Here is a 57,671-nt window from a genome sequence, read left to right on the forward strand (position 1 = left end):
CCCTTAAAGGTCTGCCTGCTACATTGATGAAAGAAGCAAGTAATGTTCGCTATTTATCACACATCAAAGCCCTATTCAGCTTGGCTTATTAATTTATTGTAGTATGTGACATGCATTCATTGACATGTCCGCGGTAGAAGCCCTTTATTCCCGTTTTCACTCGGATAAAGGGCTTCTTTTTTATTGATTAATGAAGCACAAAAAAGGCGGGCACTCAATGAAGAGAACCCGCCTATATTTCACTCTACATTACTATGCTTGGAATAAGTCAGCTCGTGGCTTATGGACTGGGTTAATGAATAATCCAAGCATACTGCATCACACAAAACATGTACGCACTGATCAAACAATGAGCTTAACGGCTGGATGCTTTTCGTTTCATGTTCCAAGCGATTTTTCGTTGCAGCTGGAATCAACAAGATCTCATGAGAAACATGCGCTAAATCGGATTGATCATTCGTAGTGATGGAAATCACCCTGCATCCATTTTCCCTGCCTTTTTCCGCAACCGAAATCACACTCTTCGTCGAGCCGCTCCCGCTGATGGCTATGATTAGATCGCCTTTTGCTATAGAAGGCGTAATCGTTTCCCCGACTACATAAACATTCAAACCAAGATGCATCAATCGCATCGCAAAGGCTTTAGCCATGAAGCCCGACCTTCCTTCACCTACAATGAAAATCCTCGTCTCCGACTGCAAATGCTTTAGGAGCAAGTCCGTTGCCCCTTCATCCATTTTATGAAATACACCGTTCACTTCCTCTAAAATAACCGCGATTTCTTTTTTCAAACTTCATTCACACCTTTCTCTCTATTCATCGTTTCCTTAAAAAGACGGGCAGCTTCTGCTGGATCTTTTGCTTTTGTGATTGCCGAACCAATTATCATGACATCCGGGCCCTTCCTGATCATTTCAGGCAACGATGAAAGAGTGATCCCCCCTGCTGCCGCTCGCATGAATCCAGTATGATTTCTCATATTGATCATGACTTGATCCGTGTTCTCCTGGCTATCCTTGCTTACATGCTCACAGAATATAGCCTGATTGTAAACCCGTAATTGTTCAAGCCGGGAATCGGAAACATTCAATAAATCAATCATGATTCTCCCTTTGTATTCACGTGCTTTTTCCAGGCATTTTTGGATGGTTACATCAGTTGCAGCCCCCATCACTGTGGCTACATTTGCCCCGCCTTGAAAGCAAAGATCCATTTCGTAAGCCGCATTGTCCATCGTCTTCATGTCTGCAACGATTTTTTTATTAGGAAAATGATTTCTCATTTCTTTAATGCTATTCATGCCGAACTCTTTTATTAGGGAAGTGCCCACTTCAATCCAGTCAACCGAGGATTCAACTGTTCGGGCCATTTCAATGGCTTCTTCCATCTTCATTCGGTCCAATGCCAGCTGGATTATCATGACGAAACCACCTCCACTTGCATGACTGATGTAACCGCTGGCTTTTTAACCATCAATGTGAGTACCGCTGAAATCAATAAAGATCCCGCCATGAAAACATAGGATGCACCAGGCCCTCCAGTCAATCCATTTAAATATCCGACGAAATAGGCACCTACAAATGAACCAAGCGCCCCCATGCTATTAATCAGGGCCATTGCTCCGCCAGCCACATTCCGTGGAAGGATTTCTGGAATGATGGCAAAGAAAGGTCCATAAGGGGCATACATCGCACCGCCAGCAATAACCAACAGCGCATATGATAGCCAGAAATTCGATGTACCGATCATGAAGGAGCCGAAGAATGCGATTGCCCCAACAAGCAACGATGTCCAAACGAACGTTTTCCGATTTAATGTTTTATCCGAAAAATAGGATAACGCCAGCATCGAAATGACCGCTAACAAGTAAGGTCCGGATGAAAGCCAGCCCGTTGCCACGATATCCATATTTGACGCCTGCTTAATGATCGACGGCAGCCACATGACAAATCCATATACTCCAATGCTCCACATGAAGTATTGGATGCTGAGCAAGATGACTTGCTTTGACTTAAAAGCTTCTCTGTAATTTTTCACAGGTTTTAATGCTCTCTGTTCCTCTTGAAGGACAGATTCCATATCTTTCTTTTCTTGATCGGTGAGCCACTTGGCATCTTTGGGACGATCATTCACGACCTTATACCAAATGAACGCCCATAGGACAGCTGGGAGTCCTTCAATGATGAACAGCCATCTCCAGTCGAATGCCTTCAATAAGTAACCGGAAAGGATCGACATCCATAATACAGTAACAGGATTCCCCAGAATCAAAAAAGTGTTGGCCCGGGAACGTTCTTCTTTTAGGAACCAATGGCTAAGGAAAACGAGCATCGCGGGCATAACAGCGCTTTCAACAACACCTAACAAGAATCGAATTGGATAGAGCCATGCCACACTTGTTGCCATACCTGTCAAAGTAGCAAGCCCTCCCCAGAGAATCAAGCTCCAGAAGATAAGAATCTTTGCACTTTTCTTTTCTGCATAATGTGCGCCAGGAACTTGGAAAAAGAAATAACCAAGGAAAAACAGGGCAGCCAGAAAGGAAGAAACACCTGCTGTGATATTAAGGTCTTCCCCCATCCCTCCCGCTACACCAAACCCATAGTTGGCACGGTCGAGATAGGCAAGACTGTATGTGATGAACACTAAGGGGATTAATCTCATCCACCTTTTTCTTGAAGCAACCTGTAATTGAGAGGTTTTCATGATTGAAGCACTCCTTTTTTCATAAAGTGTTCTAGCTCTTCCCTATTAGGAAGTCCCTCATGATCTCCAGAAGACATCACGGCTTTTGCTCCTATCGCATTTCCCCGTACAACAGCATCTTCATATGAAGAGCCTTCCAATAATGCACTGATTACCCCGACAGCAAACCCATCTCCTGCTCCTACCGTATCGACCACTTTCGTGACAGCAAAACCCGGAACTTCTTTCCTTTCATTTTCTGTCGCAAAATATGCACCTTCTTCCCCGAGTTTAATCACCACAAGCTTAACCCCCCGTTCGAGATAGTAACTGGCAATATCCTCTTTGTTCCTGTATCCCGTAAGAATTTCACCCTCCTGCATTCCTGGAAGCAGCCAATCAGCCTCCTCTGCAAACCGATTGACGACGCTGATCATCTCCCTTTCATTCGACCAAAGTGAGGGACGGAGATTTGGATCGAATGATACCGTTACACCCATTTGTTTCATATGATTCAAGACTTGCCACGACAACTCTCTGAAACTGCTGGAAATGGCTGGAGGTATCCCCGTTAAATGAAGGTGCTTAGTTATAGGAAGCCGCTCCAGCGGAAAATCCTCCAGGGAAATCTTACTGGCGCTTGAATTCTTCCTGAAGTATTCAACGACCGGATCTCCTTTCTCGACCTTCGATTTCAGCTGGAATCCTGTTGGATTGAGCGCATCCACTAAAACATGAGCTACATCCACGCCTTCGTTTGTGAGCGTTTTCAAAATCATGCGTCCGAATGAATCATCTCCCACCTTGCTCATCCATGCCGTTCTGATTCCTAACCTTGACAGGCCAATGGCTACATTGGTTTCTGCCCCTGCCACATAACGTTCATAACGTAAGCAGTCTTCAAGGCTCCCTGGCTCATCCGCTATGAACATCGCCATTGCCTCTCCCATCGTCAATACTTTAAGCTCGTTCATGGCTAACCTCCTGTTCCATTTTCAAAAGTGAAATATAGGTTTCTATATTTTCCAAGGTTACTGGGAATTCAATTGCTACTGGACAAGTATCACTAAACCTTTCCAATAACTCCATTACCTCAGGCAGAAGCGGCATAGATACCGGCTTTGTCACCCATTCCCCTTTCACCCTCTTCACTTGCTTCAAATGAATGTAGGCTACATATCTCGCTAACTCTTGTGCTGCCTTCAATGGTACCTCTTCTGTATACAGCCAGTTGCCCGTATCAAACGTCAATTCTATCGGAATATCCAACTTTTCGGTACGGCTCAGGAAATGAGCGATTGTATTTACGTTTCCACCGCCAAGCGTTTGATCATTCTCGATCGTGATCTTTAATTCACCATTTTGCAGATTTCTCGCCAAGACCTCCTTCACTTGAGTCATATCCGTTTCCGTGAAGTCGTAGTGTCCTAGAGGCAGCTTTAACAATTTTGCCCCGAGTTCATCAGCTTCACTAACCAATTGCTTAAAGCCTTGTTCATTCATTTGAAGGTTAGATCCGATCAGGAATTCAGGTGCGGAATAATAAATGTCCAAGTTAAGCTCCCTGCAGAGGGTACCCAATTCTTTCAACGAATCATCCGGGCTCAATAGCTCTTTTCTGATTTCGATTCCATCTGCTCCAGCGTTTGCAATTGTTTTTATGATTTCAAGATGCCCGAGCGTTTGAACCCTTTCCATCGGTATTGAATTCATGCATACAAAGACTTTCATATTATTCCTCCTAATGAATGTGTTCTCACAAAATGGTACCGGTACCATTTTTGTGATTAATAAAGTCTTCCATGCTAAGAAGACTTATTTCTGTATATAAGGCGTCGTTTGTCTTACATTCAATTTCGCTTGATACGCCATTGTCTGGGCGGGGGAAACTTGTCCATTAATACGGCGCAAAATCATTTCCATGGCGGCGACCCCGATTTGGTATGTAGGCTGTTCAATCGTTGTAATGCCCGAATAAACAATGGCACTCCAATCTGGATTATCAAAGCCCATCATCGCTAAATCTCTAGGTACCGCCAATTTCTTTTCTTGTAAAAGTAAAATTAACTTTAATAGCACCACGCTATTTGCAGTCAATATCACACGTGATACACCTTCAGAATCATCTAAAAAATGCTGGAGCTTTGACTCGACATCATGTAAATCGTCGACATTTACCTCATACACATCTTTTGAACTTGGATGACTGTGGCTCATCAATGTTTGCTGAAAGGAAAGCCGCCGTTCATACCTCGTGCTAACCTTGCTTGCTGGTTCGCTGAAAAACGCAATTTTCTCATAATTTTGGCCAACCAGATAATTGACCGCTTGTGTAGTCGCCTGGATATTATCCAATCCTACAGTATCAATTTCAAGATCGGGCACTTTCCGATCCAGCAGGATGATCGGTGTCTTTTGGTCTTGCATCTGTTTTAACATGTCGTGATTTCCACCAGTCGTATGAATAATAAGCCCGTCGATTCGATGGGATAGAAGCATATCGAAATATCCTCTTTCCTTCTCCGGGTTATTATCCGAGTTGCAAATCATCAGATTATAACCATTTTGGCTGCATATATCTTCAGCCCCCCTAAGGATGGCCGTCGTATATGGATTGTTGATGTCCGCCACGATGATTCCAATCAAATAACTCTTATTGCTTTTGAGCCCTCTGGCCATGGTGTTTGGACGGTACTCCATTTGGTTGATTGCCAACTCGATTTTCTTACGTGTTTTGTCAGAGAGTTCATTATATCTCCCCCCTAAATAGCGGGAAACAGAAGTCTTGGAAACCCCCGCTTCTCTAGCGACATCGTAAATTGTAACTTTTGAATTTTCTCGTTTAATCATTTCATTCATCCATTCGCGAATTTTGGAACCGGTTCCATTTTTTATAAATATTAACACATTACCAATGAATGTCAATCGTTTTATTCATATTCCTGCCTTTTGATTTAAAATCAGGAAAAAGAGCTTTCCTTCCGGTCCGCTCATCCATTCTATAAATCTCTTGTCATCAGGCCCCCCTCCGAATCCCGTCTCCACTATTTTTATTAGCCCGTTTGTCATTAACTGACGCTCAAGTATGTGCGATACTGCATATCATAAAATTAACCTTAATAAAGGAGGGGTTTGTATGCCGAAAGGGAAAAAAGGAAAAGGCGGCTCATCTGGCAGCAGCAGTGGAAGCCATAGTAGCAGCCATAGTAGCAGCCATAGCCACAGTGGAAGTAAATCCACTGGACATAAATCTACTGGTAGCACTTCAACTTCAACTTCTACTTCTACTTCAAGTACATCCACTGGTAGTGGAAAAAAAAGAAGAAGATAGTTAAATCTTATCATGGTTCAACTTGATCATTCTCCGATTGATCAAGTTGAATTTTTTATTCATACCGATGTAATTTCAAACGAAAAATACCCTGCTCAAAATCATTTTGGATTGCCATAAAACAGCTTATAGAAGAGAGGAAGGTGAGTGTATGTCTTATCATATTCCATCTTATTTCTTAACGATAGAAGAAAAAGATTTAGAAAATTTACGTGCGGACGTATGGAGTAATGATTCCATTCCCGCTTATTTGAAAGTGGAAAACGACATTTTTGATATCGATATTGCCTATCGGGGCTCTTATACCCGTAAATTCCGGAAAAGATCCTATTGGATTGATTTCATCGAGCCAGAAAGATTCTTTGACGCCCATAAAATCCATCTCAATGCAGAATACAGAGATCCTTCCCTCATCCGCAATAAACTCTCACTCGATTTCTTCCAGGACCTTGGAGTTCTTTCCCCTAATAGCCAGCATATCAATTTATACCGAAATGGCTCTTGTAAAGGCGTTTATTTACAATTGGATTCTGTCGATGAGTTTTTTTTAGAAAAAAGAGGGCTTCCTGCAGGCCCCATTTATTATGCAGTCAACAATCATGCAAACTTTTCATTGGAAAGGGATGGGAAAGCTAAAGAATCCCTTGTGTCAGGCTATAAACAGGCGTTTGGTAAACCTGACGACGATGAATTCCTTATTGAATTGATCAAAAAAATCAATACCACCCCTCTTGCAAAATTTCCAGAAGTAATCTCGCAGCATCTTGATATCCATAAATACTTACACTGGCTGGTGGGAGCCGTCTGCACCATGAATAACGATGGTTTTACTCATAATTATGCACTATACCGTAATAGTGAAACGAAGTTATTTGAAATCATTCCTTGGGATTACGATGCCACTTGGGGACGCAAAGTCAGTGGCGGGATCATGGAGCACACATATGTCCCTATTGGAGGAAAACAGACAAATCACCTTAATAATCTGCTCTTGAGGGTTCCTGAATACCGTAAGTTCTACAAAGACCTCTTGGTTGAAACAATGGAAACCACATTCACCGTGGATCATATGGAAAATAAAGTATTATCACTGCACCAGGGTATACGCCCACACATCCTTCTTGATCCATATAAAAAGAATAAGGTTGATCTATTCGACAAAGAGCCGGAATTCATCTTCGAATTCATTCGCAAACGAAGTGATTACTTAAATAAGCACCTTGGTGACCTAGATGATACAAAACTGAAAGCCAAGCAGGAATGGAAAAAAGCAATTGAGGCCGTGTCACCAATCTGCATTAAAAATACAGGGAAATATGGCAGGGGCATATATGCGACAAGGGATATTAAAAAGGATGAACTCATTGAGGCCTCACCTGTCATCTTTTCACCGAAAAGCGATTGGAAATATTTAAAGAAAACATCACTCTTTTATCACTGTTTTCATTGGGGGGACGAAGATACTGCCATTGCCTTAGGAAATGGATCGCTATTCAATCATTCATACACTCCGAATGCGACGTTCGATAATAATTTAGAAGATTTAACGATAGACTTTTATGCACATAAAGATATAAAGGCCGGCGACGAGATCACGATCAATTACAACGGGGAAATTGATGATAAATCCGCTTTATGGTTTGATGTCATCGAATAGTGAATGTATCCCTTTTCACTTCTACTTTAAAAATGCTGCATTGTAATAAAAATTGCTTCAATAGAATTAAAAGAATCCATTTTGAAAAAGGAAGATCAAAATGGATTCTTTTTTGTGATTTTTGTATACAGTTTTATAAACGTTATTGCACCTATTCGGTATGCACGGGCATGTTAACTTTACATTTTCTTTGGCGCTGAAATTCCTAATAACCTTAGCGCATCCTTTAATACAATGGCTACGCAAAAAGCGAACGAAAGCTTCATTTGTTTCCACTCATCATCGACTAAAACTTTCGTATGTGCATAATACTTATTGAATGCACGTGATAACTGCAAGCTGAATTTCGCTATTTGTGATGGATCTGCTTGTTCAAATGATTTTTGAACAATGATCGGGAACTGCTCAAGCAGTTGGACGACAGACCACGCATACTCTCCTAATGCATCAAATTGGATTGCCTGTTCCCTAAATTCACCTTTTTCAAGCAATGATGAAATTCGTGCAAAGGTGTACTGCACATATGGTCCTGTTTCCCCCTCAAAATTCATCATTTGCTCTAATGAAAAGTCAATATCGTTCATGCGATAATTTTTTAAATCATTGAAGATTACCGCTCCGACACCGACCTGCTTCGCAACCACTTCTTTCTGTTCAAGCGCTTGATTTTTTTCTTCAATATTGCGCTTCGCTGTTTCAATTGCCTCTGCCAATACATCAGCAAGCAGCACAACTTTCCCTTTACGTGTCGACATTTTCTTACCGTCTTTTAACATCATGCCAAAAGCTACGTGTTGTAAATCTTTTGACCAATCATACTTCATTTTCTCAATGACGTTAAAAAGCTGTTTAAAGTGAAGTGATTGTTCGTTTCCTACAACATAAAATGTCTTCTTCGCATCATAATGTTTTTTACGATACATGGCTGCTGCTAAATCACGTGTGGCATACAGTGTCGCCCCGTCCGTTTTTGTAATCAAACAAGGAGGCATATCTTCCATTTCCACAACATAGGCTCCTTCGGATAAGGTAAGTAAGCCTTTTTCTTTTAGTTCCTCGACAACAGCTTCCATTTTGTCATTGTAAAACGCTTCGCCTGCATAGGAATCAAAACGAATGCCTAATAAATCATAAATCGTTTCAAATTCTTTTAGAGACGCATCCCTGAACCATTTCCATAACGCGCGTGCTTCTTCATCTCCATCCTCAAGTGATTTGAAGCTAGCCCGTGCTTGTTCGTTCAACGATTCATCCGTTTCTGCTCTTTCATGGAACTTCACATAAATTTTCAATAATTCTTGAATCGGGGAAGCTTCGATTGCCTCTTTGTCTCCCCACAGCTTATAAGCGACAATCAATTTACCAAATTGCGTGCCCCAATCCCCTAAATGATTAATACGCACGGCATTGTAGCCATTTTTTTCAGCGATGTTAGCCAGTGCATTCCCTATGACTGTTGAGCGTAAGTGCCCCATGGAAAACGGCTTAGCAATATTCGGGGATGAATAGTCAATCACGACATTCTCTTGTAGAGGCTGCTTTGAACCATACTGATCCTTTTCACTTAATATGGTTTGCAGCACATTTTCTGTCACCCTCTGTTGATTGACGAAGATATTTACATAACCGCCCACTACGTTCACTTCTTGAATCAAATTACTGTTTAATTGTTGGGCTATTTCAGCCGCAATCACTTGAGGTGATTTCCTTAGTTTTTTTGCAAGGGTGAAGCATGGAAATGCAACATCCCCTAATTCCGTGAATTTTGGCTTTTCCATTAATTTTTCTATTTCACTTGCTGGCAATTCATTGTGTAATGCAGTTGATATTAATGTTGCAATTGGTTTATTCATCGTCATTTCCCTCCTAAACAAAAAAGCTCCCGTCTCTAAATAAGAGACGAGAGCATAGATTCCCGTGGTACCACTCTAGTTGCCACAAATTGTGACCACTTTCCATTGTTAACGAGGTGACTCCCCGATGTTCTCTACTTAACGTTTCAAGAAATTTCTCCAAAGTGCGCTTCATTCATTTGTCCTGCATTAGGCTCACACCATCCCTAACTCGCTTTCCATTTCATAATGAACTACTCTCTTTATCACAGAATTTTCAATATATAATTTAATTTATAGTACACAATTTAAAAAAACGTGTCAACATCATATAGATGAACTTCTATAAAGAATGTTCATCCCTAACCTGCTGGTAACTTCATTTTTTCCTTGATGGTGGAAAAATATTTTCTTACGGTCCCAATTGTGTTACTTGGCCGATCAGATGGTTCAATTGTGGTTTGACCATTGGCTAACAGACCTAACACTCCCATTTCCCGTTGTTTATTGTTTGAAGCATCATCAATAAGCTCGGGCGAGTATATTCGCTTGCCGTCCATTATGCCGCGAATCGAGCAGGCTAACTCGTCACTTGGGCTATCCTTCAATAAAAAGCCGCTTACATTGGCATTTAAAGCACGCTGAAAATAACCAGTTCTTCGAAAAGTCGTTAAAATGATTACTTTATACTCAAATGACTTCAAAGCTTCGGCAGCCTCAAGTCCGCTCCTTACAGGCATCTCCATATCCATAATACAAATATCCGGCTGTAAACGATGTATAAGAGCAATTGCTTCGTCTCCATTACTGGCTTTCCCGACAATTTCTATATCTTCTTCAAGATTGAGTAGAGAACTAATTGCCTCTAACAGCATTTCCTGATTCTCTGCAATGACAACTCGAATCATTTTAAGTTCTCTCCTTTATCGAATCGCTTATATGAAGCAAAGACTCCCCCAAATCCTAGGATTATGAAGAGAGTCTGGAATGGAAAAATTATAGTTCAGATTTCACTTGAACGGAAACACTTTTTTTCGTTAAATACTTTAAGTCTTTAAAGCCCACAAAATTCTTGTTTTTCTCATCCCACAAGCGGAAACGGAGCGACTGTAAGCTTGTAGCAAGAGTAATCGTTGGTACGTTCTTTAAAGGCTCTGTATTATTATGTGCATTTTCCAGTTTATAGTTAGGTACCCTTGGACTTAAATGGTGAACATGATGGTAACCGATATTCCCAGTAAGAAACTGCATGAGTTTTGGGAGCTTATAAAAAGAACTACCTTCCACTGCTGCTAACACATATTCCCACTCCTCATTTTCTTCGAAATAAGAGTCCTCAAATGTGTGCTGGACGTAAAACAGCCAAATGCCCACTGAACCAGAAATCATGAAAATGGAACCTTGTACCAGAAGGAACGACTGCCAGCCTACTGCCAGGCAAAGCAATGCCACTAAAACAACGATTAATGCATTCGTCAAATACGTATTCATTTTTTCCTTCTTTCTAGCACCTTTCCGGTTAAATCTATTTTTAAGAAGGAAAACATAAATTGGTCCCAAACCAAACATAACCAATGGATTGCGATAAAAACGGTAGGCAAAACGAAGTTTAAGCGGTGCAGCCAAATATTCATCCACCGTTAGGGTCCAAATATCCCCTGTACCCCGCTTATCCAAATTACCGCTTGTTGCGTGATGCACAGAATGCTCATGTCCCCACTGATCAAACGGGAATAAAGTCAAAACACCCATGATCGTACCGACTACTCTATTCGCACGGCGGCTTTTGAAAAATGAATGATGCGTACAATCATGGAAAATAATGAATATTCTTGTCAAGAAACCAGCAGCCAACACAGCTGGAACTAACGTTAACCAATAAGAAACGGAAAGACTTATATATGCTAGGTACCATAAAATAATGAACGGCCCCAAGGTATTGATGATCTGCCATATACTTTCCTTTGTCGTTGATTGTTCAAAAGGAGCAATTTGTTTTCTCAAGTTTTTCGTATTTTGCACGGTCATTAGTCAATTGCACTTCCTTTTATTTGTCGTTATTTCATATTATAAGGAAAACACCCTGATATTATTAGTACCAGGTGTCATGACTAGAAGATGACAAATGTCATGTACAAGTATTTTCAACGGAAAACCCTACCAAAAAATAAAAAAAGGCCAAGACTGGCTCTTTTAATCGGTTAAAATCCGATTATTTGCCCATACATTACAATCATAAAACTGTCATGCAAAATGTTACTCCCCTTCGTCATATAAGGTATAAATCTAACAAATTAACCATCCTATGCAGAATAATTCGTCCTACACCCAAGATCATTCGTCTCCCGCACGAATATTCCATCCTACATCCGCGGATTAATTCAACCTACACTGGAGAGAGTTAAAAAATCCCTTTCCACAAAGTACCTCTATTTTATAGCGAGTCCTCATAGTAAACTAGTAAAGTTAAAATTGACAATATTTAAGGAGAATAAAATAATAGTGAAAAAATTCTTTGGATGTCTTATTATGTTCTGCCTTCTTTGTATTTGTCTCTTTCCAACCAGTGGTAAAGCATCAAGTAATACCCTTTACATTGGTTCTGTTAAAGCGGGCACTACAAAGGTTTATAGTTCTCCTAAACTAGGTTCCACTATACTAAAGACCTTAAAAAAGGGCGAGGAGTTTCCCATCACTTCTTCTGTCGTTGGGGATTCTGCGATGCCTATTATACATAAAGTAAAAACTGGAAACACATTATGGAAAGTAGCAAATCAATATGGAGTTTCAGTAAGTGAGTTACAGAAAGAAAACAAATTAACCTCTTTGGAAATTACTGTTGGCCAAAACCTGAAGATTCCCCAAAAATATAAGGTTCATAAGGTTGTATCAGGAGATACATTATGGAAGATTTCTTCTAAATATGAGGTAACTACAAGTGATTTGACGAAATTAAATAACTTACGAACAGTTACCCTTAAAGTTGGTCAAAAATTGAAGATTCCCGATTATTACTACCAGGTTCAATTGCTTGGTGGTAAAAAGGGATGGATAAAGAAATCTCTACTTCAAAAAAAGAAGCAAAGCCTTATCGTCATGGGCTGGAAGCATAATGGATCGAAAGAAAACTACACCCAACAACTTAAACAACCCAATTTAAATGTAGTATCTCCTCGTTCCTATACGCTGAAGGATTCCGGTAATTTCGTTTCCGCTTCTGTAGATACGAATTACGTTCAATCCGCTCATAAACAAGGAAAACAAGTTTGGCAACTTATCGGTAATCAATTCGACCCTGTTTTAACAGGTTCTATACTAGGCAATACTAAAAAACGCCAGAAATTAGTTTCAGCTTTACGTGATTCGCTTGTTAAAACTAAAAGTGATGGAATAAATGTAGATTTTGAAAACATCGATCCAAAAAATAAGAAGGACTTTGTACTTTTCATAGGCGAACTAAAAAAGGCACTAAAACCGCATGGAATTAAAGTATCTGTGGATGTCACCCGAGAAAATGAAGACCCTTTTTGGTCAAAAAGTCTTGATAGGAAAGCTCTTGGTAAAATAGCGGATTATATAATCATAATGGGTTATGACGAACATTGGGGAGGGAGCCCAGTAGCCGGATCCGTTTCCTCGTTACCTTGGATCAAAGAAGGAACGAAGCTTTTAATGAAAGAAGTTCCTGCCCATAAGATCATATTGGCTGTACCATTTTATACGAGAGAATGGGTAACCGATTTATCGACCAAAAAAGTGAAAAGTCATGACCGTACCATGGCTGAGGTCAACAAAATCATTTCATCTCATAAGCTTAAAAAGGTATGGGATAAAAAGACCCAACAAAATTACGTGGAGTATACTTCCAAAGGGAAAAAGCATCAAATATGGATAGAAGATAAAAAATCGATGAAGCTCCGTATTGACCTGGTCAAACAAAATCATCTAGGCGGTGTATCTGCTTGGTACATTGGATCAGAAACCCCTGACATTTGGGATGTCTATCATTTTAATCAATAGATTGATACCTATTATTATATAAAGAAAAAAGGCCTCACATGGTGTGCGGCCTTTTTTGCATGACATCATTTTCAGTCGGTCCTGTCGTCTTAAGTGAATAGAGCACCCCAATAAATATCAATGAAATACCCAAGATTTGAATCCTGTCCGGTTGAAATCCTGAAAGCAGAATATCCAAAAGGATGGCCACTGCCGGATCCACAAAAATCATGAAAGATACTACATTTGTAGGCAAGTGGCGGATACTATAAAAAAACAGAAGATACACGACGCCTGTATGGATGATGCCAGTTAGTACCGTATAATACCATTCGGAAGATTTTAGCGTTGTATATACTGAAAAATCGACAAAAGGAAGCAGTAATAGAAATCCAATGAACATTTGCAGAAAAGTGGTGGCAAATACACTGGTCTTTGTAATGCTCTTTCCTAAAAGCATGGTTGCCGCGTAGAAAAATGCAGCAATGATTCCATAAATGATACCTTCCCATTCAGGAGTTGATGATCGGAATCCATCTGTTCCCATAATGAATAATGTGCCAATGAAGCAAAGTGCAATTGCCAGGAGGGAGAATAAACTCATTTTCTCCCTGAAGATGAAGCTCCCTATGATGAGTACAATGATCGGGGCTATATGATAGATTGAAATAGCAATTGTCACGGATATCAGTTCGAAAGATTTAAAGAGGAATATCCAGTTTAACAAGTTGGACATGGCGCAGAAAATGCTGAGCATTACCTCTCTGAAATTCCAAATTTCGTTCTTGAAATGTCCTGTAATCATCCATGCTGCACATAAGAATATCGCAGCACAAATGCAGCGAACAAAAACCAATTCCAATGCAGGAAGTCCTGAGAGCTCTGAAAAAAAACCGACAGAACCAAAGATTGTCATGGCTAGAGACAGTTGAAGAAGTGCTATTTTATTCATTTAATTTCCCCTCATGAAATTTACCATTTTATTCATAATATCATTTCTCGGGCATGCCGTCACGAGTGATGATATTCGCCCACATTTGGTCTGGAATCACTAATGTACACCTGCTTTCGCGCGGCAAGGTTGTCATGATCTCGCCTTCCCTACCTTCCTTTATTTTGGTGGCCCAGTCCGGTTCCATCAGTAATTCTCTTCCTAATGCGAAAAGCGGTATATTTTTCTCAAGCACAGCATTTGCTTCCTCAGGAGTATGAATTGATCCGAGAGAAATGAAACTTGTTCTGCCGGCGATGATATTGCGGAAGATTTCTGTCCTTGACAATCCTCTGTTAGCCCCACTTCTAGGGATCGACCAGACATTTTTAACGGAAAGATGTAAATAGGAAAGCTCTTGGCTTGCCAATTTATCTACCAATAAAGCTGTGTCATTCATTTTCATTCCATTCTCTTCGGGTTCTTCAGGGGAGAAGCGATACCCGATAATGAAATCTTTGTCTGCGTATAGATCACGGATCCGCTTCACTTCCCCGATGACGGCAAGTGGAAAATGCATTCTATTCTCTAAACTCCCACCCCATTGATCTTTCCTTCTGTTTGAGTGTGGGGAGAAAAACTGCTGAAGGAGATAACCATTCGCACCATGGATTTCCACACCGTCGAACCCTGAACGAATGGCATGGCGGGTGGCTCTTCCAAAGTCTTGAATAGTGGATAGAATCTCAGTGTGACTCATTGTCCTTGGAATGTATTCCCCGCCCATTTCTTTATAAACGCTTGCAATGATGCCACTCGGACTAACCATTTTTTCTCCGCCTATACAGCTTGGAAGGCTCTCGCTTCCGCCATGATGAAGCTGGAGAATGGCTTTTGCACCTTTTGATTTAATCGTTTTTGAAAGCTGTGTGAGTCCAGCGATGCTTTGTTCATCATATACTTTCATTTGCCGTGGAAAGCTTGTAGAAACAGGGGAAATGGCGGCAGCGGCAGTAATGAACATGGCAGGTCCATCCGCCCTTCTTCTGTAGTAAGCTAGCTCCTCGTCAGAAACCAAGCCATCCTCTTGACCTGAATAAGTGGTCATGGGTGCAACTACAATCCTATTTTTAAGAACCGTTCCATTCGTAAGCGTGTACGGTGAAAAAATTTGCTCGTATTTCCGTTTCATCATGTTTCCATCACCCATTCGTATTTTATTTTTGTAATTTTATTGTATTCTCGGCCTTACCATAAGTAAAATGAATGTTTTTCATCACTTGAATTAGAGTTTCTCATGTATAATCAAATCAATAACAGAAGAAAGGTGTGGGCCATATGAATTTTTTTCAGCTGGAAGTCTTTTTACATGTTGTTGAACACGGAAGTTTTACGAAAGCGGGAGACCGGATCGGACTGACTCAATCAGGGGTGAGCCATAACATGACAGCGCTTGAAACGGAGCTTGGTGTGACTTTATTAAAACGCGATCGAAAGGGTATAACACTCACGACTGCGGGAGAACAGGTAATTCCACATATGCGGGCCATCGCTGCCAACCTTGCACATATCGAACAAAAGATTGCAGCTGTGAATGGAATGGATATCGGAAAAATAACGATTGGCAGTTTTCCAAGCTTCACTGCCAGATTCATACCGCAGCTATTCTCTACCTTTAAAGAAAAATTCCCTAATATTGATTTGCAGATTTATGAAGGGGGATATGACGAAATCTTAAAATGGATCGAAGAAGGAACAGTGGACATCGGCTTTGCAGCCAAACCAGTGAAGAACGTTGAATTCATCCATCTGCTAACAGATCCTTTATCAGCTGTCGTATACGAAGGCCATCCACTTTCAGGGAAAACCGTAATTAACCTAGAAGATTTCGTTGATGAACCATTCATCATGTTGCGATCTGGCTGTGAAACACTCATAGAAGATAGATTTCTTGAAGCCAAGATCCAACCAAACATTTCATACGATATGAAAGACAATCAAACGGTGCTATCAATGGTAACAGGAAAATTAGGCATCACAATAATGCCCGATCTTGCTTTACCGGAAAAACCAGAACGTTTCCAAAGCCTGCCCTTGAACCCGGAACTTTCCCGTGAGATTGGATTGGTCATGAAATCATCCAAAAACCTTTCACCCGTCGCAAAGGAATTTTCAAAAGTCGTTCAAGGCCATTTCATCGGGTAATGAGCTGACATTATGAAAATAACAAGAAACCCCTTTTCAGAAAAAGGGGATTCTTTTCGTGCAATTGATCATCCAAAGAATAAATCCAGCAGATTACTGCCTGCAGATGATTGCTTATTATAAAACTCCGAATAACCGCACTGCTTGCAATACACAACCGTAAATTGATTATTCTGGACATCGAACATTTTTGACAATCCTGTTCCTGTCATGGCTACATCCTTCTTAGCAGCATCATTGCTTCCGCATTTCATGCATCCTTTTTCATTCATGATCCTTCATCTCCCAATCTATAAATAATAACGCCTATAAATACCGGAGCTTCCCAGCACCGTTCATAATGAAATATACGGATAAAGTGATAAATGGTTTCGGAACTAGTTCCGAAATATGTAAATTTTATTGAGTACTGTTTTTATTGGCTGCCTTTTTTATTACGATTAGATTTTATGGTTATCGGCACGTAGGTCGGATTATTCCATGTATAGGTCGAATTACCGAAGTATAGGACGAATTATCAGCATATAGGTCGAATTATTAGCGCGTAGGTCGAATTTTTCAACACGTTTGCCGAATTTCTGTGCGTGCAAACCAAAGAAAAACCGAAATCAGCCACTGATTTCGGTCGTTCCCTCTATTTAATTCGTAATATCTTTTTTCTGGAAGAAGAAGAACGTTAACGCTAAAAAGATAAGATAATAGACAACAAGTACGCTCATTGAAAATCCAAGGGTAGCTCCATCGAACATTTCCATGGTTCCGGAAATATAGCCCCTTAAATCAAGGTGCGGGAATAAGACGAATTTTAACCACTCGTATTTACCGATGAATGATTGAATGACCATATTTAATGTCGAAGAAGCAAATAGGATGAAAATGGATATACCTACTGCAAGTGCTTGGTTTTTAAATAATGTGCTTAACATGAAAGCGATGGTCGTGATGACTAAGAATCCTGGTATCCAGTAAACGATCATGTCTACGAAATAATCGCCGACTACCACCGGACTGAATTCACCGAAAGATGCTGGATCCATAATTTTGTCTGAATACGAGCCATTGCCAAAGAATATGATTCCGATTAGATAACTGAAAATAACTAGACTCGCAAGCAATAACGCTGCAAATAACAGGGAAGTAATATATTTGGAAAGTAGAATCTTCCAACGTTTATAAGGCCTGATCAACAGTTGTTTTATGGTACCATCCGAAAATTCCGAGGAAACGAGCGAACTGCAAACAATAACGACGAATAAAGTGACAAATGATGTTAATGATGTCGTCCATTCCGCCATATAGGTCCAATTCGTGTTTAAGTCAGGGTTTATATTATCAGCTAAAAGTTGCTTATTGAGATTAATCTCTTCCATGATCATGGCTTTTTCATCTTCACTGATATCCTTAGCTTCCAATGCCTTTTGCTGTTCTTGTATATCTGCCTTTAACTCTTGCTTCCAATCTTTACTCGATCCCTCGGGACTAAGTTTCAAATCGATGACTGCAGCCCCTAAAGCTGCCAATAAAAGAAATGCGATAAATATATAAGTTGATACTTTTGAAAAGATTTTCATCCATTCATTTTTTACTAAGGACATCATACAGACTCCCTCATTTCCTGCTCAGTAATTTCGAAGAATTTATCTTCCAGTGATTTTCTAGTAATGCCTATTTCATAGACATCCAGCTGATTGCCATTAAAACTCCTGTTTATATCGGCCGTTTGTTCACGTGTTGCTGATACGGAGATTGTCTTCGAATCAGACTTAAGAATCGAAATATCCTTAAACTGTTCTTTAAGGATTTTTTTAGCTAGCTCCCCATCACTGACAGTGAATGAAACCTCATTGATCGCCTCGACTTTTTCATCTACAATATGCTCTTTCGTATGTATCAGTTTTCCCTTTTCGATAACGGCAAAACTATCACACATCAATTGCATTTCCGATAGTAAATGGGATGAAATCAGTATCCCGACGCCTTCACTTGCCAGTACTTTCAAATAATCACGAAACTCACGAATTCCTTGTGGATCCAAGCCATTTGTCGGTTCATCAAAAATCAATAAAGAAGGTTTATGTAAAATGGCCTGTGCTACACCAAGGCGCTGACGCATTCCCAATGAATAGGTTTTAACCTTCTTATCGATGGCATGATCCAATTTGACAAGCTTTATGACCTCTTCTATTCTCTCATTGGTAATCTCATTGGATGACATACGAGCATAATGGAGGATATTCTTCCTGCCTGTCATGTACTTATAAAATTCAGGATTTTCAACGATGGCCCCCAATTGATTCATCGCACCTTCGAAGTCTTTATCAAGGTCACTACCATTGATCATGACAGAGCCGCCCGTGCGATTGATAAGACCTGTGATCATCCGAATGATCGTGGTTTTACCAGCCCCATTCGGACCAAGCAAACCAAATATTTCATTGCTTTTTATTTCAAAGCTAACATTGTCTACAATGGTTGCTTTTCCAATTTTTTTAGTTAAGGATTGAACCTTAAGAACCGTTTCAGACATATAATACCTTCCTTTTTATATATTTTCCAAAATCACACAATTTAAACATTACCATAATTTGCATAAAATTGCTATATTGATATTTTTCCATTTCGAGATATAACATAGGTGTTGTAACGTCCGTTGCGATCAATAGATTTTAGTATCATCCTTTACTGTCATTTGTATTTCACCATTCTTATCCATCGATTCCAAGGTGATGATCGCCTTTCCGACATACCCCTTTTCAAAATAGCCAATGATAGATTCTGTATGCAGCTTCCCTTCCCTATCCTTATAGTGCAATATCATGGAGCTCTCGGTAAAGTCCTCAGTTGGCGTTACATTCAGCTTATATTCTTTGCCTGGCTGGATAGAAGGAATGTTAATATCAGAATTTATATGATCATAAGACAAATGTAATCCTGATATGTCTTCATCCGTGTGATTTTTGACTTTAATGTTGAATCCTTCTTGCTTAATAACTAGAAAATAACTTGCCGCTGCCATCATTCCCATTATCAATATTCCGGACATGACTTTTTTCATCGTTCAGCAACATCTCCTATTTATCGTTACCTTTTCATACGACTTTGAAAGTATAAAGTTTCATTATTTATGGAACTTATAAGGTTCGTTCATATGAAAAGCAACACATAGGTAAAACCAATAGAAATGGCTAGCCCTAAAGCAAAAAGAATAATCCTTCTAATAAAAGGAGGAAAAAGCATATATATCATCATTACAACAAAATCAATGATACTCGTTGGTATTCCTGTGCCGAACTCTTTGATCTCTTTCTTTTTACCAAAAACGGCGAACCACATTACAAAAAGACCGCTTAAAATGAAAATGATGGAAAAAATCTTAAATCCCATTCGATGTCACCCTTTTCCTCACAAATTAAACGATGTTGTTTGACTCTTATCTTTTTAGAGGATCAAGTTTCAAAATGAACTCTCCTACCTCTCGACCTCTTGCATGGGAATACCCCTTGTCCTCATCGAATCTTTCAAATCCACACTTTTCCAACACCCGAATAGATGCAATATGATCCTTGGCAGCCCGTGCATAAAGAGGACGAACTTTTATTTCCGGCAAAAAAAGGAGCAGTGCCTCTGTAGCAACTCCTTTACCCCAATGTTCCTTTCCAATCCAGTAACTCACTTCTGGGTTACCAAACTGTTCAAATTGTAGAATGTTGCCTGCAACGCACCCGTTATATAGTATGGTCATTTTCAAAATATCCCGGTTCGCTAAGATATTCTTCCAGTGGGTCAAAAAAGACACTTTGTCTGTTGGATCTTTTGATGTGAATGCAGCCATATAGTTTGCAGACGTATCCAATTGCTGTTCGAAAAAGGTTGGAAGATCACTCTTCTTGACCACCCGTAGCTGGACTTCTCCTTCGTTCACAAGGAATCCCATAAAAACTGCACACTCCTTCATTATTTTTTATCTTTTATAAAGGGATCCTTCACCCTGGATTCCTTACTTCTCTTTAACTGTTCATTTAAGAACATTAGAAATTTCCTCTGATCCTTTTTCCTATTAACAAGACGCTTTACGCGGAAATTGCTTTGTAAAAACTTTCTTACCCTTTTATTAACAAAAAAAAGGCGGTGATAATTTTCCTCTTCATATAAATCATTAAACCATTTATTCCGCTTTAATGATTTTATATTTCTATCTATTTTTTTTGTATGTAATGAGTCATCACCGAAATAAATAAAGGAAGAAATTATTTCCATGAAGAATTCCATCATCGCTTTTCCGCTCCTATTTTCAACTGAATTCAACTAGGATACCTACACGGGTTATTCACTCTCTTTTCTAAGGGGACACTAATTTCCTTATCTTTCATCTAAATATACCATTCATACAAGCTGTCTGTAATTTGAAAGCCATATTCTTAGTGTCTCATGTTTTCTCAGGAGATTTTATACGTTCAAACCTATTCCCTATAAAAAAAGACAGTCGCTCCTTGCTGACTGTCTGACCTAAATAGCTAGGTTATGGCCGATACCCGTAGTAAGGGTTTGTATAGTTTACCTGTGGAGATTCGGCTGGATAGGAATAATGGTGATCAGAATAAGGATGATAGCTCACATGTTGATCGCTCACTGGATGATTGTACATATGCTGGTTACTCATATATTGATTACCCATATATTGATTTCTCATCGGTTGGCTGTTCATATGTTGGTTGTTGATTGAATGATTATTCATATGCTGACTGCTCATATAGTGGTTATTCATGCTGGAACTTTCGGTATCCACCCCTGCTTGTTGGCTTTTTTCAGCTACGCATTCATCAGTTGGTCCGATGACGATGGTCTGCCCGTGCAAAGGTTTTAGTGTTTCTTTTAATTTTTCGGGATTTAAGCAATAAGTATGCGCAAGCACTTCAATTGGGGTTTTCGTCAGGATATCTGACCCCAAGATGTATTCCGGATATGGAGCATCAAAGATTGCTATTAGGTGGGTCCCATCTTCAGAAGCTTCTTCCCAATGCCACCACCCTTGAGGGATATTTGCGACTTGCCCCGGCTGGACTGGGATATTTATAACCTGATTATTAAAGGGGTTAATTAATGACACTGTCGCTGAACCCGAAATGCAATAAACAAGTTCAGCTGCATTTTGATGGTAATGCGGTTCAACGACACGTCCTTTACTTAAGTGGATATCAAGAAGGGAAACTTCACCAAGTGTATTTAAAACATCCCTTCCCAATCGGTTAATGTAATTTTCATGATTCCGTGTATTTAATCGGTTTTTATTGACGTCTGCAAAATATTGGGTGCTCAGTGCTGTGTAATCCATATAAGAGGTTGGCATATAGAACAACTCCATTCTTTAGTTGGGTATATTCATCAATTTCATCCTATGTTAAGGAAACAGAACCGTGATAAAAAAAGGAAAACCGAAGACTCTAACATCTTCGGCGTTGGTTTAAGCACGATAAAATAGCTACTCCGTTATTTTACTAAAGCCAAATTTGAATGGTTTTCCATTCAAATTGTACTGATCTAAAATCTTATAATAATCATATAAGTGATTTTCTTAAATACCTTATTGCTCCATAAGTTTTATAACATCAGTCAAACTCTTATCCATCATCGATCGAAGGCGTAAATGATGATTTTCAAAAGCTAAAGCTTCCGTCACGGGATTTGGTACGATTACACATTTTAATCCAGCAGTCAGGGCCGCTTGGAGACCATTTAAAGAATCTTCAAATGCTACGGCTTCTGTGGGCTGGATGCCTAGGACTTCAATTGCCAATACATACAAATCTGGCGCTGGTTTTACTTTATCAACTTCATCGCCTGTGATAATCACTTCAAAATAGTGTAACAGTCCGAGTTCCCCCAAATGATGAGTGACCCACTCTTTTTTCGAGCTTGAAGCGAGGGCGATTTTATATCCAGATTTTTTTGCTTCTTCTAAATAGTCCTTTACACCTTCTCGTGCCTGTGATGTTTTCATTTTTACTTCATGGAGGCTTTTTGCTCTGGATTCAATTTCTTCAATATTATAACTTTCCCCCAGCTGTTCCTTGAAGTACTGATTAAGTTCAATATTATCCGTCCCGATACATTTAACAAAATGTTCGAGAGGCAAATCAGATTTATAAAAAGCCATCGTTTCTTTATATGCCTCATACCAAACCGTTTCTGTGTCTAAAATTAAACCATCAAAGTCGAAAATAACTGCTTTAATCAAAATAATTTCCTCCTTTAACCGTGAAATCAATTTCTATTAACTTAAACGTACATGAATGAATGCCCTTTGTAAAAAAAACGATTTCGTTCGTTTAAGTGAAGCCCGATTCTTATTGATAGAATCCATAATTCGCTAATTACTAAGGACAAGGTAACCCGATCTCCGCCTCATTTCTTTTCTTTCTGTTACATGTTTTAACAATTCCTTAGTGCCTTCGCGCTGTTTTTCCTTAACTGCGCCTAAAAGAGTGATCGTTTAACGAATGGTTTAATTGCAGGAAACAACGAGGAGGATAAACATGAAGAAAATTTTATTAACGATCCTAACGGCTTCTGTATTCATTCTAGGAGTTTGCATGCCAACTGAAGGCGAAGCCGCAGCTTTGGATCGCACACTTTCATTTGGAATGAGTAATGGTGATGTAAAAGACTTACAAGAATTATTACTGACAAAAGGGGTTTTCCCCTATCATGAAGCAACAGGCTACTTCGGACCGATTACTAAAGAATCCGTTAAGAAGTTTCAGGAAAAATCAGGACTGAAAGTAGATGGAATAGCAGGAACAAAAACGAATCAGAAAATACAGGTACTGAAAAGCGGGGATATGGGGAGACCTGTAGCTGAACTGCAAAGACTATTGAAAACCTGGAATGTTTACACATCAACAATCGATGGCATTTATGGTCAAAGTACAAAGCAAGCCGTTATGAATTTTCAAAAGCAAAAGGGATTATCGGCTGATGGAATAGCCGGTGCACGGACCCTCAGTAAATTGGAAGATAAGGCTAGTTTAGCTAGCTCATCCGTTAAAGAACTTACGGTCACAAGTACAGCTTATACAGCGAGCTGCGAGGGATGTTCAGGCACTACAAGAATGGGCGTTGACTTAAAAAAATATGATGATGCCAAACTGATAGCAGTCGATCCGAACGTGATCCCACTAGGATCCATCGTAGAAGTCGAAGGCTACGGACAAGCCATCGCTGCAGACACGGGCGGCGCCATCAAAGGAAACAGAATCGATGTATTCATCGCAAAAGAATCAGATGCTTTAACATGGGGAAGAAAGCAAGTGAAAGTAAAAATAATCAAATGATGCATCACAGAACCATAGCTTAGCTTTATGATAAAACAAATACATAACTAAACAGAAAGAGCATGTATGGATAATGATTCAATGCATGCTCTTTCCATTTGCTTCTGATAGATTGGGAGTTTCCTATTACGGCATATATTAAAAACACTCAAACCCATTTGTCCATAATGATGTCGTCAACGTATTTCACTTTCGCTCATCTTAAATTCCTTAATTTTACGGCCTTCTTCAACCTATCCCATACGTTTTGTACAAGGAAATGCTGCCCGATGATTTGTTGAAAAAACTCCTAAGCTCCCCTTTTCAATTAGAGGGTTGGCTTTACATCCCAATCAATAGCTTAATAAATTCCGTGATAATCGAAGTCAACAATTGGACGACCTTCCATTATTCTTTGTTCAATTTTTTGAACGGTTTCGTTTAATTGACTATCCGTATTCTTCAAATCATACTTTTTATGGAAAAAATTATATAATGTTAGATCTCTTAATTTTAAAAATAACGGGATTGTTTCGTAATCTTCGGCTTCAAGCCTATTTTCCGTCTCATAGCCTTTTATAAATGCCTTCATAAATTTAGCAGCATATCCATCAAGGTCTTTTACGCCATCACGTTCCAAGCTCCACATAAGATAATAGAGAGGAATGGCCAAATCACTTGCAAACCAGTGATTTGAACAGTCATCAAAGTCAAAAACGTGAATTTCACCTTCATGATAATGAAAATTGCCGTGATGAATATCAGAATGAATCAATCCAAAGTTATCTTGATGTACTGGAAGAGCATTTAATTTCTTCAAGATTAATTCTTGTTGGTGCATCATTTGCCCTGGAGCATCAGAATTATAGAGTTTGACATTCAATAATTCTTCTTCAAACCAATTCAATCTTTTATATTCTGTTCCAGGTTTGTAGCCTTTTGTTTTTTTATGTAGGTGACCTATTGTTTTTCCCCATACAAAAAATAAATCATCGTTAAAATTTTCATCAGTCATTTTCATCCTTACACCAGGTGCTTTTTCAAACAGGCAACAATAAAAAGCAGTGCCATCGAGACCCTTTACGATTTCAACTAAGTTATTTTCTGTTGAAGGAATAACCTTTGGAATATCACTGCCATTATTCTGTAAATACTCCATCCACTTTAACTCAGCAAGCACTTGATCTTTTGAACGATGTGATTGATGTGTCATTCTTAAGATGTATGGCACTCCATCCCGGTAAACCTCAAATACGTAGTTCTCTGCATCTCCAAGTTTTACTGGACTCTCTGCATTCACTTGAAAAAAATGCCCGGCCATTCCTACCATTTCCTTTGTAAAAATCCGTTCCACCGACGCTTCCATTATCTTCACTCCTGTTTATGATGTTAATAAAAAACGAATTATTATATGTTCAATACGACAGGAAGATACCTTTTCCCTTTATTCGTCTATCTTTCTTCTTTAATATTAATTTATGATAACAACGGCAAATATATGTGATGGTGGTGAAGCGACATCGAATTGCCATTCTATATCACTCTACTTTCCTAATTTCGCTAATTGTTCATTTAAAAAGATGCTCAGCCTATGCAGCACTTAGGTATGGAAAAATGCTACAAAACATTATCCGGTTTTATTAAATAAAAAAGGAGCTGCCTAGATGACAGCTCCTATCTTCAAGTGAAGATGATGTATTTTACTCCTACATATCCGTCAATATTCAATACTCGTCTTTTTACCACAAATCATTTGTCGCTTATTTTAAAGCTAATGAACTTCTGCTCCATCATTTCTTGCATGGCATATTTGACACCTTCCCTGCCCACACCGCTGTCCTTCCAGCCACCATAAGGCATATTATCAATCCGATAGGTCGGGATGTCGTTTATGACAACTCCACCCGTTTCCAAGCGTTCCGCCGCATAAAAAGCCCGCTCTATACTTGGTGTCATCACTCCTGAGTTCAATCCGTAGCGTGAATCATTTGCATCCTTAATGGCATCATCCAGCGTTTCGAATGGGAAAATACAGACAATTGGACCAAATACTTCGAAACGAAATACTTTGGAGTCACGATTTACATTGGTTAAGACGGTAGGTAATAGTACATTGCCTTCCACTGTACCGCCGCACTCAATTTTTGCTCCTTCCTGTGCCGCCTCCTCAATCCAACTTTGTAACCGCTCTAATGATTTTTTCGAAATGACAGCTGTAATATTCGTATTTTCCTCCAGCGGTGAACCGATGACAAGCTGTTTGGTCGTGCTAACGAATCGCTCCAAAAATCGTTGGTACAGGGATTTGTGGACATAAATTCTTTGAATCGAGATACACACCTGCCCATTATTCGTAAATGAACCCATCACACTCCGATCAATTACTTTATCGATATCAACTCCTTCATCAATGATGAACGGCGAATTGGATCCGAGTTCGAGTGTAAGCTTACGGAAGCCTGCCTGCTGCTGGATAAGGTGTCCGACTTCCACACTGCCAGTGAAAGTCACTTTTTTTACATGTGGATGGGTCGTCAATGCTTCACTTAAGACATCCCCTTTGCCTGGAATGATGTTCAATACTCCCTCTGGCAGCCCAGCTTCTTTAAAAATTTCGGCAAGCACCAGCGCACTTAGAGGAGTTTGTTCGGCCGGTTTTAATACGATCGAATTTCCTGCTGCAATGGCAGGTCCTACTTTATGGGCGACAAGATTAAAAGGAAAGTTAAATGGGGTAATCGCTGTCACGACGCCAATCGGGGTACGAACTGTGAAGCCAAAACGGTTAACCCCGCCCTCTGCCGCATCCATGGGAATTTGTTCACCATAATTGTTCTTTGCCGCTTCAGCAGCAAAACGGTAGGTTTGAACCGTACGATTCATTTCCTCACGAGCATTTCGAATCGTTTTCGCTGCCTCCAGAGAAATGATTTTGGCAAGCTCCTCACTGCGTTCTTCCATGATGGCTGCAGCTTTCACCAAAATTTCTGCTCGTGCATGTGCCGGATAGGTGCGGTATTTCTGAAAAGCTGCATGTGCCTCAACAATCGCTTCAACGGCATCCGCTGGTTCAGCCTGTCCGATTTGTGCAATTTCTTCATTTGTATGGGGATTATATAATGGCTCATACGATTTAGCCTCCCGCCATTTGCCGCCAATCCACAATTGCCACTTTTTCTTCATCTGTCATCCCTCCAGAAATACTTGCTTTATAATTTACAAATATAATCACCTAGTGTTTTTGAGAGCTCTACATTTTCCGAATAATCCACATCCACATCAATCAGGACAATTTCCTGACTTGCAATCGCTTCTTCTAATGCATGCAGCAATTCATCGGAGTGGGTTACTTTCACTCCTTTAACCCCAAAACTTTTCGCGAATTCTATAAAGTCTGGGTCCGTAAATTCAATCGCTTTTGTACGATCAAATTTATTCAATTGCTTCCACTCGATCAGACCCAATTTTGAATCATGGAAAATGACGATAACGAAGGCAAGACCTAGACGTTTGGCCGTTGCCAATTCAACCCCATTCATCAGAAATCCACCATCCCCTGTGACTGCAATGACAGGTTTATCAGGCTTTGCCAGTTTTGCCGCAATTGCACCGGGAACGGCAATACCCATCGATGCAAAGCCATTAGAAATGATCGTGTGATTAGGCTTTTCCGGCTGATACATCCGTGCAATCCATAATTTATGGGCACCCACATCCGATATGACAATCGCATTCCCCTTTTCCGCCCTTTTCAAATCGGCGATAATTCGCTGAGGGATGATGGGGCTTCCTGATACATCATCTGAGGAATGAAACTTTTCAATAATTTGAGACCTTAACCTTTTCACTTCTGGCCAAAGCTCTTTTTCTGCTACATCAGTGGTCAAGGCTTCCAGCGCCTCTGTGACGTTCCCGACCAATTCAGCTTGAACCGGGTAATAAGCATCAATCTCAGCCGGTCGAGCATCAATATGGATAATCGGATTCATTGCCTCGTCATTCCAATATTTAGGTAAATACTCAACGAAGTCATAGCCGACAGTGATAATGAGATCGGCCAAATCAAACCCGCATAGAACATAATCCCTTGCCTGCATCCCAACCGTATAAAGGGTCAATGGATGATCCGAGGGTAAAACACCTTTGGCCATGAACGAATTCACAATGGGAATTTGCTTCGTTTCTGCAAATTTCCGTAAGCACTCCGTAGCTTCATCGCGGATTACGCCATTGCCCGCTAGAATAATAGGCTTTTTAGCACGATTTATTAATTCCACGGCTTTTTTTATTTCCTCTTCGGCTGGACGGGATCTAGGCATTGGTGTAACCGGAAGTGGTTCACCTTCTGTATCCATCAACGCTACATCTTCCGGCAGCTCGATATGAACCGGTCCCGGCTTTTCAATGACTGCCGTCTTAAATGCTTTACGGATAATTTCCGGAATCGTATGCGGCACCTTAATTTGTTGATTCCATTTCGTTACTTCCTTAAAAACTCCAATAATGTCCACATATTGATGCGATTCCTTATGAATTCGATCAAGGCCTGCCTGACCTGTAATCGCGATAACGGGTGAATAATCCAGGTAAGCACTGCCTATCCCTGTCAATAAATTCGTTGCACCCGGTCCCAATGTACCCAAACAAACGCCTGGCTTTCCAGTTAGCCTGCCATAGATGTCTGCCATAAAAGCCGCGGCTTGTTCATGGTGAACTAAGATAAATTTAATATCGGTGGCTATTAGAGAATCGATAAGATCCGTATTTTCCTCACCCGGTATCCCAAAAATATACTGAACCCCTTCATTCTCTAAACATCGTATAAACAAATCTGATGCCTTCAAACTATTCCCTCCTCGACCATTTCAATTTCTTTCTCTATATGTTGGCTTTGCCTTCGAGGAATTATGTACTTGAGTACTTTAAAAAGCATTTCGACACTCCGACTCTGTATAAAGTAATTAAGGTTCGAGTAAATTAACCTCAGGTAAGGTCATTACTAGGAGGGATAAAATGGACATCGCAAGTCGTTTAATTATCACTGCGTTTATTTTTGTTGCACTTATTTTAATCGCACTTGTCATTTTTTTAATCTATTTATTACTGTTTGACCGAAATCAGAAACATCACGCCATACTACGGAATTACCCCGTCTTAGGCAGGATGCGCTACTTTTTAGAAAAAATCGGTCCAGAATTGCGGCAATATTTTTTTAACGGGGATAATGAAGGAAGGCCGTTTTCAAGGGATGACTACGAGCATATTGTAAAAAGCTCAAAGTATATGCGAGATGTAGTTGGATTTGGTTCGAAACGTGATTTTGATGAAGAAGGCCTTTTTGTTCGGAATGCCATGTTCCCCAAATTAGCCGAAGAAGAAAAATTCGATAGAGAAACAAAGGTGATAACCAAAAGATATATCTTATTGAAGGATCCGCTTTTTTCGCAGCGAAAGGAAAAATGGGAGGATGAGGAATCTTCTGCTTACTTATTGCATGAAGATGATACCGTGGTCATCGGCCCAAATACTAAGCATCCATTTAGATTAAAAGGATTAATTGGAATGTCGGCGATGAGCTATGGTTCGTTAGGATATAATGCCATCACAGCGTTATCAGAAGGATTAGCGCTAGCGAAAGGTACGTGGATGAATACTGGGGAAGGCGGGCTATCTTCCTATCATTTAAAAGGTGGCGTCGATATCATTATGCAGATTGGTCCGGCCATGTTCGGGGTGCGTGATAAATTTGGCGAAATGGATTGGGATGAGTTAAAGCGGAAAAGTGAGATTCCTCAAATAAAAGCATTTGAGATTAAGCTCGCTCAAGGTGCCAAAACCCGCGGCGGACATATTGATGCGGAAAAAGTCACTCCGGAAATTGCCGAGATTCGCAAAGTGGAACCATTCAAATCAATTGACAGTCCTAATCGTTTTCATCAATTCAGTGATGTACCGACGATGTGTGAATTCATTGAGAGAATCCGTAACCATACAGGTAAGCCTGTTGGAATGAAGATGGTTGTCGGCGGTAATGATAGCGTGGAAGAACTAGCCAAATATATGAAGGAGACAGGCAATGGACCGGATTTTATTACCGTGGATGGTGGTGAAGGCGGAACAGGGGCTTCCTATCAAGAATTAATTGATAGTGTCGGTCTGCCGATTAAATCAGCCCTGCCAATTGTCGTCTCGACCCTTCAAAAATATGGAGTGCGCGATCGGGTTAAAATTATCGCCTCAGGTAAGCTATTCACCCCTGACCGGATTGCGGTTGCTTTGGCGATGGGAGCCGATCTCGTCAATATTGCGCGTGGATTCATGATTGCCATAGGATGTATCCAAACATTGAAGTGCCAATCCAATGCATGTCCAGTTGGGGTAGCAACAACTGACCCGGACTTGCAAAAAGCTCTCGTGATAGACGAAAAGAAATACCGTGTGGTCAACTTTCTCGTGACACTTCGAAAAGGACTTTTTCGAATTTCAGCCGCAGCAGGTTTAAATTCACCCGTTCATTTTCAACCGAAACATATTAGTTATAAAGATGATAAAGGCGTCGTAACATCACTCGAAAACATCCTTCATGAAGTCGAGCGGAAAATAGGTGTAAATGAACCCAGGAAGCAAAAGTTCCTTCTTAACAGAACGATGCACAAACAGTAAACAGTGAAATTAAATCATAATTTTTGGACGAAAGAGAAAACTAAACAAGCAAGTATAGAAAGGAGAGATTGAGTATGGGTCGCGGTAAAAATTTTAATCACAAAGAAAAAGGACATCCTGGAAATTTACCTGATAATAGAATAAGCGAAGAGAAAGAACATAGTCGACAGTATGAGCAGATTGAGGATATTGTAACACATGAAGCTTTTAAAAATCGGGAAAAAGATGACGAGATGCCTTAACGGCACCATATCAGCAGGCGGAAGAAAAAGGAAATATTTTCAAAGTGATCACTCCTGGGATATAACATGGCTTGTACTAAATCAATATACAGTTACCGAAATTATATAATTTCTCGGAAAGCACCTATGCAATATCCTGCTCTCGGTATTTTACTGAGGCAGGGTATTTAGCATAGCTTGTAATTGGTGACGATGCGAAGGCCTAAAGAATATGACAACCTCTCTTTGTCATACCCTTTAAAAAAAGATAAAGGTGTGACAATGCTAAATATGAAAAAAAATAATTCCATCATTTTTTATGTAATAAAGGGCTCCACAATTAAAAAATTTTTAATCCTAGATCTAGTTGTTGGAACAGGAATTTATTTTGCCGCCAAATTTATTTCTTCAAGCTTATTAATGGCGAGTATTGCGAGTATAATTGGAACAGAAGGAATCAAGAAGGCACCGAAAGTTCTAAAAAAAATCCAGTTCTAATAATCCCCAATATTAGCTCTGAAATAACGTGAACAAAATTAGACTACTTCCATTCGCGCATTTGCGAATAAAAGTAGCCTAATAATCAATTTGATCAGGTCAATAGGTCAGGTCCATTCAAGTAATCTCTTAAACTTACGCTCTAATTTCAATAGAGGGGCTTATTGTAAAGTCAGCCTCTGTTTTACTTTTCACTTCACCAAGTGTTATGCCATTTTGCAATTCAATCAATTCCATTCCAGCTTCCGTAAATTGAAAAACAGCCAGTTCGGTAATCAGGCAATGGACGACTTTTTCCCCCGTCAACGGCAATGTACAGTTCTTTTTCACTTTGGATTCCCCATGCTTGTTCACATGGTCCATAATGACAACAATTCGTTTTGCGCCTTGGACGAGGTCCATCGCTCCTCCCATTCCTTTTACCATCTTCCCTGGAATCATCCAGTTTGCCAAGTCCCCATTCTCGGAAACTTCCATTCCGCCTAAAATGGCTAGATCGATGTGGCCGCCGCGAATCATCGCGAACGATTCAGCGCTATCAAAAAATGATGCCCCCGATTTTGCCGTTACTGTTTCTTTTCCTGCATTAATCAAATCCGGATCCACTTCATCCTTTTGTGGATAAGGCCCGATTCCGAGTAAGCCATTTTCCGATTGAAGCATGACATTGAAGTCATTTGGAATCATGTTGGCAATCAAGGTCGGCATTCCAATCCCTAAATTTACACACATACCATCTTTGATTTCTTTAACGGCCCGTTCTAAAATTAGTTGTCTAGTCATTCGAATACTCCTCCTTTTTATGCGTTAGCAGTTGTAAGTCTTTCAATTCGTTTTTCATAGTCATTTCCTACAAGCACTTGTTGTACATAAACTCCTGAAGTATGAATTTCATCCGGATCGAGCTCTCCTGTGCCCACAAGCTCCTCCACTTCGACAATCGTAACTTTCCCTGCGGTGGCAACGACAGGGTTAAAATTCCTTGCGGTTTTCCGATATACAAGATTACCGAAATGATCTGCTTTCCAGGCTTTTACAAAGGCAAAATCTCCGACTATTCCTTTTTCCATAATGTATGTGCGTCCATCAAACTCTTTATGTTCTTTACCTTTTGCGACTTCCGTTCCTACTCCTGTAGCTGTATAAAAGGCAGGAATTCCCGCACCGCCCGCTCTTAAACGCTCGGCCAGTGTCCCTTGGGGAACTAGCTCGACCTCCAGCTCGCCACTTAAAAATTGCTGTTCAAATAACTTATTTTCCCCTACATAAGAAGCGATCATTTTTTTGATTTGTTTATTTTCAAGCAAAAGACCTAGACCCCAATCATCGACACCACAATTATTGCTGACAATCGTCAAATCCTTTACACCTTTGTCACGCAATGCAAAGATTAGTTTTTCTGGAATTCCACTTAATCCGAACCCGCCAACGATAATGGTTGCTCCATCCTCGATTTGTTCAATAGCGCTATCAAAAGATGTTAATAATTTACTCATTTTCCATCATCTCCATTCTTAATACTATTCTATTAAATAAACAGTGATGTTGCAAAAGCAATGATGAACACGGTCACTGTTTTCAAAACCGTAATCGCAAAGATATCCTTGTAAGATTGACGATGTGTCAGTCCAGTAATGGCAAGTAAAGTAATGACGGCACCATTATGCGGCAGCGTATCCATTCCCCCAGATGCCATGGATGCAATACGATGAAGCATTTCCGGAGTGATTCCGACACTTTGGGCCAACTGCAAATAGTGACCTCCCATTACTTCTAACGCAATCGAAAGTCCACCAGATGCAGATCCGGTAATCCCTGCCAGCACATTGACGGCAATAGCTTCGGATACGAGTGGATTACCGCTTGCATCGAACACCCAGTTTTGAATGACCGAAAATCCAGGTAGCGTTTTCACCACATTCCCAAAACCAACTTCAGATGCTGTATTGAATATGGCAAGCAAAGATCCCATTGCAGCAGCTGTTAATCCACTTGCCAATTTGACCTTGATACGTCCAACATTCAGAAGCATCGCTGCAATAATACCGATAGTCAGTGCAACAATCAATGACCAGGATGAAGTGACTGTGCTTACATCGGCAATGTTGAAAGTTTCCTTCAACATCGATGCGTCATACCAGTGCTTAACAGAAATGGCACTGCGACTGAATGCAAAATTAAACGCGACGACAAGGATGAGCGGTACGATGGACAGCCAAAAGTTAGGCAGGTTTTGCTGTTCTGCACTTTCTGGTTCATTAATATGTCCTTCCCCGTAGCCTTCACCATTTGCCAGCGCTTGTTTACGACGACGCTCTAACCAGAGCATTCCTCCAGTGAATACCATGATTGCGCCAATAATTCCCATTAATGGAGCTGCATAGGTATCTGTTCCGAAATAATTCGTTGGAATGATATTTTGAATCTGAGGTGTTCCAGGAAGGGCATCCATCGTATAAGTGAAAGCGCCCAATGCTATCGTTCCCGGTAATAATCTCTTTGGAATGTCTGCTTCTTTAAAAATTGCCGCTGCGAATGGATAAACGGCGAATGCCACTACAAACAGTGAAACCCCGCCATATGTCAGCGCCGAACAGGCCAGCACTACAGCAAGAATAGCCTGCTTTGAGCCTAATGATTTTACGATGGTCTTGGCAATGGATGCAGCTGCACCGCTCATCTCCATGACTTTTCCAAATACGGCCCCTAATAAAAATATCGGAAAAAACGCTTTTACATAGTTAGCCGCAAACGTCATATATGTCTCTGTATAACTCGGCAGCAAATGTCCACCGGATAAAATGACCGCCAATAAAGTAACAATCGGCGCTATGATAATGACCGGATAGCCCCGGTAGGCTAAAAAGATTAAAAGTCCCAGCGCCACAACAATGGCTAAAATTTGAATCACCAATACTATTCCCCCTTTTCTTTTCTCCCCTTGCCCCCAAATTATTTCGGAAGCCTTTAAGTAGAAACATTAATTTCCCCAATTCCACATTTCGCTTTTCGCTTTTACCATTCAAGCCTGCCTTCCCCAAGTCAGGCTTAATGATCATACTAAGTGAAAAACTATAACTCCCCAATTATTGATAACGCTTTCAACAAACTGTTGAATGACGAATTCCCTTTCCATTTTACGTGGAAACACTAGATAAAATGTCAGATAGACCATTCGCTATAGTAATTATGCAATTCTTGTGCCAACTTAAATTAAATTGAAATATATTATCTTTTATAGACTTTTCAAACATTTTATTCCCTTTTTATAAAGTATAAATGCAAAAGTCCCTTAAAACTGTCAAGGTTTCAATACACACAACTAATAAACTTCATAAAAGTGTTAACCTTTTCTTACAACATTCACATTCGCCTTCTTTTCATGTACGGATTTCCTAACATATTCAAAGATAAGCAGCTATCAACTATTCATGAATATCATATTTTCCTTTTATTGGCCACCTAAAAAACCCTTGTCTGTTCAAATGAGGTGGTTTAAAAAGTATAAAAAGTACCCTTTGGCTAAAGGGTACTTTTTACAATCATAAACCATATTTATTCATTTTTTCATATAGTGTTGTTCGGCTCACTCCGAGTCTCTTTGCCGTTTCTGATTTATTGCCAGAAGTCATTTCCAAACATGAAACGATTGTTGCCCGTTCGGTCTCATCCATGACTTCTGCTAAAGTGCGGATTGAGACTGATTCTTTATGACCCGTTATTTCTTTAGGGAGATGCTTGGAACGTATCATTTCCCCTTCTTCAACAATATTCATTGCGCGTTCTATGATATTTTCCAACTCTCGAATATTACCAGGCCATTTATAAAGGCGAAGCAGCCTTAAAGCTTGATCACTCATGCCCGTTACACGTTTTTTCATGAGGTTCTGGTACTTTTCAACAAAATGATTTACCAGAATTTCAATGTCTTCTGGTCGCTCCCTTAAGGAAGGAACCTGGATTTGCATGACCTTTAATCGGTAATACATATCAAGTCGGAATTCCCCCTTCGAGACCATCTCCTCCAGATTACGGTTTGTTGCAGCGATTACCCGTACATCAATCGGAATGCTTCCCGTCGAACCGACCCTCTCAATTTCTTTTTCTTGTAAAACACGGAGCAGCTTCACCTGCATATGCAGTGGCAGCTCACCGATTTCATCTAAAAAAATCGTTCCACCTTCAGCTGCTTCGAACTTACCAGCTTTTCCGCCCTTTTTTGCACCGGTGAAAGAACCCTCTTCATAGCCAAAAAGCTCAGACTCTAGCAACTCTGCCGGGATGGCGGCACAGTTCACTTTGACAAACACACCCATGGACCTTCTGCTATCATTATGAATGGAATGGGCAAACAGCTCCTTACCTGTTCCGCTTTCGCCCAAGATCAACACATTTGAGTCGCTTTTAGCTGCAATTTTGGCTTGACCTTTTACTTCCATAAAAGCAGGACTTCTTCCCATCAAATGATCAAACGTATATGAGGCCTTATTTCTCTCGCGAAAATCGCCTTTGTACTTTTTCAGCTCTACTTCAAGTGAGTTTATCCGCTTGGAAAGAGCCGTAAATTGCCCGACATTCTTAAATAAAATCTTCCCGACCGCTCCTATTAATTTACCTTGTTTCCGTATTGGGGAGCGGGTCGCAATTATATAATTATCTTTAATTTTTTGTAATTCAGCTACCTCTTGCTTGCCAGTTTTGGAAACCACATGCATTCGGGTATTTTCAATGACCTCCGTTACATGTTTCCCTATGGAGCTTTCCTGATCGACCCCAAGAAAATCCGCATAGGCGTGGCTCAGCATTTGGACATACCCTTCCGTATCGACCATCACCAAGCCGTCATAGGCAAATTCGATTATATCCTTAAACAGAAGTTCTTCATGATTATCGATATTAAGAAAATCACTTTTATTATTTGTAAACAATAGGAGGTAAATCTGATACTCCTCATCAGCCATTTGAACGATGGCTTTTCTGACAATCCCGTTATTATCGTTCAAACGAATAGGAGTATTTACAGCTGGTTTAAGGTTTTTTTCCATAATCAAATTTGTTTGCATGTCAAATTGATTCTCAGCAAAAGCCTCTGATAATACGCGATTGCATAAAACGATTTCTTTTTCGTTTTTCGTTACCAAAACACCAAAAGGTAATTCTTCCAATATCGCTTTCACTAATTCAAATTGAACAGTTTTATTATCGCTGACCATTCCTATTCTCCTTAACCCGTCTGAAGTTTCCCCCATTATATCATAGGAAAATGAGGCCGAGTCATTACCGTTCCACAATTAGCGCAGTTCCCTGTCCGCCGCCAATACATAAGGTAGCAAGGCCGGTTTTTGCATCTCTACGCTTCATTTCGTACAATAAAGTCACTAAGATACGGGCACCAGAAGCACCTACCGGATGACCCAGAGCAATCGCCCCACCATTTACATTCACTTTCTCCGGCTTTAGTTCAAGGTCCTTAAGCACGGCAAGGGACTGTGCCGCAAAGGCTTCATTCACTTCCATCAAATCAATTTCATCTACTGTCAATCCCGCTTTTGCTAAAGCTTTTCTTGTCGCAGGCACTGGACCGTATCCCATGATTTTCGGATCAAGTGCAGCATTTGCATAGGACTTAATAGTTGCTAACGGTTCCAGACCCAGCTCGTCTGCTTTTTCTTTGGACATCAGGATCAGCATTGCCCCCCCATCATTGATTCCAGACGCATTTCCGGCCGTAACCGTACCATTTTCCTTAAAAGCAGGACGAAGCTTCGTTAATTGTTCCATCGTCAGCCCATGACGTGGGTGTTCATCTTGGTCAACCAAAATCGTCTTTCCTCTACGTTTATATTCAACAGGTACGATTTCATCTGAAAATCGTCCTTCTAACTGGGCCTTTTCAGCTTTCATTTGGCTATATAAAGCAAATTCATCCTGCTTTTCACGGCTGATTTCCCACTGCTCTGCAATATTCTCCGCAGTCACGCCCATATGATATTGATTAAAAACATCCGTTAAGGCGTCATATGTCATTGAATCCACTGCTTCGGCATTACCCATTTTCTGTCCAAAACGATAATTTGGAAGTAAATATGGGGCATTGCTCATGCTTTCAATACCCCCAGCAAGAATCACATCGGCATCACCGAGGGCAATGAATTGGGCCCCCATTATTACCGTACGTAGGCCTGACCCGCAAAGTTTATTAACAGCCATCGCCGGAGTTGTTTCCGGAACCCCTGCATGAATCGCAACTTGACGTGCCACATTTTGGCCTAATCCAGCAGATAGAATATTCCCGATCAATACCTCATCTATCATGTCAGCCGAAATATTTGCCCGCTTAATCGCTTCCTTTGCTGCCACAACCCCCAGTTCAACCGCTGAAACATTGGCAAGACTACCCCCAAACGTACCAACTGGTGTTCTTGCTGCCCCTACAATCACTACTTCTCTCATAATTCTTCCTCCTTCTCCATTTTTAATTTTCCCAGTTTAATAAAATTACGGTCCCTCTTATTGATTCTCTGAGAAACGGTAGATTCCTCATATGTGAATATCCCTTCTCCCGACTTCGTCCCAAGCTTCCCCTTATCCACCAAATCACGAATCAAAACAGGAGCTTCCTTACTCTGATCCAATACTGGTGAAACATTATCAAAAACACGCTGCCATGTATCCAGTCCGCCAAAATCAGCAATCTCGATTGGCCCAGTAAATGCCCATCGAAACCCTGGTCCTGCCGTTATCGCTGTATCAATATCCTCAGCATTGGCAACACCCTCTTTTAATAGATAAAAGGCTTCCCGCATCAATGCGGTCTGCAGACGATTAGCAATGAATCCTGCTATTTCTTTTTTCAAGAGAATCGGAGACTTACCGATTTTACGCATCAAATCAAATGTTGTCTTTACGATTTCCGGCTTTGTTTCGTTATGCCTTACGATTTCAACCAATGGAACCAAATGGCCAGGATTAAAGAAATGCGTGATGACCATTCGGTCCGCAAACGAAGCCTTCTCCATCAATTGAGAAATCGGAAAAGTAGATGTATTTGAAGCAACAATGGCATCCGGTTTGATTATTTTCTCCAATTGCTCATATAGATTTAACTTTAACTCGATTACTTCCGGAATAGCCTCAATGATAAAATCAGCATCCCTTACGGCTCCTTCCAAATCAACACTATATGTAATATTAGCTAATGCGCCTTGCTTTTCCTGTTCTGTCAAAGCCCCTTCCTCAATGAGCAGTGATAGATTCTCAGAAATTCGATTTTGGGCATGTGATAGAAACTCTTCCTTAATGTCGTTGATGGTGACGAAATACCCGCCAGCTGCAAAAGACAAAGCGATTCCACTTCCCATTACACCCGAACCGATAACGGCTATTTTTTTAATCATCCAGCTTCCCCTTTCCGTTTTAATTACCTGTATTTACTCACATTTTATTCATGCAATATCTATGCCAATGCTTAGGAAAACAAAATTCTTTTGTTATGTTGAAAATCATGATAGACTCTTACTCATTAACCTAAACCATATTTTTATAACCTTCCCTTTATATTTCCAAGTTTGCTTCCCAATTGAAATATTCCCTGTACTTAACTTAAAATGACAGACTTAGACCATTACATTTTTTTTGGAGGAATGTACTATGGTTAAAGATAAAGTGGCGATAATTACCGGATCTGCGAGAGGAATTGGCTTTGAGATTGGTAAGATATTTGCTGAAAATGGCGCAAAGGTCGTTTTGTCCGACCTAAATCAAAGCACAGTTGAAAAAGCTGCTTTAGACCTAAGGAACAAAGGCTTGGAAGTTATCGGCTTAAAAGCGGACGTAACAAGTGAAGAGGATATTATCCAACTAATCAAACAAGCTAAAGACAAATATGGACGAATAGATATTTTCATTAATAACGCAGGCCTTCAGCATGTTGCACCAATTGAGGAGTTTCCAACTGAAAAATTCGAACTGATGATCAAAATCATGCTGATCGCTCCATTCATTTCGATTAAAAACGTTTTGCCTATCATGAAAGAACAAGGCTTCGGCAGAATCATCAACATCTCTTCCATTAACGGTCTAATTGGATTTGCCAACAAAGCAGCGTACAATAGTGCAAAACACGGTGTAATCGGTTTAACGAAAGTCGCCGCCTTAGAAAGTGCCTCTTTTGGCATAACCGTAAATGCCCTTTGCCCAGGATACGTGGACACACCTCTCGTCCGCGGTCAACTGGAGGATCTGGCAAAAACAAGACAAGTACCACTAGAAAGCGTTTTGGAAGAAGTCATCTATCCACTCGTCCCACAAAACCGCTTGCTCGATGTAAGTGAAATTGCCGACTACGCCATATTCCTCGCAAGCGACAAAGCACGAGGCATCACTGGCCAGGCAGTTGTGTTAGATGGTGGGTATACAGCTCAATAAAAGGATACATCTGTAAAATAAATTTAACCCGAATAGACGACACAAAAAAGTGTCCTTTATTCGGGTTTTTCTATATCGAGAAAGACCTGAATTTTTTCACAATACAACCAAAGGATAGCAGGTTGCATTCCTGGGTAAAAAACAAACAAAAAAAGCGATTCTTATTAAAGAATCGCGCCCATCTGCAAAAGAACCAAAAATAAAAGGTTACTAGGATCCCTTATTGAGGGTTCATTTCACTTTTCATCCAGTCAAGATCTGATGATTTTTCTAAAGTTATTGTTGCATTTGGACTCCAAAAATTCTTTAACGTTCCATGGGTATGTTCGATAATGCGAGGGGCTGATAGGTGATCGGCATCATTCGTTGTGTGGGCGTCAGTGATAAGGGTGACGTCATAATTCAAATCAAAGGCTCCTCGGCTTGTGGAATCAACACAGTATTCCGTCTGTGCACCACAAATGTAGAGGTGCGTTGTGCCAAGTTTGTCGAGTGTTTGTTTTAAAGGTGTGTGAGTAAATGAATTCGGTACGCTTTTATGGATGGTAACCTCTTGATGGAGGGGCTTCTCAAGTCGCGGATGAAGCTGCCACCCAGGTTCGCCTTTTCTCATTGGGCCTTCTGGATGTTCGTGCTGAATATACACTATCGGAACCTGTTGTTCTCTTGCACAACGAATTAATCGGTTGATATTGTCAATTATCTTATCCCGTTTATACGCGTGTTCCACGACGGCCGTTTGCACATCAATGATAACTAATACTTTCTTTCCCAACCGTAAACACCTCCTTATTTCATTTGTTTTAATTATAACAAAACTATGACTTGTTATATATTAGATCTTTTCTATCCTTATCCTCATGAACTTCCCCACTTTCTTTTGGAAAGGGCGATATCTCGGCTCCTGACAGTGGAGAAGTGACAGGAATACAGACGCTTGAAAATTTAAGTGGATTCACATATCTCATGGTCGGGTCTCAAAATCCAGGGATTGCAGGTTATATACCTGGCTTACCATCTCTTGGTGATAATCATCAAGAGAATAACGAACAGGATGATGATGATTACGGATTTTTGCGTGTATAACAACTATAGGCTCATCCATATTTGGCCTGACTAATATGGATGAGCCTTATGTATCTTTATAGCGAACGGTTGTTGAAGATTCTTTGCCTACTACTATATGTGTTGCAGCTTTTTCATATCCATCAATTTATTTAACTAATGCCGCTCTCAAATTAATGCCATATTCCAAATAACCTTTTAAACAGGTCAACATATAAACCCAGCCCTCTTTATTATCGATCATTTGACTGACTAACTCATCATCATTTTCCTTAAATCCTTCTTCGTTGACTTCAATGATTGTACTTGAATTATCCAGCTCTTCTAGAGTAATGGTTACAATATGTCCTTCTCCCCACTCGAAAACAATTTTCTTATGTTCATCGATTTCAATTACTGTTATATCTGCCTGTGCATTGTATTCATCATATCTCAAAGTAATCGTCTTGCCTTTTTCCCACCTTTTCGAACTCGATGAAAACCAAAAATTCCCGATTTTCGCAGGATCAGCAAAGGCTTCAAATACTTCATGAGCTGGTTTTGAAATTTGAAATTTCGTAAGGTTGTTCATATTAGTAACTCCACTCTCTTTCAAGGAATTTTTATACTAGACATTGTGACAAGAAGTTATTTTACAAATAACATGATGGTTTGATACTTATTTGCACGATTGTTGACTGCTCTTCTTCAAGGTTACACGCTTAATCAAGAAAGAGCAAACTAGGCAACATGGAAATAATGGTTTTAAATCAAAGTGCAATTTAATTCCTGCAATCTATGGATCTGCCTGAAGATATTTAAAGCATCCCACTATTCCTGTTCCTTCATATCCTCTATCAATAGCCTCTTTTTACCGTTTCCTCCAATGGTTCCAATTATCTTTGTGTGTAACTTGTATGTTTAAGCACGGTCTTATAATATTGTGTTAGTTGCAAATTTGGAAGTAGTCATAAAAACAGGACCATTAGGAAAGAGAGGGATTTAGCATGGCTCGAACTTCATTTCAGGGCGAAATTCCCAAGGAACAAATAGAGGTATGCCCAGTCACAGAAACACAAAATGTCATTGCAGGTAAATGGAAAATCATTATTCTATGGCATTTGAAAGAGACAAGGCGATTTGGTGAGCTTCAAAGATTGGTACCGGGAATCTCAAAAGGAATACTGACTAGTCAGCTGAGGGAATTAGAAAGAGATCAAATGATAAACAGAAAAGTGTATCAAGAAGTACCTCCAAAAGTTGAGTACTCTTTAACTAATGCAGGGGAAAGTTTTATGCCGATACTGGAGAGTATGGGAGAATGGGGTAAAAAATATACAACGAGTGTAAAGAACAAGAGCACCCTATAATAGAATAATTCTTTATGGATTTTGACTGTATCTCGAAAATAATAGGATACAGTCTTTATATGACTCCCTTTTCACACGGCTACTCCCCTCGGGGAAATGAAAACAATTTTTATGTTCTAGACGAGTCGGATCGAAGTTCATGCATCCATTGTGCATTCCATATTTCGATAATCCTTGATATTTTTATCACTTACACTTAACAAAAGCTGTAAAGCTACTTCGAAAAGGAGAGATACTTTTATGAATGATCAGAAGCAAACTAAAAAATTCCATACATTTCAGCAGCTTCATAGCCAATCATCTACGTTTGTACTGCCAAACGCTTGGGATGCCAGTAGCGCCAGAATTTTTCAAGAAAGTGGATTTAAAGCGATTGGTACAACAAGTGCTGGTATGGCCATTTCATTAGGTTATTCAGATGGAGGAAACCTGCCCTTTGAAAAATTGATCGATTCTCTCAAAATGATCGTCGATTCTGTGCATGTTCCTGTAACGGCCGATATTGAGTTTGGCTATGGAACTTCCATTGAAGAAGTGGTAGAAAACGTTAGGCAGATTCTTTCAACTGGAGTGGTTGGAATTAACCTTGAAGATGGGACAGGAAATCCGGAGGATCCAATTTTTGATAGTTCATTACAAGCTGAAAAAATAACGGCCATCAAAGAAATGACTCGATCATTGAACATACCTTTATTTATCAATGCACGTACTGATCTGTATTGGCTGAATATTGGTGACCCTTTGACTCGTCTTCAGTCTGCCATCAATCGGGCAAAAACTTATCAAAAAGCAGGCGCAGACTGTATTTTTATTCCTGGTGTAAAAAATATGGATACTATCGAAAAGCTCAGACGGGAAATTTCTTGTCCAATCAACTTGTTAGCTGGGGCAGATACACCTTCTTTGAATCAGCTATCTGAAATTGGAATTGAGAGAGTTAGTAGTGGATCTGCACCTTTTAGAGCCACGGTATCATTATTAAAAAAAATTAGTGATGATATTATCAATCAAGGAAATTTCCAGCGAATGATAGACGACGTTATCACGTATAACGATGTGGCTGAATTGTTAAAGCCATGTACAGATAAAATTGAGAACTAATCTCATGCCCATCTAACTTGAGCGAATTTGTACCCAAAACGAAGAAAAAGCCGATTTCCTATTCAAGGAATCGGCTTCAATGATTCTTTTGAGTTGAGTTAAGAATTAGATTGAGTGAAAAAGTTAAATGAACCAACGTAAACCCATGAAGAAAATAACGCCCGCAATTACAGTAGCTAGTAAACTGCGTGTCTTTATCGCAATAAAAAAAGTGGGTATAGCTGCTAAAAGTTCAACATTATTCGTAAAAGACGAAATTTTCCCGTCATGCATCAATATCTCCTGCCCTATCAAAGCAGCAATAACCGAAATGGGGACATAATTTAACCATCGCATTCCCCACTCAGGTAATTCAAAACGACTAAGAACCATTAGTGGAACAACCCTTGGAATGAAAGTTACGATAGCTGCTCCTAAAATAATCAAAAAAACATCCAATCTTACTTCCATTTTTCCACCACCATCCCTATCGTTGAGGCAATGATTGTAGCAACAATAATCCCCATACTGCTGGAAAACACGAAAGAGCTTCCCACGGCAATCACAACTGCAATAATGGCGACAGCTACATCGATTTTGATTTTACTTCTGCCTAATATGGAAATGACGAGAATTCCAATAAACATGGCTGGCAAGGCAAATTCCAGACCGAATTTTTCTGGATTTGAAATCCATTGTGCCAAAAGTGCTCCTGCAATATTGGCTAAAACCCAATTTAAATAGGCTGTTATATTGAGACCATGCATCCAATTTTCGCTGATACGCTTCCTGTGCGCAGTCTGGTTAATGGCAACACCAAATGTCTCATCCGTGAGCAGAGATCCCACTAGCATGTTCCTAAGTGGAGAAAGATGTCGAAAATAAGGAGAAAGTGCTGCACTTAGTAGTAGGTGACGAAGATTAACGAATAAAATTGTAATAATGATGGCAGTAGAAGAGCTACTTGCTGCAATCATCCCTGCAGCAATGAATTGAGCTGATCCAGCATAAAGAATTAAACTCATCAGGGCTATCTCAGCTATGCTAAGTCCAGCTGTCTTTTGAACAACACCAGCAGCTAACCCAATGCTTAAATAACCAAGCAACGTAGGGACGCAATCTTTTACCCCTTTAATAAAACGATCCTCTTCTCTTTGAGATCCAAGTGTATCCACCTGGACGTTCTCTAGACTCATCTTATTCCCTCCTTGCTCAAATTTTTCTTCAGGAAGTTATAAAAATCTAAACGTGATTGAAATACGCTCAAATTACAACTTGCTGAGGGCCCCATTCTTGCGTCATGTTTGCGAACATCATGTCACGTCTAATGTATTCGATGGCAACTAAAACAAGCGCTAGAGCATTACCCCCATGTTTAATCACAACGTTTTTCTGAATGAATAACATAAAAACGGTGAGCATCCTTTCGTTGAATCTCAGATTCCAATGCCACATATGCAGCGCCATTTTCTTTTCCCAGTTATGTATATAAGTTAATTCCCCCTAAAGTTTACTTACATTCACCCTTTAAAACCGTGGTTCCTTCTTCAACCGAACTGCCCATTTAATTGCAAAAAGAAGAGCTGCCTTAAAGACAGCTTCGATTCTAAGCCTAAGGCACCCTTCAATTGATTAACGAATGATTATCATTTACATACTATTCGTTTGTTTGAAGAGCCAGCTTTATTCCCAAACCAATGTAAACTACCCCTACGGCTTTCCCAAACCAATTTGAACCCTTGGTAGATTTGACGATTACCTTATTACCAATTGTACTTGTTAGGAACACTAAGAGAGTGGTATATAATATGCTCATTAGTACAAATGTTAATCCGAGCATCAAAAGCTGAATGGTCACTGGGGAACCATCACTTCGTACAAATTGTGGTAAGAAAGCTAAGAAAAATAATGAAGTCTTGGGGTTTAGTAATTCAATTAACATAGCCTGGCGAAACGATAGCTTATTGTTCACTTTCTTCGTAATAGGTTTTTTTTCAACTTTTTTTGTTTTTTCAACCAAAGCTCTTATCCCTAAATAAACTAAGTAGGCTGAACCTAAATATTTAACCACTCCAAAAGCAAGTGTAGATGTCATTAATATCGCAGAAAGTCCAACAACTGCCGCAAGAGTATGTATTAAATCACCAACAGCAATACCCAAACCTGTGATAATTCCATTCCTTTTTCCACCTTTTATAGTTTGAGTTATTGTCAAAAAAACAGCGGGACCTGGGATTAAAAATAACATCAAAACAACTAATACGAAAGTCAACATCATACATCGCTCCCTTCATTTGTAAATCCGACCAATACATCGTTTATTTTAACACGTTTAACATAGTAAAATAGACGCTTTATTCAATAATTCTTCCCGTTTGTTGCTATTGAAAAAAGCTGATTTCCACCGCCGTTAAAGAATTATATTCCGTAAGCCGGACCTAGGAATCCCGACGTATGCCCATAAAGCCAAAATAACCCCCAAACGTTTATATGAACTTCTTTGTTACAAGAAAGCCCAAAATTTTGTTCGGGGGTACTACATATTATCTTGATGGCAATGTTCTACGATAGTTAATGGACATCCTCAAAAATTTCAGCGGATTTTAAATTACATTTCCGTGTTTATCAAGAACTCCGAGGTGTTACTTCTTTAACATATAAATTTTTCGCGGTCTTCCCCGAGGCGATTGAAGTTCTTCTCCTTTGTACTCCACTAAACCACATTCACTTAAACTACTCATAATTCTCTGGGCATTTCGAACGGTCATGGATAAATGAGAAGCTAAGTCTGAGGAAGTAAAGCCGTCCCAGCCCATACGATCAACCAATGCTTCTATCTTTTTATATGTTTTTACACTAATGTTAGCCTGATTTAATTTATCTAACAGTTCTTTATCATTAGAACGGGAGGTATATGCCAATTGTTCTTCTTGACCTACAGATTCTATCATTAAACCATCTTCCTGAATAACGACGATCCCGGAACTTTCTTGCTTTTTCGAATGACGGATCGCCTTACGAGCATTGATTTCAGCCGATGCAGCCGTCTCACCAAAACCAATACCAACTGCAACTGAGACATCCATATCAAGGGCCAGTAATTGAACAGTACTTTGCAAGCTGCCAATTTCCCGTTCAATTGCCTTCCGTGAACTAAATATTTGATAGCGGCCGTTTCCATTTTCTATGAGGGATCCATCTAATTTTTCGCAAAATGAAAGCAACGTTTGCTTAATTTTCAACTCTAAATGCTGAAGATGATAACGAATATTAACCTCGTCCACAAATTGATCAAACTGATCAATTTCAATAATCTCTACACCTATCTGACTATCTTTAAAATAGGTGCTTTTTGCTTTTTCAATCAAAATCTTGACCGCTTGCCGAATTTCCATCTTTGTCATATTTATTTTGTAGACAGCAACATTTTCTTTCTTCAAGGCCTCATATACAGATTGTAAAACGGTTAGGACAGCATGTATCTCCCCTTCCCTCCACAACTGAAGATGAAATTGAACAATTTCTTGATAATCATATTGTTCATCAAATGTTTTTACATGAATATGTTCGGTGGAAATCCCTAGCTCTTGCAGCGACTCATGCAGAAAAAAGTCTTCCAATCGAATCATATCGATGGATAACTTATCGAAAAAATGTTTTTGATCTGCAGACATTTGTAATAAACATCTATATAAACTAGATCCTACGGGAGGACAATATGTAAAATTGGCCTCTGAATCCAACATTCCTTTTGCTATTCTATAAGGAACTGGTCCAGAGAAAAACCAACCATTTACTGTACTTAGGTGATTTTTTATAATGTCCGTTACCTCTCGTGCATCTTCATATGGAAAATCAATAAAATCTATTTCATGCTCAAATTCATTAGTTACATCCCGGATTTTCTTTAAAGATGCAAGTGGACCTACAACACCAATTTTATACAATTTACCTTCACCCCTACACCCTACTAGTAGATTTATTATATCAAAATAACCAATTAACCCCAACAGGGAATAATATTGAGATCCAACTATCAATAACATGTAAATCACCGTTTGACCTCAATAAGCCGTTCTACTTTTTAATATGGCAATCGTGGTTACAAATGCATTTCAAGGACCCTAAGCGTATTGTTTGTTTAGCAAGATTCCTAAAGCTAGAAAAAAAAGGATTCTATTTTATCTGAAAATTTTATTGAAATAGATTATTCTTAATTATATAATACATTTAACGAAAATAGCGCTAAGTATTCGTTAAATAAAAACCAAGGTATGTATGAAGTGCACGAAGGCTTAAGCAGGTATAGACATGATTGGTACAAAAAAAGCACAAACTAAAAATGGAAGAAGGTTTAGGAGGAGAATGTAATGGAACAAAAAGTAATGAAAGATACAACTAATCTGCAAAATCATAAAAAAGGTGGATTTTTCAATCAAGTAGAGCGAATAGGAAACAAAATCCCCCATCCATTTATTTTATTTATTTATATGATTGCCTTTTTATTTGTTGTAACCGCTCTCTTATCCGTTTTCCATGTTACGGCATCGGATCCCATTAGTGGAGAGAAAGTAGAAGTTCAAAACCTCTTAAGCCGTGAAGGCATTCAATGGATACTGCCGAATATGATTAAAAACTTTTCCGGCTTTTTACCACTAGGTTCTATTTTAGCCCTTATGCTAGGCGTAGGACTTGCTGAAAAAGTCGGTTTGTTAGAAGTTTTGATTCGGAAAATGTCGTTAAAGGTCTCAGGGAAATACGCGAGTTATTTAGTTGTATTCGTTGCCTTTTTTAGCCATGTCTCTTCTGATGCTGCGCTTGTTATTATGCCTCCTCTTGGAGCTTTAATTTTCCTTGCTGTGGGACGTCACCCTGTTGCTGGGTTGCTCGCTGCTATTGCTGGGGTTGGTTCCGGTTTCACTGCCAATTTATTAATCGTCACAACAGATGTCTTGCTATCAGGAATTAGTTCGGAAGTAGCTAATGGAATGAAAGCAAATTTGACAGTTAATGTTACCGATAACTGGTTCTTTATGGCGACTTCAGTTCTCGTACTTACTGTTGTCATCGCCTTGATTACAGATAAATTTGTTGAGCCGCGCTTAGGAAAATATGAAGGTAGCGGTCAGCATAAAAAATTGGAGCAATTAACGAAGCAACAAAACAAAGCACTCCTTGCTACAGGTATTTCAGCATTGATTTTTATAGCTGTTATGGTCGTTCTAGTCGTTCCTGAAGGAGCACTATTACGAAATCCAGAAACTGGAGCTATTCTTCCCTCTCCATTCATGTCTGGTATTGTCGCGATCATCTTACTTTTCTTTTTTACAGTTTCTATTACGTATGGAGTTAAGGTGGGGGCAATTAAGAAACAAAATGATATTCCAGAATTATTAGTAGACCCGATTAAAGGAATGGCCGGATTTATTATTATGGTTTTTCCACTTTCCCAGTTTGTCGCTTGCTTTAACTGGAGTAATATGGGTAAATTTCTGGCATTATCCATCACAGATCTCTTAGAACAGCTAAACATAGATGGTGCACCCGTCCTTATTGGGTTAATGTTCTTATCTGGACTTCTATCCATGTTCATTGCTAGCGGATCCGCCATTTGGTCTATTTTAGCACCGGTTTTTGTCCCAATGTTCATGGTTTTGGGCTATCATCCTGCCTTCGCCCAAATGTTGTTCAGGGTCGCAGATTCATCTGTTCTCCCATTAGCACCTGTATCTCCATTTGTCCCACTATTCTTAAGTTTCTTACAAGAGTATAGAAAAGATGCAAAACTAGGAACATATTATTCTCTTATATTGCCATATCCGATTATCATCTTTATCATTTGGACGCTATTAGTAGTGGTTTGGTATTTCCTTGGACTCCCAATTGGTCCTGGAGTATATCCAAAATTACCGTAATTTGAAAAATCAAATGCGCCTTTTAGCCCCTTCAGCGACTTAAGGGGCTGTGGTGCTTGGGCCAGGTCGAAACATTTATGAGTTTCATCAAATAAAATTAGGAGTGAAACGAATTGGATATTATTTCATTAAGACGTGATCTTCATCAACACCCTGAAGTTGGCTTTACTGAATTTCGAACGGCTTCAAAGGTAGTCGAAGCACTAACTTCATTATCATATAACGTGATATTTGGGAGAGATGCTTTAGATGGGGATTCCCGCCGTGGAGTTCCCCCTACAGAAGTATTAGAAGAAGCATTTAATAGAGCATTGCAAGATGGTGCCAATCCAGAAATTCTCCAAGAAATGGAGGGTGGATATACGGCCGTTATCGGTATATTAAAAGGAAAAACAGAAGGTCCAACTGTAGCCTTCCGGTTTGATATGGATGCATTACCTGTTACGGAAAGTACTGATTCTGACCACTTCCCACAAACAAACGGTTTTCGCTCCAAATATGAAGGGAATATGCATGCCTGTGCTCATGATGGACATACAGTAATTGGCTTAGGGCTTGCTGAAAAATTAGCGGACCGGAACTTCGCAGGAACGGTCAAGCTTATTTTTCAACCAGCTGAAGAAGGAGTGCGCGGTGCCTATTCAATTGTACAAAAAGGAATTTTGGATGATGTAGATCATATATATTGTATGCACCTTGGCACAGATGTCCCTTTAGGAGAATTTCATGGTGGGTCTTCAGGCTTTTTAGCAAGTACGAAAATGGCCGCTCATTTTCATGGGGTATCTTCTCATGCAGGTGCTTCTCCTGAAAAAGGAAAAAATGCATTATTAGGAGCAGCCACTGCATTATTGAATATTCATGCTATCCCAAGATTTAGTTCAGGCTCAACCCGCATAAATGTAGGTATTCTCAATGGCGGAACAGCCGCCAATATTATTCCAGCGCATGCCAAAATGGTCATTGAAACCCGTTCTGTAACCGAAGAAACAAATGCAGAAATAGAGAAACGCGTTCGAAATATTGTGGCTCACAGTGCAGGTATGCATGAGCTTGAACATGAAATTGAAATTATAGGACAAGCAATTACCATTCAATGTGATCAGGAACTCGTCGAGCTAGCTATGGAAGAAGCCAGAAAAGTGGATGGTTTTTCAACAATCAAAGCATGTAGGGAATCCGGTTCTGCAGGAAGCGAAGATGCCAGTTTTATGATTCGAAGAGTACAGGATAATGGTGGTAAAGGGACATATATGATTATCGGGACCGATATTCCTGCACCACATCACCACCCTAAATTTGATATTCAAGAAGAAGTTTTACCTAAAAGTGTTGAACTGTTGAATCTTATTGCAAGACGACTATTAAAATAATATTTCATTTTTTAATCGAATGAATAGATAGGAAGGAACGAGTGTACTATGACACATGTAAATAGACTATCAGAAATCATTGAACAAAAAAAAGAAAAATTCATTGAAGTTAGTGACCGTATATGGAATTTTGCAGAAACAAGATTTGAAGAATATCAATCTGCTGAATTACTATGCAGCACATTAGAAAGCGAAGGCTTTTCTGTTGAAAAAGGTGTTGGAAACATAGAGACGGCATTTATTGGGAGCTTTGGTACTGGTAAACCTGTTGTGGCAATCATGGGAGAATTTGATGCGTTGTCAGGTATGAGTCAAAAAAAAGCTACAGCTAAACAAGAGCCAATTGTACAAGGTGAAAACGGCCATGGATGTGGACACAATTTACTTGGTACGGGATCCTTAGCTGCTGCTGTTGCAGTGAAAGATTATATGGAAGAGAATCATATAAATGGGACAGTTCGTTATTATGGATGTCCTGGAGAAGAAGGAGGATCAGGCAAAACCTTCATGGTCAGAGAAGGTTTGTTCGATGATGTGGATTTTGCATTTTGTTGGCATCCACTGGATGTTAATGGCATTATGTCGATGGATTCGCTTTCGAATTTCCAAGTGTATTATAAGTTTAAAGGCAAAAGCTCACATGCAGCAGCATCACCACACTTGGGCCGGAGTGCTTTAGATGCTGTAGAACTTATGAATGTTGGCGTGAACTATTTAAGAGAGCATATTATCCAAGAAGCAAGAGTCCATTATGCGATAACGAATTCTGGTGGATTATCACCTAATGTTGTCCAACAAGATGCAGAAGTTCTTTATTTAGTACGAGCTCCAGAAGTTTCACAAGTGCAAGATATTTACTTAAGAGTTTGCAATATTGCTAGAGGCGCAGCCCTTATGACAGGAACTGAAGTAGAAATCGTTTTCGATAAAGCCTGTTCTAATGTTATTCAAAACACAGTGTTAGAATCCGTCATGTATAAGAACTTTCAAGAATTAGGTATTCCACAACACAATGATAAGGAAATACAGCTTGCAAAAGAAGTGCGTGATACCTTAACCGAACAAGAAAGGAATAGTACAACAAATCCGTTTAAAGATAGCCAAGATGATGCTATGGCAAGTTGGTTAGAGCCCATTGAAGGCTGTCAATCACCATTAACAGGTTCCTCGGATGTGGGAGATGTTAGTTGGATTGTTCCTACTGCTCAATGCACAACAGCTTGTTTTGTCCTTGGATCCCCTTTGCATAGCTGGCAGTGGGTTACACTCGGATCAACATCCATTGCCCATAAAGGTATGCTTCATGCTGGCAAGGTTATTGCGGCAACTGCAGTGGAAGTGCTCCAAAATCCAGAACTAATAGACAAAGCAAAAGCTGAGCTAAAAGAACGATTAAAAGGGAAAAGCTATATCTCCCCGATTCCGCAAGATGTAAAGCCCTCAGTTAAAAGATAAGTCTGGGCTAGAGTGGTTGTGATGGAAATATTTTATTGAAATGATGACCATTGTCATAGCATATATTTTTGAGTACTTTTTCGATAAAAAAATCGCCCAGGCAGACGGAATACCCCCTGGGTGACTTTTAGTGAATTAGCCGTATAAAAAGGGATCTTCTTTGGAAGATCCCTTTAGACTGTAGACCAACTCGATAATAATTGAGTTGGTCTACAGTTTTTTTAGGGTTTATTGGATGTAAGGCGGTCGCATTTTCCACGGGAATACGCGCCTTTGTTCCTGCGGGGTCTCCCTTGGATAAAGCTAGATAGTTGTTAGATATTTTTCCTTGAAGAAGAATAAACAGTAATACTGAGACGAATATAACCATAGGTAGAAAACCAACGTCAATACGCTTCATGAACCCCCCTTACCTAGATTGATATTTTACACTTTTACCCTCGTTTACTTCGTAGTTTGTATCTAGTGCGCCACAAAATAGGCAACTATCTAGCGTATAAGAAATAAAATATACCTTCTATTTACGGCTCCTCGTCGTTTGTTCAATAAAGAAGGCACCCCCTTATTAAAGAGCGCACCATTCGTTAGTGAAAGAACTTTTCCATTTTAAGAGAATTTTGTGCTTGAGCCACTTGTTCTATTTAGAATATAGGTAAAGACCAAAATCTTGCATAACGGAGGTGTGCCCCATTTGACGCAACATTGTGGCTATGTTGCCACGGTGATATGATCCATGAGTGACAACGTGTAGTACGGATTCAGAAATAGAAGTTTCAAGCAACCCAGCATAAGGATTATCCACCACAATCAACTTTTCAATATCTTTTTGACTGTCCAGAATTGCTTTGTTTCGATCAGATAGGTCTAGAAATTTTTTTTCCATTTCCTCAATATTTTTCGTTTCCAATTCTTTTCTTATTTGATCCGTATACCCCATTGCTTCATTCATACTTTTACCTGAGATTATGTCAAACCATGCGAAATCTGTAAGATAAATGTGGGACATCACCTTTGAAACAGAAGAAAAACCACTCTGAATTTCCTTATGATAAATGTCCTGTGGAAGTTCTTTTAAACGTTTAATTATAACTCCATTTGCCCAGACGTGGTAGTTGTACATTTTTAATGCGGGATGTATCATTTAAATCCCTCCGTATTCACCAGTTTTTTCGTATCATATTTACCAGTAAAATTATGGAAATTATAATGATATGTATTCTGGTTTAGTTATAATAATTCTTCTTCAGCTAAACTGCCCCGATAGTTTATCCAATCAACGCTGCTACGAATGTATTATGTAATATAGGACTGGAAGTTCCCAATCAACAATGAATGGACAATTACTTGAAGAAGCCGACCAAAAAAGGTCGGCTTTTTTAAATACTATTTAGCAGAAACCGCCATAGCCTTGACCTTGAACGGCGCCATAACCGCCACCGTAACCTCCATCACCACAGAAACAAGCAGCCCCTACAATGATTAAGAGGATAAACAAAACGACTATAAAAGCGAAACCGCCACCAAATCCACCAACACCGTTATCACAACCACAACTTGATTCATGACCACAATTTGACAATAGAAACATCTCCTTATTTGTTTGAAGGAGGGAATTAATTAAATGGGTTACTTTACCATATGTGCTAATTAGGATAATGACACAAAATCTCCGGAAACTTTTTATTTACCAACCTTACGATCTGAAATGCACGGTTTAACAGCATATTTTTGCCTTTTAATATTTCCTGTAGCTTCGTGAATGTACCAGATATAACATCGATCAACATCCTCATGAAACTCCATTATTATCGAGTTTGTCTACAGTTCTCATCGAGTTATATGTTTAATTTGGAAACCAGCCGACCGGCTTTACATCAAGATTAATGTTGATTTGTTTAATTTCCTGGTATTCGTCTAAACCGTATTTTCCTAAACTGCGTCCAATCCCGCTCTGTTTGTAACCGCCCCATGGCGCCTCGACATATGTTGGATGATAATCATTTACCCATGTGATGCCTGCCCGTACTTTCTTGATCACGCGCAGTGCTTTAGCTCCATCGTTAGCGAAGACACCGCCTGCAAGACCGTAGTCTGTATCATTTGCAAGTTTAATAGCTTCGTCTTCATCTTTAAACTTTTGGATGACAACAACTGGACCAAAGATTTCCTCTTTTACGATACGCATATCAGGTGTTACATCGGTGAAGACAGTCGGTGCAATGAAGAAGCCCTTGTCAAGACCTTCATCAACAAGGCGGTGACCGCCTGCTGCAAGTGTCGCACCTTCCTGTTTGCCGATTTCAATATAGTTCAATATACTATTCATTTGTGCTTCACTGACAATTGCCCCCATGTTGCTGTCTTCTGCAAGGCCAGGTCCTACTTTGATTTTATTTGCGCGTTCCACAAAGCGTTTTACATATTCATCATAAATACTCTCTTCAACAAGAATACGGCTACCTGATGAACATACCTGGCCGGCACCAAAGAAGATACCAAACAATCCGTAATCGACGGCTGTCTCTAGATCTGCATCTGCAAAAACGATGTTAGGTGATTTACCGCCGAGCTCAAGTGAAATTTTCTTTAAGTTGCCTGCTGCCGCTCTCATGATTTCGCGGCCAACGTCTGTACTTCCTGTAAATGAAACAATGTCAACATCCTTGCTTTCGGCAATTGTTTGACCGACAACTGTCCCTCGGCCCATTACCATATTAGCCACACCTTTAGGGATGCCTACCTCATCTAGGATTTCAAATAATTTCATTGCCGTAACTGGTGTCACTTCTGCCGGTTTATAAACAATGCTGTTTCCTGCCGCAAGGGCTGGTGCGATTTTCCACACGCTCATTAGAAGAGGGAAGTTCCAAGGTACAATCAAACCGGCTACACCTACTGGCTCGCGAACAACCATCGCTTGCACAGGAGCGGGAACTTGGTAAGTTTCCCCATCTGGATGTTGAATTAAACCAGCGTAGTAGCGGAAACACGAAGCGGCATCAGCAATATCGAAACCAGCCTCTGCTTTAAGTTTCCCGTTATCCATTGTTTCAAGAATCGTTAACTCTTCCGCGCGTTCATTAATTTTATCCGCGATTTTATATAAGTAAGAAGCACGCTCCTGTGCTGTAAGACCTGACCATACTCCACTTTCAAATGCTTCTTTTGCAGCTGAAATCGCGGTTTCTGTTTCTTCCTTGGTCGCACGCGGTGCCCTAGCAATGACTTCCTGTGTCGCTGGATTGATTACCGGGATTACTTCATTTGAAGATGGGGACCGCCACTCACCGTTAATGTAATTTTTCAGCTCTAAAACTTTCGTTTCTAAAATGGTCATGTTATATGCCTCCGATTCATTATTTTAATTAACTTGCATTTAATCACTAAAGTTTTAAAACAAGCCTATCGCCCTTCGCTCGTGAGCAGCATGTCAGGATGGTCTTGCGTGTTTGGCGGTTTTCTTCGGTAAGGAAGAAATCACGATGGTCTACTTCACCTTCTGAAACATCTACCTCACAACTTCCGCACCCGCCCACTTTACAAGAATAAGGTGCATTAATTCCTTCCCTTAAAAGGGCTTCAAGCAGTGTTTCGCCTTCATGAACGTGGATGGACCGATCTCTATCTATAAGATCAACAATGAAAGGGTCTTGCTGCCCATCATTTTTTGTCGCAAATAATTCGAAGTGGATGGCATGTTCCGGATAACCATATGAACTGGCAGCTTCACGATACTCTTGTACCATCTCTAATGGTCCGCAAAAATACACATGCGTGCCAATGCGATGGTCCCTCATCGTCGCAGGAGTCATTCTGCTTTTCTCGTCTGACTGCGAAAAATAAAAGGTGCATTGATCAGGATATTTCGCTTTTAACAAATCATAATACGCACATAATTCCGGTGTTCGTGCCGCATAATGGAGTTCAAAAGTTTGGCCTTCCGCAGCCATGTCTTCCATCATTGCCAGAAATGGAGTGATGCCGATTCCAGCTGCATAAAAAGCATGATGCTTTGCTCGAAAGCTGAGAGGGAAGTTGTTTTTAGGGAAACTGACTTCCAACCTTGTTTCTTCCTTTACTTGGTCATGCCAGTAAGCGGAGCCTCCGCGAGACGACTCGTCACGACGAATGGAAATAGCATATTTTTTGCGGTCTCTTGGATGGCTGATAATCGAGTATTCTCTCTCGAAAATCGTATCTCCGGCCGTCATGAAAGTAGTTAAATGCGACCCCCCTGTAAAAGCAGGCAATGGCATTCCATCAACTGGAACCAACTCGAACTGTTTCACGAATGGGGTTTCTTGAATGATCTTGTTTACTTTCATTTGAATATTTCCTACTATCCTCATGATGATCAGCTCCCTATTACTTCTTCTTTTGCGACTGGGATGAATGGGTAACCAATATAACCTTCCCGTACGATTGAATAAAAAGGACCAATTTCAAGACTGGCGCTGCAATGGTCACATTCTGCAATCGCTGCTTCTTCTGCGACTTCCGACACTTCGAAACATTTCATGCAATATACGTAGCGCCGTTTAGGCCCGATGATCACTGTCTGAATTTCATCTTCAGATAGACCAGCTTCTACCCCCAATGAGAAGACCATAACGGCATTGTTCCATGCAGCCGCAATATAAAATTGGGTGCCCATCTTTTGTGACAAGATGAATCTCTTAATCTCCTCTTTATCATCCATTCCGTTAATAGAAAGACATTCGACAGGTACTGTACCTGTAATTTCAGAAGTGAAATTCTTCACCTTTTCGTATCCGGCTTGATCAGAAATGACGACAAACTTTCTTCGTTCATTCCGTGGAGTGAAATGATTTACGATCGTAACAGATTTATCAAACAATACTGGACTATTGTACAAGGCACTCTTCCTCCTATTTATTGTTTATATTCGCTTTTTGTTCTTCATCAATGCGGCTCAAATATTCGACCGATTGTGGAAGAAATGGGGCAATTCCTTTGTATTCCGCCATAGGTTCAGGAATATCCTGCAGCACGCTATATGTCAGATCAAACCACTCCTGACGCAATGTCAAATCTTCAAGTGGCAGGAATTGTGTGTTCAATACGAATAGAATGGCATTGCTTCGTGGCATGCGATAAAATTTTTGTTCTTCAACACGCAAACGAACCAGCTTTCCTGCATTTTCTGGTGTTACATCAGAACGTTGCGGCCCCCATACATCCATCGTTTCATAGTTGACATCCCAACGGTCCGCCATCAGGTTCCAGTTGATGCGTGTCCACGGTTTTCCTGGCTCGATGGATAATAAAAACTTACGAACACGCTCTGCTAGCTCGTCGCCTTTCTTCGATACAAATGGAACAGGTGCATGTATTTCATCGAAGGACATGCCTTTATTCCAATTAGCTGAGAAGAGGGCGGCGTATGAGACTTGCCCCACTTCCAAATAAAAGTTACTGTCGCGATGAACCATTAACACAAAATCATTGTGGAAATGACGGCCAATATAATCAAGCGGCTCATTTGGAAGCGTGCTAGCATCGCCAAATACGAAGGAATCAGATTCCCCAAAGATGTGGTTTTTGAAGGTCCAGTTGTCTCCATCTTTTATGACCTCGAAATGCTCCGGATGGCGATCAGTTGCCATGTCGATAAGCATCTCCAATACTTCCCATTGCATTTCTAATGTGTGAGG

56 protein-coding genes, 2 pseudogenes and 1 other annotated feature (1 of these 59 running past the window's edge) are annotated in these 57,671 nt (G+C 40.0%); of the genes and pseudogenes, 17 read left to right on the top strand and 41 right to left on the bottom strand.

Translation table 11 applies throughout. The features are described 5' to 3' along the window. Positions 1-92, top strand: a 92-nt coding sequence (locus ACQKMH_RS21155) for a hypothetical protein (RefSeq protein WP_397330413.1), incomplete at its 5' end; no start/stop codon positions are given. A 147-nt stretch (positions 93-239) separates the two neighbouring features. Here the strand turns inward: ACQKMH_RS21155 and hxlB are convergent. From hxlB to ACQKMH_RS21185, 6 genes are all read right to left on the bottom strand, one after another. Then, positions 240-791: a 6-phospho-3-hexuloisomerase gene (gene hxlB / locus ACQKMH_RS21160; RefSeq protein WP_144529919.1), complete on the bottom strand. Its 552-nt coding sequence runs from the start codon at positions 789-791 to the stop codon at positions 240-242. Next, complete coding sequence (hxlA, locus tag ACQKMH_RS21165) at positions 788-1,420, bottom strand: 3-hexulose-6-phosphate synthase (protein ID WP_427589383.1); 633 nt, start codon at positions 1,418-1,420, stop codon at positions 788-790. The genes hxlB and hxlA overlap by 4 nt, the downstream gene beginning before the upstream one ends. After that, positions 1,417-2,706, bottom strand: a complete 1,290-nt coding sequence (locus ACQKMH_RS21170) for an MFS transporter (protein WP_427589384.1) — start codon at positions 2,704-2,706, stop codon at positions 1,417-1,419. Before ACQKMH_RS21170 ends, hxlA begins: the two co-directional genes overlap by 4 nt. Continuing rightward, positions 2,703-3,659, bottom strand: a complete 957-nt coding sequence (locus ACQKMH_RS21175) for a sugar kinase (RefSeq protein ID WP_144529916.1) — start codon at positions 3,657-3,659, stop codon at positions 2,703-2,705. The genes ACQKMH_RS21170 and ACQKMH_RS21175 overlap by 4 nt, the downstream gene beginning before the upstream one ends. Continuing rightward, a complete protein-coding gene (locus ACQKMH_RS21180) occupies positions 3,646-4,416 on the bottom strand; it encodes a sugar phosphate isomerase/epimerase family protein (RefSeq protein WP_427589385.1) in 771 nt (256 codons plus the stop codon). Before ACQKMH_RS21180 ends, ACQKMH_RS21175 begins: the two co-directional genes overlap by 14 nt. 84 nt (positions 4,417-4,500) lie before the next feature. Next, positions 4,501-5,535, bottom strand: a complete 1,035-nt coding sequence (locus ACQKMH_RS21185) for a LacI family DNA-binding transcriptional regulator (protein ID WP_427589386.1) — start codon at positions 5,533-5,535, stop codon at positions 4,501-4,503. A 286-nt stretch (positions 5,536-5,821) separates the two neighbouring features. On the opposite strand from ACQKMH_RS21185, the gene ACQKMH_RS21190 reads away from it, so the two are divergent. The 3 genes and pseudogenes from ACQKMH_RS21190 to ACQKMH_RS21200 all read left to right on the top strand — a co-directional run bounded on the left by ACQKMH_RS21190 (position 5,822) and on the right by ACQKMH_RS21200 (position 7,673). Beyond that, a complete protein-coding gene (locus ACQKMH_RS21190; RefSeq protein WP_427589387.1) occupies positions 5,822-6,016 on the top strand; it encodes a hypothetical protein in 195 nt (64 codons plus the stop codon). 151 nt (positions 6,017-6,167) lie between these two features. Continuing rightward, a pseudogene (locus ACQKMH_RS21195) lies at positions 6,168-7,247 on the top strand (CotH kinase family protein); the annotation flags it as partial. Between the two features lie 51 nt (positions 7,248-7,298). Further along, on the top strand, positions 7,299-7,673 hold the full coding sequence (locus ACQKMH_RS21200; RefSeq protein ID WP_427589594.1) for an SET domain-containing protein: 375 nt from the start codon (positions 7,299-7,301) through the stop codon (positions 7,671-7,673). 179 nt (positions 7,674-7,852) lie between these two features. Here ACQKMH_RS21200 and argS read toward each other — a convergent pair whose 3' ends face one another. The 3 genes from argS to ACQKMH_RS21215 all read right to left on the bottom strand — a co-directional run bounded on the left by argS (position 7,853) and on the right by ACQKMH_RS21215 (position 11,533). Further along, positions 7,853-9,532 carry an arginine--tRNA ligase gene (gene argS / locus ACQKMH_RS21205; RefSeq protein WP_427589388.1) on the bottom strand — a complete coding sequence of 560 codons (1,680 nt, stop codon included), beginning with the start codon at positions 9,530-9,532 and terminating at the stop codon, positions 7,853-7,855. 33 nt (positions 9,533-9,565) lie between these two features. Further along, positions 9,566-9,784, bottom strand: a binding site (T-box leader). A gap of 83 nt (positions 9,785-9,867) precedes the next feature. Continuing rightward, positions 9,868-10,413, bottom strand: coding sequence for a response regulator (locus ACQKMH_RS21210; protein ID WP_427589389.1), 546 nt, complete (start codon positions 10,411-10,413; stop codon positions 9,868-9,870). A gap of 88 nt (positions 10,414-10,501) precedes the next feature. Beyond that, positions 10,502-11,533 (bottom strand): fatty acid desaturase, encoded by a 1,032-nt coding sequence (locus ACQKMH_RS21215; protein ID WP_427589390.1) that lies wholly within the window; start codon positions 11,531-11,533, stop codon positions 10,502-10,504. Positions 11,534-12,226: 693 nt separating this feature from the next. Here ACQKMH_RS21215 and ACQKMH_RS21220 point away from each other — a divergent pair. Continuing rightward, positions 12,227-13,525, top strand: a complete 1,299-nt coding sequence (locus ACQKMH_RS21220; protein WP_427589391.1) for a LysM peptidoglycan-binding domain-containing protein — start codon at positions 12,227-12,229, stop codon at positions 13,523-13,525. A 34-nt stretch (positions 13,526-13,559) separates the two neighbouring features. Here the strand turns inward: ACQKMH_RS21220 and ACQKMH_RS21225 are convergent, their stop codons facing one another. Further along, entirely contained in the window at positions 13,560-14,456 is an 897-nt protein-coding gene (locus tag ACQKMH_RS21225) for a DMT family transporter (protein WP_427589392.1), read from the bottom strand. Positions 14,457-14,496: 40 nt separating this feature from the next. Then, on the bottom strand, positions 14,497-15,630 hold the full coding sequence (locus ACQKMH_RS21230) for an NADH-dependent flavin oxidoreductase (protein WP_427589393.1): 1,134 nt from the start codon (positions 15,628-15,630) through the stop codon (positions 14,497-14,499). A gap of 143 nt (positions 15,631-15,773) precedes the next feature. Here ACQKMH_RS21230 and ACQKMH_RS21235 point away from each other — a divergent pair, with 143 nt between their 5' ends. Continuing rightward, entirely contained in the window at positions 15,774-16,640 is an 867-nt protein-coding gene (locus tag ACQKMH_RS21235) for a LysR family transcriptional regulator (protein ID WP_427589394.1), read from the top strand. A 68-nt stretch (positions 16,641-16,708) separates the two neighbouring features. Here ACQKMH_RS21235 and ACQKMH_RS21240 read toward each other — a convergent pair whose 3' ends face one another. From ACQKMH_RS21240 to ACQKMH_RS21275, 8 genes and pseudogenes are all read right to left on the bottom strand, one after another. After that, positions 16,709-16,912: a zinc ribbon domain-containing protein gene (locus ACQKMH_RS21240; protein WP_207440333.1), complete on the bottom strand. Its 204-nt coding sequence runs from the start codon at positions 16,910-16,912 to the stop codon at positions 16,709-16,711. Positions 16,913-17,278: 366 nt separating this feature from the next. Next, entirely contained in the window at positions 17,279-18,235 is a 957-nt protein-coding gene (locus ACQKMH_RS21245; RefSeq protein WP_427589395.1) for an ABC transporter permease, read from the bottom strand. Beyond that, positions 18,235-19,167: an ABC transporter ATP-binding protein gene (locus ACQKMH_RS21250; RefSeq protein ID WP_427589396.1), complete on the bottom strand. Its 933-nt coding sequence runs from the start codon at positions 19,165-19,167 to the stop codon at positions 18,235-18,237. The genes ACQKMH_RS21245 and ACQKMH_RS21250 overlap by 1 nt, the downstream gene beginning before the upstream one ends. A gap of 129 nt (positions 19,168-19,296) precedes the next feature. Next, a complete protein-coding gene (locus ACQKMH_RS21255) occupies positions 19,297-19,695 on the bottom strand; it encodes a hypothetical protein (protein WP_427589397.1) in 399 nt (132 codons plus the stop codon). A gap of 89 nt (positions 19,696-19,784) precedes the next feature. After that, positions 19,785-20,024 carry a hypothetical protein gene (locus ACQKMH_RS21260; RefSeq protein WP_427589398.1) on the bottom strand — a complete coding sequence of 80 codons (240 nt, stop codon included), beginning with the start codon at positions 20,022-20,024 and terminating at the stop codon, positions 19,785-19,787. A 46-nt stretch (positions 20,025-20,070) separates the two neighbouring features. Continuing rightward, on the bottom strand, positions 20,071-20,574 hold the full coding sequence (locus tag ACQKMH_RS21265) for a GNAT family N-acetyltransferase (RefSeq protein WP_427589399.1): 504 nt from the start codon (positions 20,572-20,574) through the stop codon (positions 20,071-20,073). A gap of 801 nt (positions 20,575-21,375) precedes the next feature. After that, positions 21,376-21,987, bottom strand: a pseudogene (locus ACQKMH_RS21270) (cupin domain-containing protein); the annotation flags it as partial. Between the two features lie 234 nt (positions 21,988-22,221). Continuing rightward, entirely contained in the window at positions 22,222-22,872 is a 651-nt protein-coding gene (locus ACQKMH_RS21275; RefSeq protein WP_427589595.1) for an HAD family hydrolase, read from the bottom strand. Positions 22,873-23,173: 301 nt separating this feature from the next. Here ACQKMH_RS21275 and ACQKMH_RS21280 point away from each other — a divergent pair, with 301 nt between their 5' ends. Further along, positions 23,174-23,971: a peptidoglycan-binding protein gene (locus ACQKMH_RS21280; protein WP_427589400.1), complete on the top strand. Its 798-nt coding sequence runs from the start codon at positions 23,174-23,176 to the stop codon at positions 23,969-23,971. A gap of 340 nt (positions 23,972-24,311) precedes the next feature. Here ACQKMH_RS21280 and ACQKMH_RS21285 read toward each other — a convergent pair whose 3' ends face one another. The 3 genes from ACQKMH_RS21285 to ACQKMH_RS21295 all read right to left on the bottom strand — a co-directional run bounded on the left by ACQKMH_RS21285 (position 24,312) and on the right by ACQKMH_RS21295 (position 28,794). Next, positions 24,312-25,304, bottom strand: coding sequence for a phosphotransferase enzyme family protein (locus ACQKMH_RS21285; RefSeq protein ID WP_427589401.1), 993 nt, complete (start codon positions 25,302-25,304; stop codon positions 24,312-24,314). Between the two features lie 395 nt (positions 25,305-25,699). Beyond that, positions 25,700-27,133 (bottom strand): aldehyde dehydrogenase family protein, encoded by a 1,434-nt coding sequence (locus ACQKMH_RS21290; protein WP_427589402.1) that lies wholly within the window; start codon positions 27,131-27,133, stop codon positions 25,700-25,702. A 26-nt stretch (positions 27,134-27,159) separates the two neighbouring features. Further along, complete coding sequence (locus ACQKMH_RS21295; RefSeq protein WP_427589403.1) at positions 27,160-28,794, bottom strand: acetolactate synthase large subunit; 1,635 nt, start codon at positions 28,792-28,794, stop codon at positions 27,160-27,162. Positions 28,795-28,963: 169 nt separating this feature from the next. Between ACQKMH_RS21295 and ACQKMH_RS21300 the strand changes: the two genes are divergently transcribed. From ACQKMH_RS21300 to ACQKMH_RS21310, 3 genes are all read left to right on the top strand, one after another. After that, positions 28,964-30,613 (top strand): FMN-binding glutamate synthase family protein, encoded by a 1,650-nt coding sequence (locus ACQKMH_RS21300; RefSeq protein ID WP_427589404.1) that lies wholly within the window; start codon positions 28,964-28,966, stop codon positions 30,611-30,613. Between the two features lie 74 nt (positions 30,614-30,687). After that, entirely contained in the window at positions 30,688-30,855 is a 168-nt protein-coding gene (locus tag ACQKMH_RS21305; RefSeq protein WP_230161499.1) for a hypothetical protein, read from the top strand. Between the two features lie 261 nt (positions 30,856-31,116). After that, a complete protein-coding gene (locus ACQKMH_RS21310; protein WP_427589405.1) occupies positions 31,117-31,332 on the top strand; it encodes a hypothetical protein in 216 nt (71 codons plus the stop codon). A 135-nt stretch (positions 31,333-31,467) separates the two neighbouring features. Here ACQKMH_RS21310 and ACQKMH_RS21315 read toward each other — a convergent pair whose 3' ends face one another. The 6 genes from ACQKMH_RS21315 to ACQKMH_RS21340 form a co-directional block, all read right to left on the bottom strand. Continuing rightward, positions 31,468-32,115, bottom strand: a complete 648-nt coding sequence (locus ACQKMH_RS21315) for a 3-oxoacid CoA-transferase subunit B (RefSeq protein WP_427589406.1) — start codon at positions 32,113-32,115, stop codon at positions 31,468-31,470. 17 nt (positions 32,116-32,132) lie between these two features. Then, positions 32,133-32,828 carry a CoA transferase subunit A gene (locus ACQKMH_RS21320; protein WP_427589407.1) on the bottom strand — a complete coding sequence of 232 codons (696 nt, stop codon included), beginning with the start codon at positions 32,826-32,828 and terminating at the stop codon, positions 32,133-32,135. A 32-nt stretch (positions 32,829-32,860) separates the two neighbouring features. Next, entirely contained in the window at positions 32,861-34,246 is a 1,386-nt protein-coding gene (locus ACQKMH_RS21325; RefSeq protein WP_427589408.1) for a GntP family permease, read from the bottom strand. A 628-nt stretch (positions 34,247-34,874) separates the two neighbouring features. Further along, positions 34,875-36,545: a sigma-54 interaction domain-containing protein gene (locus ACQKMH_RS21330; protein WP_427589409.1), complete on the bottom strand. Its 1,671-nt coding sequence runs from the start codon at positions 36,543-36,545 to the stop codon at positions 34,875-34,877. Positions 36,546-36,609: 64 nt separating this feature from the next. After that, positions 36,610-37,785, bottom strand: coding sequence for an acetyl-CoA C-acetyltransferase (locus ACQKMH_RS21335; protein WP_427589410.1), 1,176 nt, complete (start codon positions 37,783-37,785; stop codon positions 36,610-36,612). Further along, a complete protein-coding gene (locus tag ACQKMH_RS21340) occupies positions 37,782-38,729 on the bottom strand; it encodes a 3-hydroxyacyl-CoA dehydrogenase family protein (protein ID WP_427589411.1) in 948 nt (315 codons plus the stop codon). Before ACQKMH_RS21340 ends, ACQKMH_RS21335 begins: the two co-directional genes overlap by 4 nt. Before the next feature lie 253 nt (positions 38,730-38,982). Here ACQKMH_RS21340 and ACQKMH_RS21345 point away from each other — a divergent pair, with 253 nt between their 5' ends. Then, on the top strand, positions 38,983-39,759 hold the full coding sequence (locus ACQKMH_RS21345) for a 3-hydroxybutyrate dehydrogenase (protein WP_427589412.1): 777 nt from the start codon (positions 38,983-38,985) through the stop codon (positions 39,757-39,759). Between the two features lie 220 nt (positions 39,760-39,979). Here the strand turns inward: ACQKMH_RS21345 and ACQKMH_RS21350 are convergent, their stop codons facing one another. Further along, the gene (locus tag ACQKMH_RS21350; RefSeq protein ID WP_427589413.1) at positions 39,980-40,534 is read right to left on the bottom strand and encodes a cysteine hydrolase family protein; all 555 of its coding nucleotides are present in this window, start codon (positions 40,532-40,534) and stop codon (positions 39,980-39,982) included. Between the two features lie 143 nt (positions 40,535-40,677). On the opposite strand from ACQKMH_RS21350, the gene ACQKMH_RS21355 reads away from it, so the two are divergent. Next, a complete protein-coding gene (locus tag ACQKMH_RS21355) occupies positions 40,678-40,845 on the top strand; it encodes a hypothetical protein (protein WP_427589414.1) in 168 nt (55 codons plus the stop codon). 127 nt (positions 40,846-40,972) lie between these two features. Here ACQKMH_RS21355 and ACQKMH_RS21360 read toward each other — a convergent pair whose 3' ends face one another. After that, the gene (locus ACQKMH_RS21360) at positions 40,973-41,395 is read right to left on the bottom strand and encodes an SRPBCC family protein (protein WP_427589415.1); all 423 of its coding nucleotides are present in this window, start codon (positions 41,393-41,395) and stop codon (positions 40,973-40,975) included. A 415-nt stretch (positions 41,396-41,810) separates the two neighbouring features. On the opposite strand from ACQKMH_RS21360, the gene ACQKMH_RS21365 reads away from it, so the two are divergent. Together ACQKMH_RS21365 and ACQKMH_RS21370 are read left to right on the top strand one after the other, a co-directional pair. Then, positions 41,811-42,173, top strand: a complete 363-nt coding sequence (locus tag ACQKMH_RS21365; RefSeq protein ID WP_427589416.1) for a winged helix-turn-helix transcriptional regulator — start codon at positions 41,811-41,813, stop codon at positions 42,171-42,173. A gap of 240 nt (positions 42,174-42,413) precedes the next feature. After that, positions 42,414-43,274: an isocitrate lyase/PEP mutase family protein gene (locus ACQKMH_RS21370; protein ID WP_427589417.1), complete on the top strand. Its 861-nt coding sequence runs from the start codon at positions 42,414-42,416 to the stop codon at positions 43,272-43,274. A 123-nt stretch (positions 43,275-43,397) separates the two neighbouring features. Here the strand turns inward: ACQKMH_RS21370 and ACQKMH_RS21375 are convergent, their stop codons facing one another. From ACQKMH_RS21375 to ACQKMH_RS21390, 4 genes are all read right to left on the bottom strand, one after another. Beyond that, positions 43,398-43,724: an AzlD domain-containing protein gene (locus ACQKMH_RS21375; protein WP_427589418.1), complete on the bottom strand. Its 327-nt coding sequence runs from the start codon at positions 43,722-43,724 to the stop codon at positions 43,398-43,400. Further along, positions 43,715-44,449 (bottom strand): AzlC family ABC transporter permease, encoded by a 735-nt coding sequence (locus tag ACQKMH_RS21380; RefSeq protein WP_427589419.1) that lies wholly within the window; start codon positions 44,447-44,449, stop codon positions 43,715-43,717. The genes ACQKMH_RS21375 and ACQKMH_RS21380 overlap by 10 nt, the downstream gene beginning before the upstream one ends. 461 nt (positions 44,450-44,910) lie before the next feature. After that, the gene (locus ACQKMH_RS21385) at positions 44,911-45,528 is read right to left on the bottom strand and encodes a LysE family translocator (RefSeq protein ID WP_427589596.1); all 618 of its coding nucleotides are present in this window, start codon (positions 45,526-45,528) and stop codon (positions 44,911-44,913) included. Between the two features lie 367 nt (positions 45,529-45,895). Next, positions 45,896-47,200: a hypothetical protein gene (locus tag ACQKMH_RS21390; RefSeq protein WP_427589420.1), complete on the bottom strand. Its 1,305-nt coding sequence runs from the start codon at positions 47,198-47,200 to the stop codon at positions 45,896-45,898. A gap of 423 nt (positions 47,201-47,623) precedes the next feature. Here ACQKMH_RS21390 and ACQKMH_RS21395 point away from each other — a divergent pair, with 423 nt between their 5' ends. The 3 genes from ACQKMH_RS21395 to ACQKMH_RS21405 all read left to right on the top strand — a co-directional run bounded on the left by ACQKMH_RS21395 (position 47,624) and on the right by ACQKMH_RS21405 (position 51,996). After that, positions 47,624-49,168 carry an AbgT family transporter gene (locus ACQKMH_RS21395; protein WP_427589421.1) on the top strand — a complete coding sequence of 515 codons (1,545 nt, stop codon included), beginning with the start codon at positions 47,624-47,626 and terminating at the stop codon, positions 49,166-49,168. 113 nt (positions 49,169-49,281) lie between these two features. Beyond that, positions 49,282-50,541: an amidohydrolase gene (locus ACQKMH_RS21400; protein ID WP_427589422.1), complete on the top strand. Its 1,260-nt coding sequence runs from the start codon at positions 49,282-49,284 to the stop codon at positions 50,539-50,541. Between the two features lie 48 nt (positions 50,542-50,589). Then, a complete protein-coding gene (locus tag ACQKMH_RS21405) occupies positions 50,590-51,996 on the top strand; it encodes a M20 family metallopeptidase (protein WP_427589423.1) in 1,407 nt (468 codons plus the stop codon). A 127-nt stretch (positions 51,997-52,123) separates the two neighbouring features. Here the strand turns inward: ACQKMH_RS21405 and ACQKMH_RS21410 are convergent, their stop codons facing one another. From ACQKMH_RS21410 to ACQKMH_RS21440, 7 genes are all read right to left on the bottom strand, one after another. After that, a complete protein-coding gene (locus ACQKMH_RS21410; protein ID WP_427589424.1) occupies positions 52,124-52,396 on the bottom strand; it encodes a hypothetical protein in 273 nt (90 codons plus the stop codon). A gap of 237 nt (positions 52,397-52,633) precedes the next feature. Continuing rightward, positions 52,634-53,137, bottom strand: a complete 504-nt coding sequence (locus ACQKMH_RS21415; protein ID WP_427589425.1) for a DinB family protein — start codon at positions 53,135-53,137, stop codon at positions 52,634-52,636. A 246-nt stretch (positions 53,138-53,383) separates the two neighbouring features. After that, on the bottom strand, positions 53,384-53,575 hold the full coding sequence (locus ACQKMH_RS21420) for a YjcZ family sporulation protein (protein WP_427589426.1): 192 nt from the start codon (positions 53,573-53,575) through the stop codon (positions 53,384-53,386). A 264-nt stretch (positions 53,576-53,839) separates the two neighbouring features. Continuing rightward, positions 53,840-55,333: an aldehyde dehydrogenase family protein gene (locus tag ACQKMH_RS21425; RefSeq protein ID WP_427589427.1), complete on the bottom strand. Its 1,494-nt coding sequence runs from the start codon at positions 55,331-55,333 to the stop codon at positions 53,840-53,842. A gap of 46 nt (positions 55,334-55,379) precedes the next feature. Beyond that, complete coding sequence (locus tag ACQKMH_RS21430) at positions 55,380-56,345, bottom strand: PDR/VanB family oxidoreductase (protein ID WP_427589428.1); 966 nt, start codon at positions 56,343-56,345, stop codon at positions 55,380-55,382. A 5-nt stretch (positions 56,346-56,350) separates the two neighbouring features. Next, positions 56,351-56,872, bottom strand: coding sequence for a hypothetical protein (locus ACQKMH_RS21435; protein WP_427589429.1), 522 nt, complete (start codon positions 56,870-56,872; stop codon positions 56,351-56,353). A 13-nt stretch (positions 56,873-56,885) separates the two neighbouring features. Beyond that, on the bottom strand, positions 56,886-57,671 hold the 3' portion of the coding sequence (locus ACQKMH_RS21440; protein ID WP_427589430.1) for a heme-dependent oxidative N-demethylase family protein. The gene runs 204 nt beyond the window's last position; the window shows 786 of its 990 coding nt (coding positions 205-990); its start codon lies beyond the right edge, outside the window; it ends in the stop codon at positions 56,886-56,888.

Source organism: Peribacillus sp. NPDC097895 (assembly GCF_050277555.1).
Classification (GTDB): Bacteria; Bacillota; Bacilli; order Bacillales; family DSM-1321; genus Peribacillus.

Excerpts from the sequence above, each read along its gene's own strand:
- hxlA (WP_427589383.1), bottom strand. The coding sequence starts at position 1,420 with ATGATAATCCAGCTGGCATTGGACCGAATGAAGATGGAAGAAGCCATT.
- ACQKMH_RS21170 (WP_427589384.1), bottom strand. The coding sequence starts at position 2,706 with ATGAAAACCTCTCAATTACAGGTTGCTTCAAGAAAAAGGTGGATGAGA.
- ACQKMH_RS21175 (WP_144529916.1), bottom strand. The coding sequence starts at position 3,659 with ATGAACGAGCTTAAAGTATTGACGATGGGAGAGGCAATGGCGATGTTC.
- ACQKMH_RS21180 (WP_427589385.1), bottom strand. The coding sequence starts at position 4,416 with ATGAAAGTCTTTGTATGCATGAATTCAATACCGATGGAAAGGGTTCAA.
- ACQKMH_RS21185 (WP_427589386.1), bottom strand. The coding sequence starts at position 5,535 with ATGATTAAACGAGAAAATTCAAAAGTTACAATTTACGATGTCGCTAGA.
- ACQKMH_RS21190 (WP_427589387.1), top strand. The coding sequence starts at position 5,822 with ATGCCGAAAGGGAAAAAAGGAAAAGGCGGCTCATCTGGCAGCAGCAGT.
- argS (WP_427589388.1), bottom strand. The coding sequence starts at position 9,532 with ATGACGATGAATAAACCAATTGCAACATTAATATCAACTGCATTACAC.
- ACQKMH_RS21210 (WP_427589389.1), bottom strand. The coding sequence starts at position 10,413 with ATGATTCGAGTTGTCATTGCAGAGAATCAGGAAATGCTGTTAGAGGCA.
- ACQKMH_RS21215 (WP_427589390.1), bottom strand. The coding sequence starts at position 11,533 with ATGACCGTGCAAAATACGAAAAACTTGAGAAAACAAATTGCTCCTTTT.
- ACQKMH_RS21220 (WP_427589391.1), top strand. The coding sequence starts at position 12,227 with ATGCCTATTATACATAAAGTAAAAACTGGAAACACATTATGGAAAGTA.
- ACQKMH_RS21225 (WP_427589392.1), bottom strand. The coding sequence starts at position 14,456 with ATGAATAAAATAGCACTTCTTCAACTGTCTCTAGCCATGACAATCTTT.
- ACQKMH_RS21230 (WP_427589393.1), bottom strand. The coding sequence starts at position 15,630 with ATGATGAAACGGAAATACGAGCAAATTTTTTCACCGTACACGCTTACG.
- ACQKMH_RS21235 (WP_427589394.1), top strand. The coding sequence starts at position 15,774 with ATGAATTTTTTTCAGCTGGAAGTCTTTTTACATGTTGTTGAACACGGA.
- ACQKMH_RS21240 (WP_207440333.1), bottom strand. The coding sequence starts at position 16,912 with ATGAATGAAAAAGGATGCATGAAATGCGGAAGCAATGATGCTGCTAAG.
- ACQKMH_RS21245 (WP_427589395.1), bottom strand. The coding sequence starts at position 18,235 with ATGTCCTTAGTAAAAAATGAATGGATGAAAATCTTTTCAAAAGTATCA.
- ACQKMH_RS21250 (WP_427589396.1), bottom strand. The coding sequence starts at position 19,167 with ATGTCTGAAACGGTTCTTAAGGTTCAATCCTTAACTAAAAAAATTGGA.
- ACQKMH_RS21255 (WP_427589397.1), bottom strand. The coding sequence starts at position 19,695 with ATGAAAAAAGTCATGTCCGGAATATTGATAATGGGAATGATGGCAGCG.
- ACQKMH_RS21260 (WP_427589398.1), bottom strand. The coding sequence starts at position 20,024 with ATGGGATTTAAGATTTTTTCCATCATTTTCATTTTAAGCGGTCTTTTT.
- ACQKMH_RS21265 (WP_427589399.1), bottom strand. The coding sequence starts at position 20,574 with ATGGGATTCCTTGTGAACGAAGGAGAAGTCCAGCTACGGGTGGTCAAG.
- ACQKMH_RS21280 (WP_427589400.1), top strand. The coding sequence starts at position 23,174 with ATGAAGAAAATTTTATTAACGATCCTAACGGCTTCTGTATTCATTCTA.
- ACQKMH_RS21290 (WP_427589402.1), bottom strand. The coding sequence starts at position 27,133 with ATGAAGAAAAAGTGGCAATTGTGGATTGGCGGCAAATGGCGGGAGGCT.
- ACQKMH_RS21300 (WP_427589404.1), top strand. The coding sequence starts at position 28,964 with ATGGACATCGCAAGTCGTTTAATTATCACTGCGTTTATTTTTGTTGCA.
- ACQKMH_RS21305 (WP_230161499.1), top strand. The coding sequence starts at position 30,688 with ATGGGTCGCGGTAAAAATTTTAATCACAAAGAAAAAGGACATCCTGGA.
- ACQKMH_RS21310 (WP_427589405.1), top strand. The coding sequence starts at position 31,117 with ATGCTAAATATGAAAAAAAATAATTCCATCATTTTTTATGTAATAAAG.
- ACQKMH_RS21315 (WP_427589406.1), bottom strand. The coding sequence starts at position 32,115 with ATGACTAGACAACTAATTTTAGAACGGGCCGTTAAAGAAATCAAAGAT.
- ACQKMH_RS21320 (WP_427589407.1), bottom strand. The coding sequence starts at position 32,828 with ATGAGTAAATTATTAACATCTTTTGATAGCGCTATTGAACAAATCGAG.
- ACQKMH_RS21330 (WP_427589409.1), bottom strand. The coding sequence starts at position 36,545 with ATGGTCAGCGATAATAAAACTGTTCAATTTGAATTAGTGAAAGCGATA.
- ACQKMH_RS21335 (WP_427589410.1), bottom strand. The coding sequence starts at position 37,785 with ATGAGAGAAGTAGTGATTGTAGGGGCAGCAAGAACACCAGTTGGTACG.
- ACQKMH_RS21340 (WP_427589411.1), bottom strand. The coding sequence starts at position 38,729 with ATGATTAAAAAAATAGCCGTTATCGGTTCGGGTGTAATGGGAAGTGGA.
- ACQKMH_RS21345 (WP_427589412.1), top strand. The coding sequence starts at position 38,983 with ATGGTTAAAGATAAAGTGGCGATAATTACCGGATCTGCGAGAGGAATT.
- ACQKMH_RS21360 (WP_427589415.1), bottom strand. The coding sequence starts at position 41,395 with ATGAACAACCTTACGAAATTTCAAATTTCAAAACCAGCTCATGAAGTA.
- ACQKMH_RS21365 (WP_427589416.1), top strand. The coding sequence starts at position 41,811 with ATGGCTCGAACTTCATTTCAGGGCGAAATTCCCAAGGAACAAATAGAG.
- ACQKMH_RS21370 (WP_427589417.1), top strand. The coding sequence starts at position 42,414 with ATGAATGATCAGAAGCAAACTAAAAAATTCCATACATTTCAGCAGCTT.
- ACQKMH_RS21375 (WP_427589418.1), bottom strand. The coding sequence starts at position 43,724 with ATGGAAGTAAGATTGGATGTTTTTTTGATTATTTTAGGAGCAGCTATC.
- ACQKMH_RS21380 (WP_427589419.1), bottom strand. The coding sequence starts at position 44,449 with ATGAGTCTAGAGAACGTCCAGGTGGATACACTTGGATCTCAAAGAGAA.
- ACQKMH_RS21385 (WP_427589596.1), bottom strand. The coding sequence starts at position 45,528 with ATGTTGACTTTCGTATTAGTTGTTTTGATGTTATTTTTAATCCCAGGT.
- ACQKMH_RS21395 (WP_427589421.1), top strand. The coding sequence starts at position 47,624 with ATGGAACAAAAAGTAATGAAAGATACAACTAATCTGCAAAATCATAAA.
- ACQKMH_RS21405 (WP_427589423.1), top strand. The coding sequence starts at position 50,590 with ATGACACATGTAAATAGACTATCAGAAATCATTGAACAAAAAAAAGAA.
- ACQKMH_RS21410 (WP_427589424.1), bottom strand. The coding sequence starts at position 52,396 with ATGAAGCGTATTGACGTTGGTTTTCTACCTATGGTTATATTCGTCTCA.
- ACQKMH_RS21415 (WP_427589425.1), bottom strand. The coding sequence starts at position 53,137 with ATGATACATCCCGCATTAAAAATGTACAACTACCACGTCTGGGCAAAT.
- ACQKMH_RS21425 (WP_427589427.1), bottom strand. The coding sequence starts at position 55,333 with ATGACCATTTTAGAAACGAAAGTTTTAGAGCTGAAAAATTACATTAAC.
- ACQKMH_RS21430 (WP_427589428.1), bottom strand. The coding sequence starts at position 56,345 with ATGAGGATAGTAGGAAATATTCAAATGAAAGTAAACAAGATCATTCAA.